This is a genomic window from Brevibacterium sp. SMBL_HHYL_HB1, assembly GCF_018208375.1.
Classification (GTDB): domain Bacteria; phylum Actinomycetota; class Actinomycetes; order Actinomycetales; family Brevibacteriaceae; genus Brevibacterium; species Brevibacterium intestinavium.
Map to the genome: position 1 here is coordinate 229,741 of NZ_CP062936.1, position 55,507 is coordinate 285,247.

General features: G+C 66.1%; 58 protein-coding genes and 1 pseudogene (2 of these 59 running past the window's edge). 32 read left to right on the plus strand and 27 right to left on the minus strand.

Annotated elements, in window-relative coordinates; genetic code table 11:
* Positions 1–28, minus strand: the 5' end (the start) of a protein-coding gene (locus tag IG171_RS01060) for a LysR family transcriptional regulator (protein WP_212129198.1). 893 nt of this gene lie to the left of the window's left edge; 28 of the gene's 921 nt are visible here — the first part of the coding sequence; it begins with the start codon at positions 26–28; its stop codon lies beyond the left edge, outside the window.
* A 104-nt stretch (positions 29–132) separates the two neighbouring features.
* On the opposite strand from IG171_RS01060, the gene IG171_RS01065 reads away from it, so the two are divergent.
* Positions 133–1,674 carry an amino acid decarboxylase gene (locus tag IG171_RS01065; RefSeq protein ID WP_212129200.1) on the plus strand — a complete coding sequence of 514 codons (1,542 nt, stop codon included), beginning with the start codon at positions 133–135 and terminating at the stop codon, positions 1,672–1,674.
* Positions 1,675–1,740: 66 nt separating this feature from the next.
* Here IG171_RS01065 and IG171_RS01070 read toward each other — a convergent pair whose 3' ends face one another.
* Positions 1,741–2,895: a calcium:proton antiporter gene (locus IG171_RS01070; RefSeq protein WP_212129201.1), complete on the minus strand. Its 1,155-nt coding sequence runs from the start codon at positions 2,893–2,895 to the stop codon at positions 1,741–1,743.
* A gap of 676 nt (positions 2,896–3,571) precedes the next feature.
* Positions 3,572–4,051 (minus strand): hypothetical protein, encoded by a 480-nt coding sequence (locus IG171_RS01075; protein WP_212129202.1) that lies wholly within the window; start codon positions 4,049–4,051, stop codon positions 3,572–3,574.
* 79 nt (positions 4,052–4,130) lie between these two features.
* On the opposite strand from IG171_RS01075, the gene IG171_RS01080 reads away from it, so the two are divergent.
* Positions 4,131–4,766: a TetR family transcriptional regulator C-terminal domain-containing protein gene (locus IG171_RS01080; RefSeq protein WP_212129203.1), complete on the plus strand. Its 636-nt coding sequence runs from the start codon at positions 4,131–4,133 to the stop codon at positions 4,764–4,766.
* Positions 4,767–4,795: 29 nt separating this feature from the next.
* On the opposite strand, the gene IG171_RS01085 is transcribed toward IG171_RS01080, so the two are convergent.
* Complete coding sequence (locus IG171_RS01085) at positions 4,796–5,275, minus strand: DoxX family protein (protein ID WP_212129204.1); 480 nt, start codon at positions 5,273–5,275, stop codon at positions 4,796–4,798.
* Between the two features lie 186 nt (positions 5,276–5,461).
* On the opposite strand from IG171_RS01085, the gene IG171_RS01090 reads away from it, so the two are divergent.
* Complete coding sequence (locus tag IG171_RS01090; RefSeq protein WP_212129205.1) at positions 5,462–5,962, plus strand: hypothetical protein; 501 nt, start codon at positions 5,462–5,464, stop codon at positions 5,960–5,962.
* A 77-nt stretch (positions 5,963–6,039) separates the two neighbouring features.
* Here the strand turns inward: IG171_RS01090 and IG171_RS01095 are convergent, their stop codons facing one another.
* From IG171_RS01095 to ftsW, 4 genes are all read right to left on the minus strand, one after another.
* The gene (locus tag IG171_RS01095) at positions 6,040–6,606 is read right to left on the minus strand and encodes an NADPH-dependent FMN reductase (protein WP_212129206.1); all 567 of its coding nucleotides are present in this window, start codon (positions 6,604–6,606) and stop codon (positions 6,040–6,042) included.
* The gene (locus IG171_RS01100; RefSeq protein ID WP_212129208.1) at positions 6,606–7,700 is read right to left on the minus strand and encodes an LLM class flavin-dependent oxidoreductase; all 1,095 of its coding nucleotides are present in this window, start codon (positions 7,698–7,700) and stop codon (positions 6,606–6,608) included. The genes IG171_RS01095 and IG171_RS01100 overlap by 1 nt, the downstream gene beginning before the upstream one ends.
* Positions 7,701–7,783: 83 nt before the next feature.
* Entirely contained in the window at positions 7,784–8,272 is a 489-nt protein-coding gene (locus tag IG171_RS01105) for a MarR family transcriptional regulator (RefSeq protein ID WP_212129210.1), read from the minus strand.
* Positions 8,273–8,382: 110 nt separating this feature from the next.
* Positions 8,383–9,645 (minus strand): putative lipid II flippase FtsW, encoded by a 1,263-nt coding sequence (gene ftsW, locus IG171_RS01110; RefSeq protein ID WP_212129212.1) that lies wholly within the window; start codon positions 9,643–9,645, stop codon positions 8,383–8,385.
* Between the two features lie 148 nt (positions 9,646–9,793).
* Between ftsW and IG171_RS01115 the strand changes: the two genes are divergently transcribed.
* From IG171_RS01115 to fdhD, 3 genes are all read left to right on the plus strand, one after another.
* Positions 9,794–10,348 carry a MogA/MoaB family molybdenum cofactor biosynthesis protein gene (locus IG171_RS01115; RefSeq protein WP_212129214.1) on the plus strand — a complete coding sequence of 185 codons (555 nt, stop codon included), beginning with the start codon at positions 9,794–9,796 and terminating at the stop codon, positions 10,346–10,348.
* A gap of 62 nt (positions 10,349–10,410) precedes the next feature.
* On the plus strand, positions 10,411–11,562 hold the full coding sequence (locus IG171_RS01120) for a cytochrome P450 (RefSeq protein ID WP_212129216.1): 1,152 nt from the start codon (positions 10,411–10,413) through the stop codon (positions 11,560–11,562).
* A 128-nt stretch (positions 11,563–11,690) separates the two neighbouring features.
* Positions 11,691–12,578: a formate dehydrogenase accessory sulfurtransferase FdhD gene (gene fdhD, locus IG171_RS01125; protein WP_212129219.1), complete on the plus strand. Its 888-nt coding sequence runs from the start codon at positions 11,691–11,693 to the stop codon at positions 12,576–12,578.
* Between the two features lie 165 nt (positions 12,579–12,743).
* On the opposite strand, the gene IG171_RS01130 is transcribed toward fdhD, so the two are convergent.
* The 5 genes from IG171_RS01130 to IG171_RS01150 form a co-directional block, all read right to left on the minus strand.
* Positions 12,744–13,850, minus strand: a complete 1,107-nt coding sequence (locus tag IG171_RS01130) for a hypothetical protein (RefSeq protein WP_212129221.1) — start codon at positions 13,848–13,850, stop codon at positions 12,744–12,746.
* Between the two features lie 115 nt (positions 13,851–13,965).
* Positions 13,966–14,733: a sulfite exporter TauE/SafE family protein gene (locus IG171_RS01135; RefSeq protein WP_212129222.1), complete on the minus strand. Its 768-nt coding sequence runs from the start codon at positions 14,731–14,733 to the stop codon at positions 13,966–13,968.
* 99 nt (positions 14,734–14,832) lie between these two features.
* Positions 14,833–16,218, minus strand: a complete 1,386-nt coding sequence (locus tag IG171_RS01140; protein ID WP_212129225.1) for an MBL fold metallo-hydrolase — start codon at positions 16,216–16,218, stop codon at positions 14,833–14,835.
* 73 nt (positions 16,219–16,291) lie between these two features.
* Positions 16,292–17,488, minus strand: a complete 1,197-nt coding sequence (locus IG171_RS01145; protein ID WP_212129227.1) for an FAD/NAD(P)-binding oxidoreductase — start codon at positions 17,486–17,488, stop codon at positions 16,292–16,294.
* 153 nt (positions 17,489–17,641) lie between these two features.
* Positions 17,642–18,547 carry a GntR family transcriptional regulator gene (locus IG171_RS01150; RefSeq protein WP_249203909.1) on the minus strand — a complete coding sequence of 302 codons (906 nt, stop codon included), beginning with the start codon at positions 18,545–18,547 and terminating at the stop codon, positions 17,642–17,644.
* A gap of 289 nt (positions 18,548–18,836) precedes the next feature.
* On the opposite strand from IG171_RS01150, the gene IG171_RS18925 reads away from it, so the two are divergent.
* Both IG171_RS18925 and IG171_RS01160 read left to right on the plus strand, forming a co-directional pair.
* Positions 18,837–19,238, plus strand: a complete 402-nt coding sequence (locus IG171_RS18925) for a hotdog domain-containing protein (protein ID WP_249204370.1) — start codon at positions 18,837–18,839, stop codon at positions 19,236–19,238.
* Entirely contained in the window at positions 19,235–20,068 is an 834-nt protein-coding gene (locus IG171_RS01160; protein ID WP_212129230.1) for a PaaX family transcriptional regulator C-terminal domain-containing protein, read from the plus strand. The genes IG171_RS18925 and IG171_RS01160 overlap by 4 nt, the downstream gene beginning before the upstream one ends.
* A gap of 88 nt (positions 20,069–20,156) precedes the next feature.
* Here the strand turns inward: IG171_RS01160 and IG171_RS01165 are convergent, their stop codons facing one another.
* The gene (locus IG171_RS01165; protein WP_212129231.1) at positions 20,157–20,585 is read right to left on the minus strand and encodes a RidA family protein; all 429 of its coding nucleotides are present in this window, start codon (positions 20,583–20,585) and stop codon (positions 20,157–20,159) included.
* Positions 20,586–20,813: 228 nt separating this feature from the next.
* Here IG171_RS01165 and IG171_RS01170 point away from each other — a divergent pair, with 228 nt between their 5' ends.
* From IG171_RS01170 to IG171_RS01205, 8 genes are all read left to right on the plus strand, one after another.
* A complete protein-coding gene (locus tag IG171_RS01170; RefSeq protein WP_212129232.1) occupies positions 20,814–21,641 on the plus strand; it encodes a fumarylacetoacetate hydrolase family protein in 828 nt (275 codons plus the stop codon).
* A gap of 63 nt (positions 21,642–21,704) precedes the next feature.
* Positions 21,705–22,178, plus strand: coding sequence for a cupin domain-containing protein (locus tag IG171_RS01175; RefSeq protein WP_212129233.1), 474 nt, complete (start codon positions 21,705–21,707; stop codon positions 22,176–22,178).
* Between the two features lie 26 nt (positions 22,179–22,204).
* Positions 22,205–23,143 carry an acyl-CoA thioesterase domain-containing protein gene (locus tag IG171_RS01180; RefSeq protein ID WP_212129234.1) on the plus strand — a complete coding sequence of 313 codons (939 nt, stop codon included), beginning with the start codon at positions 22,205–22,207 and terminating at the stop codon, positions 23,141–23,143.
* 59 nt (positions 23,144–23,202) lie between these two features.
* Positions 23,203–24,855 (plus strand): AMP-binding protein, encoded by a 1,653-nt coding sequence (locus IG171_RS01185; protein ID WP_212129235.1) that lies wholly within the window; start codon positions 23,203–23,205, stop codon positions 24,853–24,855.
* A gap of 100 nt (positions 24,856–24,955) precedes the next feature.
* Complete coding sequence (locus IG171_RS01190) at positions 24,956–27,382, plus strand: bifunctional salicylyl-CoA 5-hydroxylase/oxidoreductase (RefSeq protein ID WP_212129236.1); 2,427 nt, start codon at positions 24,956–24,958, stop codon at positions 27,380–27,382.
* A 69-nt stretch (positions 27,383–27,451) separates the two neighbouring features.
* Positions 27,452–27,835 carry a transposase gene (locus IG171_RS01195; protein WP_212129238.1) on the plus strand — a complete coding sequence of 128 codons (384 nt, stop codon included), beginning with the start codon at positions 27,452–27,454 and terminating at the stop codon, positions 27,833–27,835.
* Positions 27,836–28,059: 224 nt separating this feature from the next.
* Positions 28,060–28,278: a hypothetical protein gene (locus IG171_RS18930; RefSeq protein ID WP_249203910.1), complete on the plus strand. Its 219-nt coding sequence runs from the start codon at positions 28,060–28,062 to the stop codon at positions 28,276–28,278.
* Positions 28,279–29,045: 767 nt separating this feature from the next.
* Complete coding sequence (locus tag IG171_RS01205) at positions 29,046–29,915, plus strand: IS3 family transposase (protein WP_249203913.1); 870 nt, start codon at positions 29,046–29,048, stop codon at positions 29,913–29,915.
* A 315-nt stretch (positions 29,916–30,230) separates the two neighbouring features.
* Here the strand turns inward: IG171_RS01205 and IG171_RS01210 are convergent, their stop codons facing one another.
* The 4 genes from IG171_RS01210 to IG171_RS01225 all read right to left on the minus strand — a co-directional run bounded on the left by IG171_RS01210 (position 30,231) and on the right by IG171_RS01225 (position 34,721).
* A complete protein-coding gene (locus IG171_RS01210) occupies positions 30,231–31,328 on the minus strand; it encodes a Zn-dependent alcohol dehydrogenase (RefSeq protein WP_212129242.1) in 1,098 nt (365 codons plus the stop codon).
* 71 nt (positions 31,329–31,399) lie between these two features.
* Complete coding sequence (locus tag IG171_RS01215) at positions 31,400–32,830, minus strand: aldehyde dehydrogenase family protein (protein ID WP_212129244.1); 1,431 nt, start codon at positions 32,828–32,830, stop codon at positions 31,400–31,402.
* 105 nt (positions 32,831–32,935) lie between these two features.
* Positions 32,936–33,925, minus strand: a complete 990-nt coding sequence (locus tag IG171_RS01220) for an aldo/keto reductase (RefSeq protein ID WP_212129246.1) — start codon at positions 33,923–33,925, stop codon at positions 32,936–32,938.
* Positions 33,926–33,956: 31 nt separating this feature from the next.
* Entirely contained in the window at positions 33,957–34,721 is a 765-nt protein-coding gene (locus IG171_RS01225; RefSeq protein ID WP_212129248.1) for an SDR family oxidoreductase, read from the minus strand.
* A 188-nt stretch (positions 34,722–34,909) separates the two neighbouring features.
* Between IG171_RS01225 and IG171_RS01230 the strand changes: the two genes are divergently transcribed.
* On the plus strand, positions 34,910–36,367 hold the full coding sequence (locus IG171_RS01230) for an MFS transporter (protein ID WP_249203914.1): 1,458 nt from the start codon (positions 34,910–34,912) through the stop codon (positions 36,365–36,367).
* A 100-nt stretch (positions 36,368–36,467) separates the two neighbouring features.
* Here the strand turns inward: IG171_RS01230 and IG171_RS01235 are convergent, their stop codons facing one another.
* Both IG171_RS01235 and IG171_RS01240 read right to left on the minus strand, forming a co-directional pair.
* Entirely contained in the window at positions 36,468–37,193 is a 726-nt protein-coding gene (locus tag IG171_RS01235; protein ID WP_212129249.1) for an SDR family oxidoreductase, read from the minus strand.
* Between the two features lie 23 nt (positions 37,194–37,216).
* Positions 37,217–38,056 (minus strand): oxidoreductase, encoded by an 840-nt coding sequence (locus tag IG171_RS01240; protein ID WP_212129250.1) that lies wholly within the window; start codon positions 38,054–38,056, stop codon positions 37,217–37,219.
* A gap of 184 nt (positions 38,057–38,240) precedes the next feature.
* Here IG171_RS01240 and IG171_RS01245 point away from each other — a divergent pair, with 184 nt between their 5' ends.
* Both IG171_RS01245 and IG171_RS01250 read left to right on the plus strand, forming a co-directional pair.
* Positions 38,241–39,119 (plus strand): helix-turn-helix transcriptional regulator, encoded by an 879-nt coding sequence (locus IG171_RS01245; RefSeq protein ID WP_212129251.1) that lies wholly within the window; start codon positions 38,241–38,243, stop codon positions 39,117–39,119.
* 104 nt (positions 39,120–39,223) lie between these two features.
* Positions 39,224–40,096: pseudogene (locus IG171_RS01250) on the plus strand (helix-turn-helix transcriptional regulator).
* 33 nt (positions 40,097–40,129) lie between these two features.
* On the opposite strand, the gene IG171_RS01255 reads toward IG171_RS01250, so the two are convergent.
* Complete coding sequence (locus tag IG171_RS01255) at positions 40,130–40,468, minus strand: carboxymuconolactone decarboxylase family protein (RefSeq protein ID WP_212129252.1); 339 nt, start codon at positions 40,466–40,468, stop codon at positions 40,130–40,132.
* A 146-nt stretch (positions 40,469–40,614) separates the two neighbouring features.
* On the opposite strand from IG171_RS01255, the gene IG171_RS01260 reads away from it, so the two are divergent.
* From IG171_RS01260 to IG171_RS01275, 4 genes are all read left to right on the plus strand, one after another.
* Complete coding sequence (locus IG171_RS01260) at positions 40,615–41,223, plus strand: hypothetical protein (protein ID WP_212129253.1); 609 nt, start codon at positions 40,615–40,617, stop codon at positions 41,221–41,223.
* Positions 41,224–41,415: 192 nt separating this feature from the next.
* Complete coding sequence (locus IG171_RS01265) at positions 41,416–41,850, plus strand: cupin domain-containing protein (RefSeq protein WP_212129255.1); 435 nt, start codon at positions 41,416–41,418, stop codon at positions 41,848–41,850.
* Positions 41,847–42,704 carry an aldo/keto reductase gene (locus tag IG171_RS01270; RefSeq protein ID WP_212129256.1) on the plus strand — a complete coding sequence of 286 codons (858 nt, stop codon included), beginning with the start codon at positions 41,847–41,849 and terminating at the stop codon, positions 42,702–42,704. Before IG171_RS01265 ends, IG171_RS01270 begins: the two co-directional genes overlap by 4 nt.
* 140 nt (positions 42,705–42,844) lie before the next feature.
* The gene (locus tag IG171_RS01275; protein ID WP_249203917.1) at positions 42,845–43,723 is read left to right on the plus strand and encodes an aldo/keto reductase; all 879 of its coding nucleotides are present in this window, start codon (positions 42,845–42,847) and stop codon (positions 43,721–43,723) included.
* A 37-nt stretch (positions 43,724–43,760) separates the two neighbouring features.
* Here IG171_RS01275 and IG171_RS01280 read toward each other — a convergent pair whose 3' ends face one another.
* On the minus strand, positions 43,761–44,636 hold the full coding sequence (locus IG171_RS01280; RefSeq protein WP_212129258.1) for a helix-turn-helix transcriptional regulator: 876 nt from the start codon (positions 44,634–44,636) through the stop codon (positions 43,761–43,763).
* A gap of 114 nt (positions 44,637–44,750) precedes the next feature.
* Between IG171_RS01280 and IG171_RS01285 the strand changes: the two genes are divergently transcribed.
* The 6 genes from IG171_RS01285 to IG171_RS01310 all read left to right on the plus strand — a co-directional run bounded on the left by IG171_RS01285 (position 44,751) and on the right by IG171_RS01310 (position 49,643).
* On the plus strand, positions 44,751–45,128 hold the full coding sequence (locus IG171_RS01285) for a DUF2255 family protein (protein WP_212129260.1): 378 nt from the start codon (positions 44,751–44,753) through the stop codon (positions 45,126–45,128).
* 152 nt (positions 45,129–45,280) lie between these two features.
* Positions 45,281–46,018, plus strand: coding sequence for a RibD family protein (locus tag IG171_RS01290; protein ID WP_212129262.1), 738 nt, complete (start codon positions 45,281–45,283; stop codon positions 46,016–46,018).
* Between the two features lie 64 nt (positions 46,019–46,082).
* Positions 46,083–46,961: an aldo/keto reductase gene (locus IG171_RS01295; protein ID WP_212129265.1), complete on the plus strand. Its 879-nt coding sequence runs from the start codon at positions 46,083–46,085 to the stop codon at positions 46,959–46,961.
* Between the two features lie 12 nt (positions 46,962–46,973).
* Positions 46,974–47,900 carry an FAD:protein FMN transferase gene (locus IG171_RS01300; RefSeq protein WP_212129268.1) on the plus strand — a complete coding sequence of 309 codons (927 nt, stop codon included), beginning with the start codon at positions 46,974–46,976 and terminating at the stop codon, positions 47,898–47,900.
* 57 nt (positions 47,901–47,957) lie between these two features.
* Complete coding sequence (locus IG171_RS01305) at positions 47,958–48,467, plus strand: hypothetical protein (RefSeq protein WP_212129269.1); 510 nt, start codon at positions 47,958–47,960, stop codon at positions 48,465–48,467.
* A gap of 87 nt (positions 48,468–48,554) precedes the next feature.
* On the plus strand, positions 48,555–49,643 hold the full coding sequence (locus IG171_RS01310; protein ID WP_212129270.1) for an aminotransferase class V-fold PLP-dependent enzyme: 1,089 nt from the start codon (positions 48,555–48,557) through the stop codon (positions 49,641–49,643).
* Positions 49,644–49,648: 5 nt separating this feature from the next.
* Here IG171_RS01310 and IG171_RS01315 read toward each other — a convergent pair whose 3' ends face one another.
* The 5 genes from IG171_RS01315 to IG171_RS01335 all read right to left on the minus strand — a co-directional run bounded on the left by IG171_RS01315 (position 49,649) and on the right by IG171_RS01335 (position 54,444).
* Positions 49,649–50,806 carry a hypothetical protein gene (locus tag IG171_RS01315; RefSeq protein WP_212129272.1) on the minus strand — a complete coding sequence of 386 codons (1,158 nt, stop codon included), beginning with the start codon at positions 50,804–50,806 and terminating at the stop codon, positions 49,649–49,651.
* A gap of 3 nt (positions 50,807–50,809) precedes the next feature.
* Entirely contained in the window at positions 50,810–51,697 is an 888-nt protein-coding gene (locus tag IG171_RS01320; RefSeq protein ID WP_212129274.1) for a cytochrome c biogenesis CcdA family protein, read from the minus strand.
* A complete protein-coding gene (locus IG171_RS01325) occupies positions 51,697–52,443 on the minus strand; it encodes a thioredoxin domain-containing protein (RefSeq protein ID WP_212129276.1) in 747 nt (248 codons plus the stop codon). The genes IG171_RS01320 and IG171_RS01325 overlap by 1 nt, the downstream gene beginning before the upstream one ends.
* 89 nt (positions 52,444–52,532) lie before the next feature.
* Positions 52,533–53,723, minus strand: a complete 1,191-nt coding sequence (locus IG171_RS01330; protein ID WP_212129278.1) for a hypothetical protein — start codon at positions 53,721–53,723, stop codon at positions 52,533–52,535.
* 1 nt (position 53,724) lies between these two features.
* The gene (locus tag IG171_RS01335) at positions 53,725–54,444 is read right to left on the minus strand and encodes a thioredoxin domain-containing protein (protein ID WP_212129280.1); all 720 of its coding nucleotides are present in this window, start codon (positions 54,442–54,444) and stop codon (positions 53,725–53,727) included.
* A gap of 135 nt (positions 54,445–54,579) precedes the next feature.
* On the opposite strand from IG171_RS01335, the gene IG171_RS01340 reads away from it, so the two are divergent.
* The 3 genes in view from IG171_RS01340 to IG171_RS01350 are tightly spaced (each overlapping or abutting the next) and all read left to right on the plus strand, a layout consistent with a single transcriptional unit that may run on beyond the window.
* Positions 54,580–55,074 (plus strand): hypothetical protein, encoded by a 495-nt coding sequence (locus IG171_RS01340; protein WP_212129282.1) that lies wholly within the window; start codon positions 54,580–54,582, stop codon positions 55,072–55,074.
* Positions 55,071–55,460 (plus strand): BlaI/MecI/CopY family transcriptional regulator, encoded by a 390-nt coding sequence (locus IG171_RS01345; protein ID WP_212129284.1) that lies wholly within the window; start codon positions 55,071–55,073, stop codon positions 55,458–55,460. Before IG171_RS01340 ends, IG171_RS01345 begins: the two co-directional genes overlap by 4 nt.
* Positions 55,457–55,507: the start of a M56 family metallopeptidase gene (locus tag IG171_RS01350; protein WP_212129286.1), read on the plus strand. 933 nt of this gene lie beyond the right edge of the window; the window shows 51 of its 984 coding nt (coding positions 1–51); the start codon lies at positions 55,457–55,459; the stop codon falls past the right edge of the window. The genes IG171_RS01345 and IG171_RS01350 overlap by 4 nt, the downstream gene beginning before the upstream one ends.

Consider the following 55,507-nt stretch of genomic DNA (forward strand, 5'->3'; position numbering starts at 1 on the left):
GAGCCTGCAGCTGACGAAGATCGAGCATGCCCCGATCCTACGCCGTCCGAACACTGCGCTCCATATAGTGTATGGAGCGAACCAGAGATCTGGGGGATTCCCTCGACCGCTTCCATCCGTGACGATGGCCCTATGCTCGAATCGCTTCTGGACACATCGCACCGCCTCGGACACCGTCGCTTCCAACTCGATCAGGATCAGGCTCCCTATGCCGCTGCCCTGAGTGCACTGGCGGCCCGCGATTCGACCAAACTCATGGTCCCCGGCCACGGCGGCACGGACGCCGGCATCAGCGAGCTGCTGACCGACTTCATCGGCGAGAAAGCGATCCATCTCGATGTGCCCATGCTGCTCGAGGGCATCGACCTCGAGGACGATTCCCCGTTCGCCGAGTCCCTGGCCCTGGCCGCCGATGCCTGGGGAGCCCGCCGCACCTGGTTCCTCACCAACGGCGCCTCCCAGGCCAACCGCACCGTCGCGCTCGCCGTCGCCGGCCTCGGCGAGAACGTCATCGCCCAGCGCAGCGCCCATTCGAGCTTCAGCGACGGAGTCGTACTCGCCGGCCTCAACCCCAGCTACGTCCTGCCCTCGGTCGACTCCGCCAACGGCATCGCCCACGGCATCTCCGTCGCCTCCCTCGACAAGGCCCTCAGCCGCGCCGAGGACGACGGTCGCCCCGCCTCGGCGGTCTACATCGTCTCCCCGAGCTACTTCGGATCCGTCGCCGACATCGGCGGCCTGGCCGAGGTCGCCCACACCCATGGGGCACCGCTCATCGTCGACGGCGCCTGGGGTCCGCACTTCGGGTTCCACCCGAGCCTGCCAGAGTCCCCGACCCGCCTCGGCGCCGACCTCGTCATCTCCAGCACCCACAAGCTCGCCGGATCGCTGACCCAATCGGCGATGCTCCACCTCGGTAAGGGCCCCTTCGCCGAGGTGCTCGAATCGCTCATCGCCCGCGCGATGACGATGACGGCCTCGACCTCGTCCTCGGCGCTGCTCATGGGCTCGCTCGACATCGCCCGTCGCGCCCTGGCCACCGGTGAGGATGCGATCGGCGCCTCGATCGACACGGCGATCCGCTTCCGCGAGCTGCTCGAGACCGATGAGCGCTTCGCCGATATCGGCGAGGGCTTCGCCGCCTTCCCCGACATCGCCGAGACCGATCTGCTGCGCGTGCCCATCGACGTCTCGGCCACCGGCATCAGCGCCCACTGGATCCGCGACCGGCTGATGACCGAACACGACCTCTACTTCGAGATGTCGACCGACACAACGCTGGTGGCCGTCATCGGTGCGGGCAAGACCCCCGATGTCGACTCCGTCTTCGCCACCCTCATCGGCGTCATCGAATCGGACGAGGGCCAGGCCCAGTCGAGCACCGGCCGCGCGCAGACGGACTTCCCGGAGCTGCCGGCTCCCGGGCCGGTGCGCGTGCGCCCCCGCGAGGGCTACTTCGCGGCCACCGAGATCGTGCCCGCCGCCGAGGCCGTGGGCCGGATCTCCGCGGACTCGCTGGCCGCCTACCCGCCGGGAGTGCCCAACGTCATGCCCGGAGAGGAGATCACCGCCGAAGCAGTCGACTTCCTCACCGCCGTCGCCGCCTCCCCGTCCGGCTCCGTCCGTGGAGCCGTGACCTCGAGCGTCGACAGCTACCGGGTGCTCAAGGGCTGAGATCCTGCTGGACCTGCGGGCCGGCTCCGGCATCGCGTGTCAGTGCGTTTCGAAATCCGCGGCCCCTCAGGCGAAGATCGCGAGCCCGAACACGAGGAAGACGATGAGATGGGTGACGCCGTGGACGGCGGTGACGCGCTTTCCGACGAACGCCGTGATCGAGACCAGCACGATGACGGCGAGCAGCAGCAGGTTGATCGGTGATTCGGCCAGCACGATCGGCTGATCGGTGATCATGCCGATGACCAGCACGGTCGGAATGGTCAGCCCCACCGTCGACACGTGCGCCCCGTGGCACAGATTGCTCACCCGCTGGATCTCGCCGTTCCACGCCGCCCGCACCGAGGTGAGCGTCTCCGGCAGGAAGACGATCATCGCGATGATCACCCCGGACAGGGCCACAGGAGCGCCGAGGCGACCGAACCCGTCATCGAGCAGAGAGGCCATATCGTGCGACAGCAGCACGATCGGCAGGACCGTGGTCACGAGCAGTGCCAGCCGGAGGATGATCTCGGTGCGGTGGACCGAGAGGATCTCGACGATGCCCTGAGCTCGTGGCTCCTCCTCGGCGGGGGAGATGTGCGGAGCGGGTGCGACGCGGGGATCGACCTCGGTGAATTCCTGGGCCTGCGGACCCATCTGCCGGTAGAGGAAGAAGGCGTAGATGCCGATCGTGGCGATGACGATCGGGATCTCCTGCCAGGTCTCATAGCTGCCGTTCGTGCCGATGAGCGCGGGCACGGCGAAGGCGAGAGCGGTGAGGGCGATGATCATCGTCAGGTAGTTCGTCGCGCCGGTGCGGTTGTGGGCCATGCTTCCGTGGCGCAGACCGCCGACGAGCAGGCACAGTCCGACGACCGCGCCGAGGATGATCATCGATACGGCCATGACCGAATCCCGGGCGATCGTGGCATGGTCGCCGGGACCCAGCAGAACCGCGGAGATGAGGATGACTTCGATGAGGCAGATCGAGATGGTGAGCACGAGGCTGCCGTAGGGATCGCCGAGGCGCCCGGCCAGATGCTCGGCCTCGGTGACGACGCCGAAGGCGCAGACGAGGATGACCGCGATGATGACGATGAGCGCGGTGACGAGCAGGGGCATGGGCACCGGCGGGTCGAGAAGCGGCCCGGTGAGCTGGATGGCGACGAAGGTGCCCCAGCCGAGGATGAGGCGGATGATCGCAGTCGGCGTGACGATGCTGCGGAGGGCGGCGGTCATGAGGGCTGATTCCTCTCTTTGAGGCCGTCCTCATCGTGACTCTCTCACGACCGGGTCGTCCCGGCCGGATCCTTCCGTCTCCAGGCTAGCCAGAGGCGCAGAACCCGGCAAATCCGGGAGCGGTCGGGCCGGTTCCGGCTGGAGTGCGCCCGCATACGGGAGGCAAGTGCCGATCGGGCCGGATACATCGAAATCCACGAGTCCGTTGCCCTCGACTGCGCCGAGGCGCTGGGGTGACAATTGGTCATGGTTGCGTTCATTGGAGGCGAGGATCTCTCGGGCACCGTTTTTGCCGACGCCGATCTGCGCGGCGCCACGTTCGATCGTCAGGCCCAGGTGCGCGCATTCCTCGCGGCCGCGACGACTCAGCTGCTCGACGAGGAATGTCCGAATCCGAATGACCCGTCAGGGGGGCGAGACCGTGCGCAGATGCGTGCAGGTGATACTCGAGGAGGAGTGGGAGCACCTGCGGTTCGCGACCCGCGACCTCGATGCACTTGACGACGGGCGTGCGTGAACCGTCCGATCGCCGACCCTTTCACTTCGGGAGATCCGCAGCGGCGCTCATCCGGTGCCTGGAATCGGAGCCGCCGGCCACGGATCAGCGGCGGCGCTCGCGGTCGAGCATCTGAGTCACCCGCGAGCCCGAGTCGTCGACGCGGCTGCCTGAGTCATCCTACGCTCCTGAGGACCGCCAGCTGAAGGGGATGCCCGTCTGCACGCCGCGCCAGCCGCAGGCGATCGCCTCACCCAGCAGGCTCAGACCGATGCTCAGGGTCATCGGGCGGACCGCTTCCTCGGCGCCGATGAACTGTGCACCGAAGTGCAGACCGGCACCGGCGGCCAGACTGATCACCCAGACGACGAGTGTCTTCGCGGTGTATCTCTGGTGGAGGGTTCCCTCTCGGGAGAACAGGACCGTCGATGCTCCGCGCAGCAAGCCGAAACCGAGCCCGACGACGATCGAGACGGTGAGGAAGACGACGTTCGCCGCGGTCCAGTGGTCGAAGTCCCACAGGTCCTTGACCGAGATCGCCAGCAGGATCACCGGCGACACAGCGAGATCCTTGGCATCGACCGGTTCTCCGCGGAAGCGTCGGATGACGACGATGACGATGACGGCGATGACGATGACGGCGATGAGTGCCGGATGCATGAGAAGCCCCCTTCGGCTATATAGCATGTATGTGCTAGAACGATAGCACGATGTGGCATGGATGTGTTATAAAAGAATCATGCCGAAGATAGTCGATCCAGTTCAGCGCCGCGAAGCCATCGCCGACGCCCTCTTCGCGATCGTTGCCGATCGGGGTTTCGCCAAGATCTCACTGCGCGCGATCGCCGAGGAGTCCGGCCTGGCGATCGGCTCGATCAGACACTATTTCACGACCGCCGAAGGGATCGTGCGCTTCGCCCTCGAGACTCTGGTGGAGCGGGTCAGTGCCCGTCTCGAGGACCGTCTGGCATCGTTGTTGCCCCGGCTCGAGTCCGGAGCCCTCGGTCGCGATGAGGCGAAGGAGGAGACGGTCGATCTCCTGGCCGAACTGCTTCCGCTCGATGAGATCCGGCGCCGGGAGTCCGTGGTGTGGCTGGCCTTCGAAGAGGCGGCGCGCACGGATCCCGCACTGTCCGATGTGTTCGAGACCTCCGCCAGAGGTTCTCGGCAGCTGATGGCGCGAACGGTGGAGAGCATGTCCAGACGCGGCGTGCTCCGCGCGGATCTCGATCTCGAACTCGAGGTCGATCTGCTGGCGGCGCTGGTCGATGGGCTCACCCTTCGTTCGACGCTGCACCCCGAAGTGCTGGCTCCCGAGCGTGCCCGGGAGGTGCTCGCAGCTCATCTCGAGGGTCTGCGGCGCGGGTCGGACTGAGGGAGGAGCGCCTGCCGAAACGGTTGGCCTCAGGCTCCGGCTGTGACGGACTCCGCTGCTGAGCTCCGCTTGCCGCGGGCGTTCTTTCCGCCGGTGAAGAGGAGACGGTCGATGCTGAGGCGGCCCGGACCCGCGGCCGCGATGAGCAGCGCTCCGGCCGCCAGGGCCGCGACGAGCTCCCAGCCGCCCTGATCGACGAACGGCACGGGCGTGAGGTGGACGATGACGAGCGCGCCGATGACATTCGCGGCCAAGAGGGCGCCGACCAGCGGGGTCAGTGCGCCGAGGATGAGCAGCGCACCGCCGATGAGTTCGACGAAGGTGGAGAACGGCGCTGCGAGATCGGGCAGGGGGACACCCATCTGCGAGAACGATTCAGCGGTTCCGGCGACGGTCCACTCATTGAACTTCTGCCAGCCGTGGGCGATGAAGATGGCGCCGAGGCCGATCCGGGCGATGACGGTGACGATGTCGCGGGCAATGGTCGGGAATCCGGTTGCAGCGTACACAGCGTTCTCCGTGATTGATTGAAATTGCAATTACACGGTTTTGGCCGAAGATGACAGGACGCTGAACGCGGCTCGAGGATCAGGCCGGCCCGCCGCCGCGATCGACGGCCTGGAGATTTCGCGTGCACGGGTGTGAGGGGAGTGGGGGCCTCGACCCCAGACAGCGGCGCAGCCACACTGGCAGGCATGTCCGAAGAAGAACAGTCACCGCCTGATCCGCGGCACTCGCGACCTGCGGAATCCCCGTCGCTTCAGGGCACGGGACTCGAACCGGAGTCGGCGGACAAGAGCAAGAGGGTCCTCGCCTGGATCGGGGCGAGCGTCGTCTTCCTCCTGCTCGTTCTGCCGACGCTGGGCAGCCACGGGACCCACCAGAGGTTCTACGACGGAGAGCCATTCATCTGCTCGCCCGCCCTCGGTCCGGCGACGTCCTATCCTGCGAGCATGTTCGAAGAGCGTGAGTACGAGCCGAGCACACCGGACGACGTCGGCATCGGTGCCACGCGTATGGCCAAGACGGCCAGGTATGAGACCGAGAGGACGTTTCAGATCGCTGTCTGCGGCGAGCAGCGCTCCCGCCGCGTCGCCTGGGCGCTCATCCTCACTGTCGGCAGCCTGCTGCTCGGACTGTCGGCGAAGAGCGACCTCGCCCGCCCCCGCTCGGACGGCTCCCGACCGGGCCCGTGACGAGCGGGCGAGTCATCGTCGAGCGATGACCGGCGTGCACCTCGGAAAACGCGAACCCTGAGTGCGGGAGCCGGATGTCAGAAGCCGTAGGCGGCGTCCGCGGCCTCTCTGATCTCCGAGTAGGTGCGCGTGAGCACGATCGTGTCCTCGGCCAAGCGGTCGAGGCGCTGGATCACATCGTCGTTGACGATCTGATTCCGATGCAGGTCCTTCTCCTCGACGAAGGCGTAGGTCTGGACGACCTGAGCCTTCATATAGGACAGGATCGGCTGCAGCTGCTGCTGGGGGATGAGGTAGTGCTTGGCCGAACCGGCCGTAGCGACCATGCTCACCACTTTGTCCCGAAAAGCATTGACCGGCAGCAGATCGAAGACGTTCTTCAGCGTCGCCGGGATGGAGGCTTGGAAGATCGGGGTGCCGATGATGATCGCATCGGCGTCCATGAGGGCGCGAGTGAGGCGACCGGTGTCGCCGGTGTACTCGGTGAAGTTGCGGCCGTCGCTGAAGACCATGTCGACTTCGGCGAGATCGATGAGTTCGATCTCGACCTCCGGCTCCTGCTTCATCACCGACTGCGTCACGTACTCCATCACGGTCCGCGTCTTGGTTCCGACGTTCGATCCGGAGAGGGCGATGACCTTCATCAGACGAGCTCCTCTGTCTTCGCGGCTGTGTACTTCTTCACGGCCGGGATGATCTCCGAGCCGATGGTCTCGATCTGGCCCATCACCTTCTCATAGGGCATTCCGCCGAAGTCGATCTGCGCCAGGTAGCGCTGGTGGCCGAAGACCTCGTGCTGGTGGAGGATCTTCTCGATGACCTGCTGCGGGCTGCCGATGTTGACGATGCTCGCCGGATCGACGCTCTGGGCGAACAGCTGCTTGGGCATGCCCTGGCCGTTGACCCGCTTCATCCCGTCGTTGATGTGCGGGTAGAGCTCCTTGAGTGCATCCTGCGAGGTCGGTGCGGTGTGGAGGAAGCCGGCAGTGGCCACAGGCAGGGTGGCCGGATCGTGTCCCTGATGACGGGCCGCCTGGCGGTAGGAGTCGACGGTCGTCTTGAACACCGAGGTGGTCCCGCCCAGGTGCGCCATGACCATCGGCACACCGGCCAGGCCGGCCTTGATGGCGCTCGCCGGTGCTCCACCCACCGCACGCCAGATGGGCAGGCTCTCCTGCGCCGGGCGGGGGAGGACCTCAGCATTGTTCAGAGGCGCTCGGAACTGTCCGCTCCAGGTGATCTCCCGCTCCTGGTTGATCTTTTGGAGCAGATCGAACTTCTCCTCGAACAGCTCCTCGTAGTCGCGCAGATCGTAGCCGAGCAGTTCGAACAGGCCCACGCGGGAGGCGCGGCCGGCCACGAGCTCGGCGCGTCCGCCGGAGATGAGGTCGATGGTGGCGAAGTTCTCGAACACCCGCACCGGATCGGAGGTGCTCAGGATCGTCGAGGTGCTGCCGATGCGGATCGACTTCGTCGCCTGGGCGATGGCGCCGAGGATGACGGCGTGGGCCTGGGAGGCGAAGTACTCCTGGTGGCTCTCGCCGAGGCTGAAGAAGTCGAAGCCGGCGTCTTCCGCGGCCTCGGCGTAGCCGATGAATTCGCGGATGCGCTCCTCGGCGCTGACCCGGGTGCCGGCGACGGGGTCCGGCAGGTGGTCGCCGAGGGAATAGACCCCGAACTGCAGCCCCTGGCTCGGGTCGATGCTGAGCCTGTCCATCATATTCACGGCATCGGACATGGTGTCTCCTCTGTGCTGATCGAATGTCACTTGCCATGTCAACTGACAGGGGTCGAGGATTATTCCCGTCCTTTCGATCGGTGTCAGAAGCCCCGCTGCTGGCCCTCACCTGGCTGCGGACCTCTGCCCTGCGGCGGGCCCTCGTCGCGGAGTCTGCGGCTGTTGTCGTAGAGCTTCTTCATCAGTGCGTGCAGCTGCCGCTTCTCGTCCTCGTCAAGGACATCGAACATCGTCGACTGCTGTGCCACCTGCGCGGGATAGGCCCGGTCGATGAGTGCTCTGCCCTCCGCGGTCAGAGAGATGTGCTTCGTCTTCCACTCCTGCTCCCGGCGGATCAGCCCTTCGCGTTCGAGGCGGGCGAGCATCCGTGAGATGCCGCCGCCGCTGACCGTCAGGCCCGCGGCGAGGTCGGATTGGGTGATCGGTTGAAAGTTGCGGATATGAGCCAGGGCCTCGAACTGGGCGACGGTGATGCCGAACTGCCGCAGGTACTCGTTCGAGACCTGATTGCTGTTCTGGACGAAGCGGGCCATCCGCAGCCAGATGAGCGTGCTCAGTGACAGGTCCTCCACTGTGCCTCCTCGTGCTGCGCGATCGATGGGTCATGGCCATCGAATATCTCATCGATCATACGGGTCGGTCCGAGCCGGACGGCCTCGCCGGTGCGATCCGGCGCCGACGCTCACGTCGATGTGCTCGATACTCGGCTGAGGCCTCGGCGCTGGTCGGTCTCGTCTGCTGCGGGCTCTCGGCCCTGGTCAGGTCGCTCCGAGTCCGGTCGGGCGGCACGGGCGAAGGCGAGGACGATGCCGATCCCGGTCAGCGTGGCCAGCAGCGATGAGCCGCCGTAGGACACGAGGGGCAGCGGCACTCCGATGACCGGCAGCAGGGTCGTGACCACTCCCATGTTGATCAGCGCTTGGCCGACGATCCAGGCGAGGACGGTTGCGCCGAGGATCCTCGTGGCTCGGTTCCGGCTGATCAGGGAGGCGCGGATGAGCCCCAGGGCGATGAGGGCGAACAGGGCGACGACCGCCAGCGTTCCGATCAGGCCGATCTCCTCGCCGATGATCGCGAAGATGTAGTCGTTGTGGGCCTCGGCCAGCCAGAACCACTTCTCGCGGCTGGCCCCGAGGCCGACTCCCGTCCATCCGCCCGACGCCAGGGCGTAGAGCCCGTGATTGGACTGCCAGTGCTGGCCGAGGGCTTCGGCCTCGCTCTGGGCATCGCCGGCGAACATCGCCCGCACTCGTGCCATCCGGTACGGGCTCGACACGACCAGCAGAGTGACACCTGCGCAGATGGCTCCGAAGGCGATGGCGAAGTACCGCTTCGGCGCCCCGGACACGAACAGGGCCGCCAGTCCCATGAGCATGAGGACCAAGGTCGTGCCGAGGTCGCCTCCGACGACGATGAGCCCGGCCGCGACGACCACGGGGCTGAGAGTGAGCAGGAGTTCCCGAGGCCGGTAGCGCCGGGAGGTCAGGCGTGCCAGGACCACGGCGAACCAGACCGCCAGGATGGGTTTGAACAGTTCCGAGGGCTGTGCCTGCAGTCCGCCGATCCGCAGCCAGTTCGTGCTGCCGTTGACCGTGGTGCCCAAACCCGGCACCAGCGGCAGGGCCAGCAGCAGAAGACCGGCCCCCATGAGCGGCCAGGCGAGGCGTTCCCAGACCCTGACCGGAGTGAGCGCGGCCAGGACCATCATGACCATCCCGGCCGCAGCGAAGATCCCCTGCCGTGAGAACACGGAGAAGGACGAAGCCCCGGTGCCGTCATACGAGGTGATCGACGTCGCCGAGAGCACCATGAGCAGACCGAGACCGACCAGGCACAGACAGGAGATGACGAGCATCGTCGTTCCCGGGAGCAGCCTCGACGGACGTTCGAACAGACCGCGCAGGGAACCCGCCGACGACGCTGCTTCAGCGGGTGCCGAGCCCATGCCATGCTCCCGACCGTCCATGAACCCTCACTGACCTCGATCCGATATGACCGACCACCATCTCAGGAGTCCGCTCGGGCTTCAAGTCGGCTTGCGGGCGGACTTCGAAACGAGGCGGCAGGTCCGTGCGGGGACGTACGATGGAGCCGTGAGCACTGCAACGAACTCCGACGACTCCCAGGGGGATGGCCTCCTCGGCGCCGGTCGGTCCGCGGCCGTCATCATCGCCTCCACCTCGGCGGCCAGGGGAGAGGCCGCCGACACCACGGGGCCGATCCTCGTCGACTGGCTGCGCGGACGCGGCTACGAGACTCCCGCGGCCATCGTCGTCCGCGACGGCGAACCCGTCGGTCAGGCCCTGCGCGAGCTGCTGGTCGACACTCCCGAAGATGAACGTCCCCGCATCATCGTCACCAGCGGCGGCACCGGTCTGGCACCGGATGACCGCACCCCGGAATTCACGGCCGAACTGCTCGAGCGCCAATCGCCGGGCCTGATCTATGCGATGTGGCGCAAGGGCCTGGAAGCGACCGCCTCGGCGGTGATGAGCCGCGGGGTCGCCGGAGTGCGCGGACGGACCTTCGTCATCAACTTCCCCGGCTCGAAGGGAGGGGTCACCGACGGCATCACCGTCATCGACGAACTCCTCGAGCACATCCAGACCTCCGTCGAGGACACGACCGACCACGGACCCCGCGTCTGACCGGTCGATTGCGCCGACGGGCGGGGCCGGGTCCGGCCTGAGGCATGTGCTAGGAATGAAGCATGACTGCCCTGCCGGATTGGAACCCGCGGGGACCGCGGGTTCGACGCGATCCCATTGCCGCCTACGACGAGATGCGCTCGCAGTGCCCGGTCGCACGCGGCCCGAGCGGGGCGTGGACACTGTTCACCCACGCCGATGTCACGGCCGCGGCAGTCGACCACCAGACGTTCTCGAACGCGGTGTCCGCTCATCTGCAGGTGCCCAACGGCCTCGACGAGGCGGTCCACACCGCGTTCCGCGCCGTCGTCGACCGCTACTTCACCCGTGAGCGGATGAGGGCGCTCGAACCGGCGATGGAGCGTGTCGCCGACGACCTCGTCTCCCGGCTCGAGGTGCCGGGATCGATCGACGCCGTCGAGATCGGCTCCCGCTTCGCCGTGCGAGCGCAGAGCATGTGGCTGGGATGGCCGGCAGCGCTCGAAGAGGAGCTGCTCGAGTGGATCGGCGACAACCATGCCGCCACCCGATCACGGGACCGGACGCGCACGGCCGCCGTCGCCCAGCGCTTCGACGAGATCATCCGCAGCCTGACCGACTCCCGCCGCGAAGCCGGCGATGCCGCACCCGATGACGTGACCACCGAGCTCGTTCGGGACCGAGTCGACGGCAGACCGCTGACCGATGACGAGATCGTGTCGATCCTGCGCAACTGGACCGGGGGAGACCTCGGCTCGATCGCCCTGTGCACCGGCGTCATCCTCAACTACCTCGCGAAGCACTCGCACGTGCAGGACCGGCTGCGCTCCGGCGTCTCGACCCGCGAATTCGATGCGATCCTCGACGAGATCCTGCGCATCGACGATCCCTTCGTGTCCAACCGCCGCATCGTCACCGACACCGTGACCGTCGGCGATCGGACGCTGCGGGCCGGAGACCGGGTCGTCCTCAACTGGACGGCGGCCAACCGGGACCCGCGCATCTTCGGCGACTCCGAACAGTTCGATCCCGAGGCCAACGCCCCGTACAACCTCGTCTACGGCATCGGCAAGCACGTGTGTCCGGGCAGGCCGCTGGCCACGCTCGAGCTGCGCGCGCTGACCCGTGCCGTCCTTGAGAGCACCTCGCGGATCGAACCCGATCCGGAACAACCGGCGAAGAGAGCCCTGCCGCCCGTCGGCGGGTTCGCCACCGCTGGGATCCGCCTCGTCTGACAACCGCCGGCAGGAGCGTGGGACAATGTGAGTGACAGGCTCTTGGCCAGAAGAAGGAACGCGCTGTGAGTACCCCGGAAGTCGCTGGTCCCGACGACGGAGACGACCACGGACGAAGGATGTGAGCAATGCAGATGCGCAAGGCGGTTCGCGCCAGAGTCCACAAGTTCGACGCCACCGGTGAGACCTCCGCCGGCCCCGACTCCCTGGCCGGGGAGGAGCCGCTGGAGATGCAGCTGGATGGCGAACAGTACGCCGTGACCATGCGCACCCCCGGCAATGACGTCGAACTCATCTCCGGCTATCTGCTCTCCGAGGCGGTTGTGACCGCCATGGACGACATCGAGGAGATCAACTTCTCCGCCGGCATCGCCCCGGACGGGACCCGCAACTACAACGTCGCTCGCGTGAGGCTGCGACCGGGCGTGTGGAATCCCGAGTCGGCACCGGCCCGGAACGTCTACACCTCCTCCTCATGCGGGATCTGCGGCACCGCTGCCGCCGATGCGGTGACGAAGACCTCGGCCTTCCCGCTCATCCCCGCCTCCTGCCATCTCGAAGACGATGAGGAGTACGAGTTCCCCCAGCTGATCTCCGCCGCTCGCATCGGGCAGCTGCCGGACAGGCTGAGGCAGACGCAGACGATCTTCGACAAGACCGGGGGAGCCCATGCCGCTGCGCTCTTCGCCGTCGGCGACGACCCGGACGCCGAACCCGAGCTCCTCATCGGACGCGAGGACGTGGGCCGGCACAACGCCGTGGACAAGGTCATCGGCTGGGCCATGGCCAACCATGAAAAAGGCCTGCCGCTGCGGTCGACGGTGCTGCAGGTCTCGGCCCGGGCATCGTTCGAACTCGTGCAGAAGTGTGCGATGGCCGGCATCCCGATGATGTCGGCGGTCAGCGCACCCTCGGCGATGGCCGTCGACTACGGCCGGGACGTGGGTGTGACCGTCATCGGCTTCAACCGCGGGGGACGGTTCAACGCCTACTCCTATCCCGAGCGCGTCGCCTGACCCTTCCTGCCGATGCGCGGGGCCTGACCCTTCCCGCCGATGCGCGGCGCCGGAGCGCGGGCAACCGCGCCGCCTGTGCGGATGACCGTCCGGATGCGCGCTCGCGTACATGTGCACACAGGACCGGCCGTGCACGCATGCGCACGGCCGGTCCCGTGCCAGCGGTCAGTAGCGGAAAGTGGCGATGACCTCGTCGGGGCGATCCTCATCGCCCAGGGTCCGCAGGGACCCGGAGGTTCGAACGGTCGACAGGACCGCGTCATTGGCCAGCACGTAGGTGTCGCTCGACTGCCGTCGGATCCCCGTCCGGGGAAGGTAGAGCGTGTCGATGCGGCCCTCCTGGCCGGCATGGGCGATCTCCGCCGGGTCGAGCGATCCCTTGCCGTTGTGGACCAGCGACATCGCTCGGTCGCGTTCGACCGACTCGCGGGCGAGCTCACTGTCGTTGATCAGCCTCCACGCCGCCGAACGCAGATCCTCTGGCTGGGAGTGCTCGGGACTGCCGGGGATGACCTGGTCGTGGATGACCGGATAGGGGCTCGCTTTGCGGAAGATCGGCAGGTATTCCGCCACCGAGGCGAGCACCAGAGGCTGCGACCGAGCGGTGCCGAGCTCGGCGCCGACGGCCTTGCCCACGGCCCGGATGAACTTCTCGGTGAGCATCGAGTCGGTGTCCGCGGTTCCGCCCTGACCGTAGAAGGCGGCGTCGCCTCCGCCGACGGCACGGAACTGCAGCGACTGTTCGGGAAGGTCACCGACCACCTCGTCGAAGGACTCGGGGATGGAGCCGAGCGGCAGCTGCTCGATGGAATTGCGGGTGGCATCGAAGAGGCGCACCGAGTTCTTCGCCAGCGCGAGGATGTAGCACTTGCCGCTGGACTCGAGGACCGGGACCAGGGGCAGCACATCGAACCGGTTGTCGACGACGACGGACTGCTCGACCTCGATCGGGATCCTCACCGCCGAGTGGAAACCCGCCTCGGCGAAGATCGCCAAGCCCCGGCTCTGCTGCCTCCAGTACGAGGAGTCCGAGACGAGTTCGCGGATCGGGGACAGGATGGACTCCGTCTCACCGTTGCCCGTTCCGAGCTCGTGGAAGCGCTCGGCCGCGTGGTTGATCTGGTTCTTCAGCACCGTCGCCGAACGATCGGCTTTCGTGCCGGTGACATCGGTGGGAACGTAGAAGCTGGCTTTGGGGCCGGTCCCCACCTCACGGGAGAACAGGTCGGTGAAATCGAGCGAATCGACGATTCCCTGGGCAGTGGTGGTCATGAACAGAGGCCTCCTTGACTGCGGATCACGAATGTCCCTATCCCTTCCTGAGCCTACCTGACCCGGACCGCAAATGGGCGTCTTCGACGGGATTGAGGGTTCTGTACGTCTGCATTCACCCGATCAGCTGCAGGGTCTCTTCGACGATGACGACCGCGGCGATGAACAGGACGAAGACGCCGAAGCCCTTGCGCAGTCCACGATCGGGGACCCGACTGCTGAGCCAGAACCCGAGGAACGAACCGATGACGGCGGCTGCCGCGATGCTCAGCGCCAGCACCCAGTCAAGAGGCGTCGAGACCGCATAGCCGATCAGCCCGGCCCCCGACTGCATGGTGACGATCATCAGGGACGTCGCCACTGCCAGTCTCATGGGCAGGCGTGCCAGCAGGGCGAGTGCGGGGACGATGAGGAAGCCGCCCCCGGCGCCGACGAACCCGGACACCAGCCCGACGACCGCACCGGTGATGACGATCTTGACGACCGGCAGCTTCGCTGACTCCTCCTCATCGCCGTTGCCCTTCCGGCCGCGGATCATCGCCACGGCCGCAGCGATCATGACGGCGGCGAAGGAGAACATGAGGATCGCCGAGGGGACCGAGCTGCCGAGCCTGCCCCCGGCGAACGCGCCCGCCATGGAGGCGAAGCCGAAGATGATCCCCGTCCGCCACTGCACCTTCTTCTTCAGCGCATGCAGGGTCAGGCTGACCGCCGAGGTGACTCCGACGATGAGCAGCGACGACGGGATCGCCTGCACCGGTTCCAGACCCGTGATGTAGGTGAGTACGGGGACGGCGAGGATAGCCCCGCCGCCTCCGAGCAGTCCGATGGACACGCCGATGACCAGTGCGAGGGCGAAGGTGATGATGAGTGAGACGTCCATGAGCTCCCGATTCCGGGCACAGCTGCGCATCCGGCGATGCGATCATCCGCCGGATGCGCAGCTGTGCCGATTTGCCTCTGGCCGGCCCGCCAGCGGTGTTTACTTCGGAGCGGCCTGCCAGCCGAGGTAGCTGCCCTCGAGCTCGACGACGTGATGTCCGGCGCGGCGCAGCGCGCTGGCGGCCACGGAATTGCGGACACCGCTGCGGCAGAACGTCACGACCGTGCCGTCGTCGGGCAGCTGGTCCTGATTCCACAGCACCCTGCCGGCGCTGAGCTGCTGTGCCCCCGGGATCGTTCCCTCGGCGTATTCCGAGGCGTTGCGGACGTCGAGGAGCAGATCGAAGTTCGTCGAGGTCAGGTCCTCGGGCGAGACCAGTTCGGGCACAACGGTGGGCAGGCCGTCGAGGCCGGTGACGAAACCGGAGACATCGTCGATGCCGACCCGGATGAGATGGTCCCACAGCATCTGTGCGAGTTCACGGTTGTCGGCGAGAACGACGAGCGGCAGATCATCGGACTCGGGGTCATAGGCCCAGCCGGCGTGAGTGGCCGGTTTGTTGAAGAGGGGGACATTGATCGATCCGGGCACGGTTCCACGATGGACCTCGTGCTGGTCGCGGGTGTCGACGAAGACGATGGAGCCGTCCTCGATGTCCTTCTTCACGGCCCCGGCATCGAGCTCGGGCAGGCGGTCGCGGTGTCCGAGGATCGCCGGTCCGTCACGGTTCTGCCGCTTCATCCGCCCGAAGTAGGCGGGAGCGTCGGGCTGTCCGGCCAGGAGCTCGTCGATGAAGCCCTGTTCGTCGTCGTTCGCGACGTAGTGGCTCCACCAGGAGAAGTTCCGTTCGTAGCCGACCGTGGTCGTGGGCACGGCCCCGAGTGCCTTGCCGCAGGCGCTGCCGGACCCGTGGGCCGGGTAGATCTGGACGTAGTCGGGCAGGGCCAGGAGCTTGTCGCGCAGGCTGGCGAACATCTGCTTGGCGCCTTCGTAGCGGGTGTCGACTCCGCCGGCCGCCTCGTCGAGCAGGTCCGGCCGGCCGAGATCGCCGACGAAGACGAAGTCGCCGGTGAACAGGTAGCCGGGCTCATCGGCGGCGGCCCCGTCGGTGAGCTTGAGGCTCAGATGCTCGGGAGTGTGCCCCGGAGTGTGGTCGACGGCGATCGTGAGGTTGCCGATCTCGATGGTGTCACCGTCGTGGAGGCGGCGGCCGTCGAAGCCGTACTGCCAGTCCGCTCCGCCTTCGCCGGAGAGGTGGACGGTGGCTCCGGTCGCCTGTGCCAGCTCCCGGGTGCCGGAGAGGTAGTCGGCGTGGATGTGGGTCTCGGTCACATGCGCGATGCGCATGCCGTTGGCCTCGGCCATGTCGAGGTAGACCTGGACGTCGCGGCGGGGGTCGATGACGATGGCGTCGTTCGTCTGCTGACAGCCGATGAAGTAGCTGGCCTGAGAGAGGTCTTCGTCGTAGATGCGTTCGAGAAGCATGGTGTGTCCTTCTTAAGTGGTCTGACTGCTGTGGAGGGCCGTCGGCAGGGGAAGTCGCCGGCGGTGCGTGGGATCAGGCACGGCCCTTGAGGATGAGGTTCCAGTACATGGCGGGCAGGCCGTAGCGTTTGAGGTACCACATGTCCCGCCGCTCATGGGTGGTGTCGATGAGCGGGATGCTCGGCGCCGGCTGCATGCTGTAGTCGAACTCGGCCAGGAGCATGGTCTTCCGCGAGGTCGTGATCGGGCATGAGGCATAGCCTTCGTAGCGTGCCGTCAGGCGGCGGTGCTCCATGGCGGACAGGAGGTTGTCGACCAGGACCGGAGCCTGCTTCCTGATGGCGGCGCCGGTCTTCGAATTCGGGGTCGAGCCCGCATCGCCGAGGGAGAAGATCTCCGGCCACTGAGTGTGCTGCAGCGTGTTGGGGTCGACGTCGACGTACCCGTTGGGGTCATCGGCCTTCCTCACCGGACTGTCCTTGATCCAATCGGGTGCCGACTGCGGCGGCACGACATGGAGCATGTCGTAGCCGACCTCGTCGCTGGTCCCGGCGGAGTTGTCGGTGATGGTCACCGTCTGAGCGCTCGGGTCGATCTCGGTGACCTCGCTGCTCAGCCTGACGTCGATGCCGTAGCGCTTGACGGCCTTGTCGAGTTCGTTCGAGAACACCTCGACGCCGAACATCGCCGGAGTCGGTAGGACGAGGACGATCCGGATCGCGTCGAGCACACCCTGCTGGCGCCAGTAGTCGGCAGCGAGGTAGGCGATCTTCTGCGGCGCTCCGGCGCATTTGATCGGGCCCGAGGGCATCGTGAAGACAGCGGTTCCCCTGCGCAGGCCCTTGATGAGCTTCCAAGTCTTCGGGGCCAGGTCGAACCGGTAGTTGCTCGACACGTTCGGAGTGTCGATGGCCTCGGCCATGCCGGGGATGCGGTCCCAATCGAGCTGGAGGCCCGGGCTGACGACGAGGTAGTCGTAGCGGATCTCGGCCTCGGAGGCGAGGGTGAGCCTGCGCTCGTCCGGGTGGATCTGTGTGACAGCGTCCTTGATCCAGGCCGCGCCCTGGGGCAGCACCTCGGCCTGCGGTCGCACGCTCTCGCCGCGATCGGCCGCACCGCCGCCGACGAGCGTCCACAGCGGCTGGTAGAAGTGTTCGGTCTGCGGTTCGATGACGGCGACATCGTCCTGACCGGCGTTGCGCAGTCGTGCCGCCACGCTGAGTCCGGCGTTGCCTCCGCCGATGATGACGATCCTATGGTGCATTCCCATGGTCGCTTCCCCCTGAACTGTTGACGACGGTGCCACCGACGAGGTGGTCGGTGCGGGATCCGTAATGTACGTACATTTTTAATGTACGTACATTTGGTGCGTTTGTGAATCCCTGTCGTGAATCGGTTCTGGAACTCGCCCGGGGGAGGGGGGTCAGGGGTAGGAGGTCGAGACGGTGAAGCGGTCGCCGCGGATGATCGTCTGCCGCCATTCGATCGCCCGGTCGTCGATGCGGCCGATGCGTTCGATGAAGAAGGCGGCCGAGCCGGGGTCGCAGGACAGCGCCCGAGCCTGCTCCTGGTCGAGGTTGATCGAGTGCAGGGTCTCATCGCCCGAGGTCAGGGTGAGTCCGCAGCAGCGCTGGAGGGCTTCGTACAGAGCCGTGTTCCTCAGGTCCATGTCGAGGATCCCGTGGGCCTCGGGGCGCAGCCACACCTCGTCCTCGGCCAAGGGCTCCTCGTCGGCATAGCGGGTTCTGGCGATGTGGACGAGTTCGGTGTCTGCGTCGAGGTCGAGCTTCCGTGCCGCCTGCGGCGAAGTCGCCATCTCGGCTGTGTGGATGGTGCTTCGCTGGCTCATCTCTGCCCCTCTGACGGCGGCGAAGAGGCTGTAGATGGGGCCGAAGGCATGCTCGCCCGAGACGTTGACGACCTGGGAGGGCCGCCCCGGTTGGGCGGTGATCGTGCCCTTGCGTCGCAGCGGGGTCAGCGCTGCCCGGATCGTCGAGCGGCTGACGCCGTACTGCTTCGACAGCTCGAGCTCGCCGGGGAAGGCGTCGCTGAAGTCGCCGGAGCGGATTCTGGATTCGAGGTCGTCGCGAACGGCCGCCCACAGCGGCTGGCGGCTGCGCGGCTTTCGGTCGTCGGCCGAGGAGGAGCGTCCAGATGAAATGACCATGTCTCCAGTGTGCCCGACGATGATCGGAGGTTTCTGCTCCGCCTCGGCCGTGGGGCGGCGGGTGGCCCGCTCGAAGTCGATCGCACCCTGCGCTGCCGTCTGCGTCGACGTCGATGGTCTGCGAGAGATTCGATGGTCTGCGTCGGTGCCGATCGAACCCATGTCGATGTGATGACGGTCGTAAAGACTTGCTATGCTTGAGTTCCTGTCCGCCTGCGTGGACGCACTGACAAGGCGATGCGCCGGCGATCCCACTTGCACTGCTTGCAGGCAGGCTGTCGATCTGGAGGAGCCGTACGTGTCGACCACCCCGCAGCGAACGCATGATGAGAGCGCGCAGGGGTGTCGGCCTCAGGGCCTCAGCTCTGCGCAACCTCGTGAGATCGTACTCGAATCACGCGTCGAATGGGTCGATACGGACGCTTCTGGCCACCACCACAACTCAGCCGTGATGAGGTGGGTGGAAGCGGCCGAGGCCGAACTCATCAGGCAGGTCGAGCTCGACGACTACTTCCCGGCCGCCCCGCGCGTGCATCAGAGCATCGACTTCAGGTCCAAAGTGACCTTCGGTCAGCAGGTGAGGACGCGACTGTGGATCGAACGCATCGGGAACACCTCCCTGACCTTCGGCTTCGAGGTGCTGACGGAGCCGAAGTCGGGCCACGGGCAAGCGATCGACGCAGCCTCCGGCGATGCGTTCTGCGCGGCCCGCGGGCAGCTGGTCACCGCGCACGTCGCCCGCGGGGACACGGCAGCGAGCCCCTGGCCGCAGGCCTGGCGCGACGCCCTCATGCCCTATAGTCGACAGAAGGACCAGAACACCAGAGCGCGACCCGAAAGCAGCGAGAGTTGACGATTCCCCGGCCTGAACTGCGGCACCAGGATCTCATCATCACGATCTTCGGAATGTATGCGCGTCCGCCGCGGGAGAGCCTCAAGATCTCCCATCTCGTCCAATTGATGAAGGACCTGGGCTACGACGCCCCAGGAGTGCGATCGGCGATCTCGCGACTCAAGACCAAGGGTATCCTCGACCCCACCCGCGTGGACAGGCAGGCGGCCTATGCGCTCGCGCCGACGATGACGGATACGATCTCCGACGGCGATGTGCGCATCTTCGCCCAGACCCGACCCGACAGCAAGGGCGAATGGGTGCTCGTGACGTTCACGGTGCCCGAATCCCGTCGCTCACTGCGTCACCAGATCCGCTCGTCCCTGACGCGGCTGGGCTTCGGCAATGCCGGCCAGGGCCTGTGGATCGCCCCCGCCGCGAATCTCCACGACGCCGAGGTCGTGCTGCGCCGGAAGGGGCTGATCGAGTACGTCGACTTCTTCGTCGGCGCCTATGTCGACGAAGGCCAGCTGGCCGAGAAGATCGGCCAGTGGTGGGACATCGCCGAACTCAACTCGCGGTTCGACGATTTCATCACCACCTACGCGCCGAACGCCGAGGAGTGGGAGGAGAACCTCCGCACCGCCTCGGCGTCCGAACGCGATGCCTTCCGGCTCTACGTGCCGATGCTCACGATGTGGCGCGAGCTTCCCTACGCCATCCCGCCCCTGCCGCCGGAGTACGTCGGCGAGGACTGGAACGGTCCGCGCAGCCGCGAGATGTTCTACACCGCCCACCAGCGCGTAGCCGCACAGGCGGGGCGGTACGTCGGGCAGGTGCTCGGCGACTGACGCGCCCGGCGGTGAGTGACCACCGCAGAAGGCGGCGAACCGCTGGGGAGGCGGGGCCGCGCCTGCTGCTCAGGCGCGCGATCCATGCTCAGGCGCGTGATTCCGGGATCTCCGCGACGCCCTGGATCTCGATGAGCGCCTCCTTCTGCCACAGGCGCGAAACGCCGATGCCCGCCAGCGCCGGGTAGTCCGAGCCGGCCATCGATCGCCACAGCTTCCCGATCTCGCGACCGTTGGCGAGGTAGTCGTCGACGTCGGTGAGGTAGATCGTCACGCTCACGAGGTCCTGCGGCTGACCGCCCGCCTCGGCGAGCGTGGTGAGTACGTTCGAAAACGCGCGCTCGAACTGTGCGACGATCCCGCCCTCGACGATCTTCATGTCCTTGTCCAGGGCCGTCTGCCCGCCGAGGTAGACGCGCCGACCAGCGCGAACGCCGTGTGCGAAGCCGGAGGGCTTGGCCAGGGTCTCAGGGTTGACGATCGTGTGTTCGGTCGTCTTGGTCAACGTTTCGGTCATGGTGTCCTCCAGTGTCGTTCTGATGTCGTGAGATTCACGATATGTGACGGTCGTAAATATGTCTACATAAAAATTCGCCCAAAACCCTGTTGCCTCCCCGTTGCGCTGTGTTACATTTCATGTTGTTGACGTTCGTCACGGTTCGGGTATACATGAAGTCCCGGGCGTGCCGCCGACAAGTCGCCACCGGCGACATGAGAGACAAGACGACGATGGAATGGTGAGGCGATGAAGCTTGCAACCCTGGTCACGGATGAGACCACCCGAGCCGCGGTGGGCACGGACTCAGGATGGAAGCTCCTGCCGCACACCGACGTCGCCGAACTGCTCGCCGCACCCGATCGGCAGGCCGCAGCCGAATCGGCCCTCGACTCCGCCGAGGAAGTCGTGGCCGCCGACGAGGCCCGGTTCGCCTCGGTCGTGACCGCCCCGCGCAAGATCATCTGCTGCGGACTCAACTACTCCGACCACATCCTCGAGATGGGCCGGGAGCTGCCGAGTCATCCGACGCTGTTCGCGAAATACTCCGACGCCCTCACCGGCTCCAACGAGACGATCTCGGCCGCCGGCAGCCGGGCCGTCGACTGGGAGGCTGAGCTGGCTGTCGTCGTCGGTGCCGAACTCAGCCGCGCCGATGCAGGGGAGGCCGCCTCGGCGATCGCCGGCTACTGCGTGGCCAACGACGTGTCCATGCGCGACTGGCAGAAGCGGACACTGCAGTGGTTCCAGGGAAAGAACTTCACCGCCAGCACTCCGCTGGGCCCCTGGCTGACCACCGCCGACGAATTCGGCGCCGAACCGAGCTTCACCGTCGAGGGGTGGATCAACGACGAGCGCGTCCAACACGGCGACACCGCCACCTTGGTCTTCCCACCGGCCGCACTGCTTTCCTACATCAGCTCCTTCACGACGCTGCGCCCGGGCGACGTCGTGCTCACGGGCACCCCGGGAGGGGTCGGCCAGGGAATGCGGCCGCCGCGCTTCGCCGTCGACGGCGATGTGCTGCGAACCCGCATCGAGGGCCTGGGCACATTGACGAACACGATCACCGACTGATCGACGACCGATCAACGGAACCGACTGAACACCGAAACCGCAACCAGAAGAGAGGACAGCACCATGACACAGCAGACAGTTACCGAGGCCGACAACTCGATCTACGCCGATGACACCGGCCAGGTCGTGCCCGTGGTGACGAAGAAGGGCGAGGAGGACCGCAACACCACCCAGTCGGGTGACTGCGTGCGCATCTCCGGCGTCTCGATCCAGCACACACCGGCGACGAAGATCTGGTACGGCGAGGTCTCGAACGAACCCGGCTACCGTTCCCTGCCGCATCACCATGGCGAGGCCGAAACCGGTGGGCGCATCCTCAAGGGACGCGGCCGCATCTACTTCGGCGAGGACTACAGCGAGTACGTCGATATGGTCGAAGGCGACTGGGTCTTCGTCCCGCCGTACATGCCCCACGTGGAGGCGAACATGTCCACGACCGAGGAACTCGTGTGGATCACGACCCGGACCCCGGAGAACATCGTCGTCAACCTCGACGACGTTCCCGACGAACAGCTCGCAGGCTACCGCCGCGCCTGACCGGCAACGACAGTGAAAGGGTGGGCATGACAGCCGACATCATCACAGATCCGAAGACCTCCTCGACCTTCGCCGAGGCGGTGCAGCTGACCCCGATCGAACCCGTCGACGGACTCGGAGCCGAGGTCGACAGCTTCACCGCAGTTCCCCAGTACGCCCCATGGCCGAAGGCCTACGGCGGGGACATGGTCGCCCAGGCCACGGCCGCGATGATCGCGACCGCAGGTGAGGACCGAGTGATCCATTCGACTCACTCGACGTTCATGCGACCGGTGAATATGCTCGAGCCGGTCCGCTACGACGTCGAGCGCATCCGCGACGGACGCAATTACTCGACCCGGCATGTGCGGGCGGTGCAGAACGGCAAGACCGTGTTCCTGTCCACCGGATCCTTCCAGGTCCCGCAGGCCGGGCTTGACTACCAGCGGGAGGCGGCCGCTGAGCTGCGGGTCGACCCGGATTCCCTGGCCACCGCCGAGGCGGCCTTGGCGGGGGAGTCGAGCCCGGCGGCCGAATACTGGGCCACCGGACGCAGCTTCGACATGCGCCACATCCCCGGTCCGGTCTACCTCGGTCCGGCCGAGACCGGATCCGGGCCCGCTTCGGCGACCGTGACGCAGGCGGTCTGGCTCAAGGCGTTCACCCCGCTGCCGGAGCAGGCGAGCGAGCGTGAGACCGCTGATCTCCATCGTGTGGGACTGAGCTACGTCTGCGACTACACGATCCTCGAGCCGCTCCTGCGCGCCCAGGGACTGTCGTGGTCGAGCCAGGGGTTGGCCACGGCCAGCCTCGACCATGCGATGTGGTTCCACCGGGCCGTCGACGTCAATGACTGGATCCTCTACGCCCAGGAAGCCGAATCGCTGCAGTCCTCCCGCGGACTCGCCCTCGGACGCTTCTTCGACCGCTCCGGCCGCCTGCTGGCGACCGTCGCACAGGAGGGGATGATCGCCCATCGCCCATAAGCATGATCCCACCGGTGCGCCGCCGCACCGCTGATCACCACACGAGAGGACACACAGACATGGAACTGTCTCCCACCGGGCACCTCGACACCTTCGCCCGTGACAATCTTCCGCCCGACGACCAGTGGCCGGTCCTGGAATTCACCAACGACGATGTCGTCTACCCCGATCGCCTCAACGCGGCCACGGCGCTCATCGACGAGCCCACTGCCCGCCTGGGGCCCGACCGGCTCGCCCTGACGACCCCCGAAGGGCAGCGCTGGACCTACGGTCAGCTGCTCGAGCGTGCCAATCAGGTCGCTCGTGTGCTCGTCGACGACCACGGTCTGGTCCCGGGCAACCGGGTGTTGCTGCGGGCACCGAACAACCCCTGGCTCGTCGCGGCCTGGCTCGGGACGCTCAAGGCCGGAGGGGTGGTCGTGACGACGATGCCGTTGCTGCGAGAGGCAGAGGTCGACAAGCTCATCGAGCTGACGAAACCGACTGTCGCGATCACCGATCACCGGTTCATCGACGACATCGTCACACCCGCCCGGGCGCACGGGGTCTCCCTCATCGCCTATGGCGGTGAGAGGGACGAGGATCTGACGCGGACCACGGCGACGAAGCAGACGACCTTCGACGATGTCGCCACAGCCGCCGACGACGTCGCTCTGCTCTGCCCCACCTCCGGGACCACCGGCGCGCCCAAGGTGACGATGCACTTCCACCGCGACATCCTCATCATTGCCGACACCTTCGCGCGCCACATCCTCAAGATCCGCCCCGATGACGTGTGCACCTGCTCGGCCCCACTGGCATTCACCTTCGGCCTCGGCGCTCTCGTCGTCTTCCCTCTCTACTTCGGTGCCGCCTCGCTCATGGTCGAGAAGGCCGCACCCATCGCTCTGGCCGAATATGCCGCCGCCGCGGGTGTGACGGTCTTCTACACCGCTCCGACCGCCTACCGGGTGATCGTCAAGGAGGGACGGGCAGACCTGCTGGCCGATGTGCGACTGGCTGTCTCCGCCGGTGAGCACCTGCCGCAGCAGACCCGCGATGCGGTCTACGAGGCCACCGGTCTCAGACTCATCGACGGCATCGGCGGAACCGAGATGCTCCACGTGTTCATCTCCGCGGCCGGAGACGACATCAGACCCGGTGCGGTGGGTCGGCCGGTTCCCGGGTTCCGGGCCGTCATCCTCGATGAGGACGGCAATGAGCTCGGCGACAACGAACCGGGCCGCCTGGCCGTGCGCGGACCGCTGGGGTGCCGTTACCTCAACGACATCCGCCAGGGAGACTACGTCATCAACGGGTGGAACGTCACCGGCGACACCTTCTACCGCGACGAGGACGGCTACTTCGTCTACCAGTCCCGCAGCGACAACATGATCGTGTCCTCGGGTTACAACATCGGCGCCCCCGAGGTCGAGACCGCGATCAACGAACACCCAGATGTGCTCGAAAGCGCCGTCGTCGCCAAACCCGATGAAACCCGAGGCTCGCTGGTCACGGCCTTCATCGTCGTCCGCGAGGGCGTCGAAGCCGGGCCGGCGAAGGTCAAGGAGATCCAGGACTTCGTCAAGACGCAGATCGCACCGTACAAGTACCCGCGTGAGATCCGCTTCGTCGACGAGTTGCCGAAGAATCCCAGCGGCAAGCTCCAGCACTACAGACTCCGCGACCAGCTCAGACAGGAAACCCAGCAGCGCACCCCCGAGGCGGTCTGAGCCGGACAGCCCTGCGGGGACGATTCGCTGCGAACCATGCGAGTTCGGCACTGGTCGCTGACCGCCGGCTGCCGAGAACAACACAGTAAGGACACATGATATGAAGATCGCCGTCGTCGGAGGCGGGCCGGGAGGCCTCTATTTCTCCGCACTCGTCAAACAGCTGCGACCCGAAGTCGACATCACCGTCTGGGAGCAGAACGCGGCCTCCGACACCTTCGGGTTCGGTGTCGTGTTCTCCGATGAGACCCTCGGCGGGATCGGCAATGCCGACCCCGTGGTTGCCGACTACATGGAGCAGCACTTCGCCCGCTGGGCCGATATCGATATCCACTACCGCGGTGAGCAGATCACGGTCGGCGGTCAGGGATTCGCCGCGATGTACCGCAAGGAGCTGCTTGAGATGCTCCAGCGGCGCACCCGGGAAGTCGGCGTCGACGTCCGCTTCAGCACGCGCGCCCCGGATGTGAATGAGCTCTCCGCTGACTACGACCTCGTCGTGGCCGCCGACGGACTCAACTCCCGCATCCGCAGCACCTTCGCAGACAGCTTCGGTCCGTCTCTCGACCAGCGCCCCAACAAGTACATCTGGCTGGGCACGAGCGAGGTCTTCGAAGCCTTCAAGTTCTTCATCAAGGAGACCGAGCACGGAGTCATGCAGGTCCACGGCTACCCGTTCTCCGACTGGGGATCGACCTTCATCGTCGAGATGACCGAGGACGTCTGGCGTCGGGCCGGGTTCGATAGGACGGAGAACGAGGTCTTCCGCCCCGGCGTCAACGACGAGTACGCGGTCGACCGGATCCGTGAGATCTTCGCCGAGGAACTGGCCGGCTACGAGCTGATGACGAACAACTCGAAGTGGATCAACTTCACCACCGTACGCAACGACAGTTGGGTCCACGACAACATCGTCCTCCTCGGCGACGCCGCCCACTCGGCTCACTTCTCCATCGGCTCGGGCACCAAGCTGGCCATGGAGGACGCCCTGGCGCTGGCCGCCTGCCTGTTCGAGAACGAGGACCTGCCCACGGCACTGGAGGCCTACGAGACCGAGCGGCGCCCGGTCGTCGAATCCACCCAGCGAGCCGCACAGGCCTCCCTGGACTGGTTCGAGAACATCGGCATGTACGTCGGTCAGGACCCTGTGCCGTTCGCCTTCAACCTGCTCACCCGCTCCCGCCGCATCACTCAGGAGAACCTGCGCCTGCGCGACCCAGAGTTCGCCCGTCGGGTCGAGGAGCACTTCGCTTCGGCGCAGGGGCTCGCCGAAACTGCCCCGGCGATGTTCCAGCCCTACCGCCTCGGCGAGGTGGAGCTGGCCAATCGGATCATCGTGTCGCCGATGAACATGTATTCGGCCGGCGACGACGGTGTGCCCACGGACTTCCACCTCGCCCACCTGGGGTCGAAGGCGATGGGCGGGGCCGGGCTCGTCATGGCCGAGATGACCGCCGTGTCCCGGGCCGGGAGGATCACTCCGGCCTGCGTCGGGCTGTTCACGCCCGAGCAGGTGACCGGATGGAAGCGGATCACCGATTTCGTCCACGAGACGACGAAGGCGAAGATCGGCGTGCAGCTCGGTCATGCCGGTCGCAAGGGTTCGACGAAGAGGATGTGGGAGGGCATCGATCAGCCGCTGGAATCGGGCAACTGGGACATCGTGTCCGCCTCGGCGCTGCCCTATGCGCCGGCGAACGCGGTCCCGACCGAGCTCGACCGGGCCGGGATGGAGGCGATCATCGCCGACTACGTGCAGGCGACGGCCAACGCCGCCGAAGCCGGGTTCGACGTCCTCGAACTCCACGTCGCGCACGGCTATCTGCTCTCGACGTTCCTATCACCGGTGGCGAACCGACGCACGGACGAATACGGGGGAACGATCGAGAACCGGCTGCGGTTCCCGCTCGAAGTCTTCGACGCCGTGAAGCGGGCCTGGCCCGAGGACCGGGCTCTCACGGTGCGCATCTCGGCCACCGACTGGGTCGAGGGCGGGACCACCATCGACGACGCGGTCGTCATCTCCCAGGCCTTCGTCGACCACGGTGTCGACGGCATCGACGTCTCGACCGGTCAGGTCTCCTCGGAGGAGAAGCCGGCCTACGGACGCTCGTACCAGACCCCGTACGCCGATCGAATCAAGCAGGACGTGGCCGGGCCGGCCGGCGTCGCCGTCATCGCCGTGGGTGCGATCTCGTCGTTCGACGATGCGAACTCGATCCTGTTGGCCAATCGCGCCGATCTCATCGCGGTCGGCAGGACCCACCTGTACAACCCGAACTGGACGCTGCAGGCCGCTGCTGAACTCGAGTACCAGGGTGAGGGCGCCGAATGGCTCAACCAGTTCCGGGCCGGCCGCCGGAAGCCGCCGACCTCGCGCACCGACGCCGTGCGACCGCGCCTGTCGCTGCTGCGTGAGGACGAGTCCGTCGAAGATCCGCACCTGCGGTGGATACCTGCGACGCGAACTCAGCCGTCGGTGGAGTCGAGTGCTGCGACGGAGAAGAGGGTCGCGGTCAAAATGTGACCCGAGCCGGCAGCGGCGGCCTGCGGCCGTATGGTTTAGTGAGACAGGTTCTAAGGAGCACTCACAATCGTGACCACCAGTAGGAAGAAGTACACCCAGAAGTTCAAGGATGATGCCGTCGAGCTCTTCCTGACCTCGGATCGACCGATCGTCCAGGTCGCGGAGTCCGTTGGTGTCAAGGCCGGAACGTTGGGCAACTGGATCAAGAAGTACCGGGCTGAGCATCCGGAGAAATTCGCCACCGAGGAGCCGGATTCGGTGCCCTGGGCCGAGCATCAGGCAGTCGTGGCCGAGAACGCACGTTTGAAGCAGGAGAACGAGTTCCTGGGAAAAGTCAGCCTAGATTCAAATCGTCAAGGCAACACCGTGTCTTTCCTCGCTGAGTCGTCGTGTTGTGCTTCGAGTGGGGTGCGGAAGCCCAAGCATTTACGCGGGCGAGTGTTGAGCTCGTGAGCGATCGCGTCGAGGTCTGACTGTTCGTAGGTCCCGAGGTCAGTCTTCTTCGGTAAGTACTGTCGCGTCAGCCCGTTGCTATTCTCGTTCGTCCCTCGCTGCCAAGGGCTACGGGGATCGGCGGAGAACACGTCGACTCCCGTGTGCTCGGTAATAGATCCATGCTCGGCTAACTCCATCCCTCGATCCCATGTCAGCGTGTTCCACGGCACTCGGTGCCTGCGGTGGTTGTTGACTCGAGCGATGAGACGTTCTTTGACGCAGCCAGCCTCGCGACTATCGGTGGCAACGAGGTCGATGACTCGGGTGGCACGATCGACGAGAGTCGCGACCTGGGTGGTGTTCGCCCCGAGAATCAGGTCTCCTTCCCAATGGCCGTTTTCACACCGGTCGTCAGCTTCCTGGGGTCGGTCGACGATCGGACGGGCGTTCTTGATCGTTGACCTCCATTGCCCACGGGTGGTGTAGTGCTTGCCATGCCGGATGGGACGACGTCTGCGCAGGTGATGATGAATGTGATGAGGCAGGATCTTTTTCACGGAATTGAGGTAGATGCTGCGATAGATCGCCTCTGGGCTGATATGCATTCGCTGATTGTCCGGATAGTCTCGGCGCAAGCGCCCACTGATCTGTTCTGGTGACCAACAATGTCCAAGTCGGGCAGACACGTAGTTACACAGTGGCGGGTTCTTCTGTAGCCTCAACCGTTGCGGTCGGGCCCGGCGTCGTTGGGCACGATCATTGGCATCAACGGCTCGATAAGCGTGATGGCCCTTGTTGCGGCGGATCTCTCGGCTGATCGTCGATGATGCCCGCCGCAGACGCATAGCGATGGTCCGTAGAGAGTCACCGGCTGCGATTCCGCGGGAGATTTCTTCGCGTTCGGTGAGTTTCAACTCTGCCCGGCCAGGCCGTGGGGCTGGGTGGTAGATGCCGCCGCGGGGCTTGAGAATGGAAAAGACTGATCCCGGTGGTACTCCGACACAGCGTGCGATATGGCTGAAGGAGTTACCGTCCTTCCACAGATCCCAGACTCTGCGGCGTTCGTGTTCGGGCAGTCCTGGGCGTCCGATCTTGACCACGTGCGCCTCCATTCTTTCGGGGTGTTGCACTCACGGTTTGAGTCTAGGAGCGCCTTCTTTGCAGCGAAGCGACAGTAGAGGATCTCTACGAGTTCATCGACGCAGAGAGGGCTACCTATTCGATCGTGATGATGTGCAAGGCTCTCGGGGTTGTCCGCGCATCGTTCTACCGTTGGCTGAAGCGCAAGGAGGCGGGTCCCACACAACGCGATGCACGGCATCAAGAGCTGGTCGCGGTCATCAAGGCCAAAGTGAAGGCGACGAAGGGTATGGCCGGGCGGCAGGCACTGACGGTGCTGCTGAACGACGACGGTGTGAAGGTATCGGAGTCCACAGTCGGAGCGATCATGCGTGCTCATGGCCTGCAGGCCAAACGGTTACGGGCGTTCACAACCACGACGGTCCAGGACCCGCAGGCGAACACGGCCCATATCGTCAATCACATGCTCGACGCCGACGGGAACCGGGACTTCTCCTCGCAGGCTCCCGGGACGCGGTTGTGCGGGGATATCACCTACCTGCGTACGGGTGAGGGGTGGCTGTATCTGGCCACGGTCCTCGACTTGTGCACGGGCATGGTCATCGGGTGGTCGATGGCCGATCACATGCGCTCGTCCCTGGTGATCGATGCCATGGAAATGGCCCGTGATCACGGGTACATGTGCTCTGACCAGGTCGTATATCACACCGACAGGGGTGCACAGTACACGTCGGCGAGGTTTCAGGCGTGGTGTGTCGGCAACGGGGTCACACAGTCGATGGGCAAGGTCGGGGTGTGTTGGGATAACGCGGTCGCGGAGAATTTTTTCTCGCATCTGAAGACCGAGTTCTACCATCACGAGTCCTTCAGCACGCGGCTGGAGGCCAGGACTGCGGTGATGGAGTACATCGAGGTTTGGTACAACCGGAAGCGCCCCAATGCGCGGGCGGGGTTCTGTGCCCCAGCAGTGGCGTGGGCGCAGTATCAGGAAGGCGACCGGACCTACCTGGCAGCATAAAATTTAGTATTCAATTGTCTCAAAAACTTGACGAGCGCAGTACACCCGTCTTCGATGAGTCTAACCTCGTGTCGGCGGCCGGTCTGGCACCAGTGCTCGATCTTGCCGAGCAAGCCGGATTGAGCCAGTCGCTGTCCGCGATGACCGTGGCATCACAGAACCCTGTGGTGAAGTGGCGGACACTGATCGTGGGAATGCTGGCAGGAGCCGATTCCATCGATGATCTCGACCTGTTACGGGCTGGAACCACACCGAGTCTGCCCGTATGCGGGACGTCGAATTCCCATGCCGGAAGCTCGCTCCTCAGGCGGCGGATCAGTCGAACGAAGTGATGACTACTCGGTTGACCTGCGGGTCCTTGAGCTTTTCATATCCTTCGTTGACTTCACTCAGCGAGATCTCCGCCGAGACAAGATCGTCGAGATTGAGGCGACCCTGCAGGTACAAGTCTGACAGGACACGGATATCGCGTTTGGGCACACCCGAGCCCATGAAGACGCCCTGAATTCCCTTGCGATCGAAGGTGTTCGCGAGGTTGTGCGTTTCGATGACGGCATCCGGACCGGCCATGCTGATCTGGTAGAGCACATCACCGCGGTCCAGCATGTCGTAGCCCTGCCGTGCGGTGGCAGTGGCACCGACGAAGTCGAACACCGCACTGACGCCGAAGCCGTCGGTGAGGTTCTTGACCTCGGCGACGGGATCGGTCTGCGAGGAATTGATGACGTGGGTGGCTCCGAACGACTTGGCGGTCTCGAGCGTGGCGTCGTTGAGGTCGGACACGATGATCTGGGCGGCCCCGGCGATCACGGCACCGCTGATCGCGTTGAGGCCGACACCGCCTGCTCCGATGATTGCAATGGAGTCTCCGCGTTTGACCTCGGCGGCATTGAGGACGGCTCCCGTTCCGGTCACGACCCCGCATCCGAGGATCGCAGCCTGCGCGAACGGCATCTCCTCTGGAATCTTGACCAGCATGTTCTCGTGAACGAGAGCGTCCTGCGCGAATCCGCCGAGCGCCATGCCCTGAGTCAGCGCCTTGCCCTCGGCATCCTTGAGCCGAGGGCTCGCCTCCTCGCCGCGCACGGTCTCGGCCGGATTGCGGCACAGCCCGACATCGCCGGACAGGCACTTCTCGCACTTGCCGCAGAACTGGACCAGGCAGCCTGCGACGTGGTCGCCGACCTCGAACTGGGTGACATTCGGTCCCAGAGCCGTGACGACGCCCGAGATCTCGTGGCCGAGCACGGCCGGTGGCGGATAGTTCACCTCGGCCCGCATCTCCATCAGATCGCTTCCGCACAGACCCGAGGCTCTCAGCTCGACGCGGACCTCATTGCCCTCGGGATCTGCGATCTCGATGTCCTCGGGGACCCAGCCTCCGCCGAGTTCTCGGACGACCATTGCCTTCATTGACTTCTCCTTGCTCTTCGTGTGTGACGTGTGCTCGTGCTTCATTCGGCGGGTGTCGAAGAAGCCGTGTCTCAGCCGACGATGACGTGGGGCTGTGCGAGCTGTTTGAGCCCGTGGACTCCGAATTCGAGGCCGTAGCCCGACTGCTTGGCTCCGCCGAAGGGGATGCGAGGATCGACCCCGCCGTGGCTGTTGATCCAGGTGGTGCCGGCTTCGAGTCGAGCTGCGACGGCGGCAGCGGCGTTTCGGTCGGTGCCCCAGACGGACGAGCCCAGCCCGGTCTCCAGACTGTTGGCCATCCGGACGGCCTCGTCCACATCGGAGTACTTCACCAGCGGCAGGGCAGGTCCGAACTGCTCCTCGACGACGAGCGGATTCTGCGGATCGATATCGGCCACCAGGGTGGTGGGATAGAAGTACCCGGTGGCGTCCCGGTCGGGGTCACCGCCGAGGAGGATGCGGGCACCGGCGTTCTTGGCCGACTCGACGAGTCCGTCGACGATGTCGAACTGCGCCTCATTCTGCAGGGGACCGAGCTCATTGGTCTCGTCGAGCCCGATGCCCATCGGAACGGAGGCGGCGAACTCCGTGAGTGCCTCGCAGACCGCGTCGTAGATGTCGGCATGGACGTAGAGCCGTTTGAGGGCTGCACAGGTCTGACCCGTGTTGATGAATGCGCCCCAGAACAGTCCCTCGGCGATCGCCTTCGGATCGGCGTCGGGCAGCACGATCCCCGCATCGTTGCCGCCGAGCTCCATCGTGATGCGTTTGACCGTGTCGGCGGAGGACCTGATGATCGACTTGCCGGTCGGCGTCGAACCCGTGAACATGATCTTGGCGACGTCGGGATGCGTCGACAGCGCTTCGCCCAGACCGCCGCGTCCGGCCACGACCTGAAGGACACCGGTCGGCAGGACCGTGTTGAGCACCTCGGCGAGGGCGAGCACCGACAGCGGAGTGTACGAGGACGGCTTCATGACCACCGCATTGCCCATGCGCAGTGCCGGCGCCAGCTGCCAGACGCTGATCATCATCGGCCAGTTCCACGGTCCGATTGCACCGACGACGCCCAGCGGCCGATAGTGCAGCTGCGCAAACGTCTGTCCGTCATCGACGACGGTCTCGGGCTCGAGATCGAAGTCGGCGGTCGCGCGCAGCCAGCTGGCGCAGGCGCCGACCTCGAAGCGAGCGTTCGGGCCGTTCAGCGGTTTGCCCTGCTCGCGGGAGAGCAGCACGGCCAGAGCCTCGGCGTTGGCTTCGACAGCGTCCGCGGCTCGGTTGAGGAGACGGCGTCGTTCGGCATCGCCGAGGTCAGCCCAATCGCGCTGAGCGCTGACAGCCGTCGCGACTGCCGCATCGAGTTCGGGTCGCCCCGGCTGTCCGACTTGTCCGACCAACTCGCCGGTGGCCGGGTCCAGGATGTCCCGGCCACCGGATTCCGGTTGGATCGCAGTCAGCAGAGACTCGGTCGTGAATCGTGTGGTCGTGTCCGCTGTGGTCATTCATGCTCCTCAAGGTGCTTGACTCTCGTAGGCGTCGGCGGTGGGCGCCCCTGGTCCAATTCGACGGCTTCGGCACCGTCGGTCTGTTCTGATGTCGATCCTGTCTCAGCGATCGATCCATTTCTGCATCGTTTCGGGATAGCGCGGAACCGATGAGGTGTCGATGAGAGAAGAGGCTGTGTTCAGCCCGTCCAGTTCATCGGCGGTCAGTGCGAGGGATGCCGCGGCCGTGTTCTCCTCGAGGCGGGGGATCTTGGTGGTGCCGGGAATGGGCACGATCCGGGGCCCTCGAGCCAGCAGCCAGGCCAGAGCGACTTGGGCGGGTGTGGCGCCCTTGTGATGGGCAATGGAGGCGAGCAGGTCGACCACCTGCTGCCCTTCTCGCAGCGATTGCTCGCTGTAGCGCGGCAGACTGGCTCGGATGTCGCCTTCGGCGAACGCGGCCGAACCGTTGAGGGACCCGGTCAGGAGCCCCTTGCCGAGCGGGCTGAACGGAACGAGGCCGATGCCGAGTTCGTCGAGAGTCGGCAGGATCTCCTTCTCGGGCTCGCGCCACCAGAGCGAATACTCACTCTGCAGCGCGGTGATCGGCTGCACCGCATGCGCCCGGCGAATTGTGTCCACTCCGGCCTCCGAGAGACCGAAATGACTGACCTTCCCGGCTTCGATCAGTTCTCTGACGGTACCGGCGACATCCTCGATGGGCACCTCCGGATCGACCCGGTGCTGGTAGAGCAGATCGATGCTGTCGACGCCGAGGCGGTGCAGTGAGTCATCCACGGTCTGCCGGATGTAGGCGGGCGTGCTGTTGAGACCCGAGTCCCGGTTGCCGTCGAAGTCGAAGCCGAACTTCGTGGCGATGACAACGTCCTCGCGGACCGGGGCGAGTGCTCTGCCGAGGAGCTCCTCGTTGACGAAGGGCCCATAGATCTGTGCGGTGTCGAAGAACGTCACCCCGAGGTCGACGGCCCGCCGGATCACCTCGATGCCGTCGGCGTCGTCGACGCGCGTGCCGTAGCCATGGCTGAGCCCCATGCATCCGAACCCGATCGTCGAAACACTCAGACCGGTATCGGCGAGTCTGCGTTCGTCCATGTGCTGTCTCCTTCGGTTCTCGGTCGTCAGCTCAGTTCCCGGCGCGGCGGACCGCAGCGAGGTCGTCGCGGATGGCCTGCGGCTCATCCTTCTCCGGCAGATTCTGCGGATCGAGCGCACCATCGAGATCTCCGGGCCGATCGCTGCTCAGGGGAGAGAACAGCGTGTCCCAGTCGGTCTGCTGCTCACCCTCACGGGCGATCAGTTCGAAGGTCTTGCCGCGGGCACTGTCGGTGATGAGACTGCGGATCAGCACCTCGGCGATCTGGGACCGAGCGATCGGTCCGTCCAGGGTGCCACCCTGTTCGAGAACCAGCCGCCGTTCGTTGGGGGCGGCCCTGTCGAACCAGCCCGGACGCACGATCGTGTGGTCGAGGCCGCTGGCGCGAAGCAGTCGTTCGGCACGACGCTTCCAGGGGTTCGCGCCGGGAACATCGGTGCGTGTGGCGTAGACCGAGGACATGAGCGCCACGCGGGGTCTCGCGGTTCCCAGAGCCTGGAGGACATTGCGCATGCCGCCGTAGTCGATGCGCTCACCGGCATCGGCTTCGCCGGGCGCCCCGTGGGTCATCACGATCAGGCTCGCCCCCTCAAGAGCAGTCTTCAGGGACTTCGGGTCCTCGAGATCGGCCTGGACCAGGTCGACGCCGGGGAACAGCTCTTCGGCCTTGGCGACGTTCCGGACGAGGGCGCGGGGCCTCAGTCCCGCATCCCCGGCCGCAGTCACGCAGTGGCGGCCGATGGTTCCGGTTGCGCCGATGATGAGCACCTCGGGTGTTTCAGCGGTATCGGACAAGACTGTCTCCTTCTTTCGTTGCACGCTCCGGTGAACCGGATCCGGTTCACCGGAGCGTGTGGGATCGAGCCGTCGTGTGGACGGTCTGCAACCGAGACTAGACCCGTCTTCTCGCCGCTGGGGTGTACTGTCAGTACGCGCAATGGTGCCTCCTTCTTCGCCTCGCGGCGAAGGCGTGAACTGGTCAGATGCGACGATCGAAGAGCGAAACCACACACCCCTGCGCAGCGGAGCAGTCCGCCGCCGACCAGCAGCTGTCATCGACGGCGTCGCCGCCACGGCACCGAATGATCCTCGGGATCATTCTCATCAGCTACTTCATGATCGTGCTCAACAACTCGGTCATCTTCACCGGACTGCCGCAGATCCAGGCCGAGATGAACCTGTCAGCCAGCGGAATGGCCTGGGCGCAGAACGCCTTCACCCTGATCTTCGGCGGGCTTCTGCCGCTCGGGGCGCGAATGGGGGACCTGCTGGGGCGTCGTCGCGTATTCGTGACCGGACTCATCATCTTCGGCCTCGCGTCGTTCCTCGTCGGAGCGGCACAGACCGAGGCGTGGCTGATCGCAGCTCGCGCCCTTCAGGGAATCGGCGCCGCGATCGTGGCACCGTCGTCGCTGTCGCTGATCACCGCGGTCTTCCCCGCCGGCCCGGCGCGTACGCGAGCCGTTGCCGCCTACGGCACGACCGCGGGCGTCGGGGCCAGCTTGGGCATGGTCATCGGCGGAGCGCTGGCCTCGTGGGTCTCCTGGCGGGCCGGGTTCTACATCAGCGTGCCATTGGCGCTGCTCCTGGCCGCCGCCGCGATTCTGTGGCTGCCGAGATTCGCCTCCGCCAAGGGCCGCTTCGACATCATCGGGGCCGTCACCTCCACAGTGGGCATGGGCGCGCTGGTGTACGGGATCATCAACGTCGGGGAGGGCGGATGGACGGCCATCCGGGCCTGGGCGCCGATGCTGGCCGGGGTCGTTGTGCTCGCCCTGTTCGCTCTCACCGAATGGCGGGTGAAGGAGCCGATCATGCCTCTGCGCCTGTTCGCCAGTGCCCAGCGCTCCGGTGCGGCGGTCGCCCGGCTGCTGTTCGCGGGCACGATGATCGCGTTCTACTTCTTCGGCACCCAATACTTCCAAGGAGTCTACGGGTGGACACCGCTCGAGGCCGGTCTGGGCTTCCTTCCGATGAGCCTGGTCCAGTTCGCCTTCTCGCTGACCGTGGCACGCCTGACCGCCCGCTTCGGCAACGCCGCTCTGGTGTCTGCCGGTCTGATCATCACCACCGTCGGATTGGGCTGGATGACTCAGATCGATGCCGATGCGCCGTTCATCATCGGTGCCGCCGGCCCGCTGCTCCTCCTCGGCGTCGGACAGGGGATCGCCTTCGGGCCGCTGACTGCCGCTGGGATCGCGGGTGCCCGCACCGAGGACGCAGGGGCGGCCTCGGGACTGGTGAACACGGCTCATCAGCTCGGCAGCACACTGGGCGTGGCCATCCTGACATCGGCGGCCGCCGGTGCCCTCACCCTCGAAGACCAAGTCGTCGATGCCTTCGTCGGAGGCACCGTCATGCTTGCGATCTCCGTCGTCGCCGCTCTCGTCTTCATCCTTCCGGGTGAGATCCGGGCTCGTCGAAGGGAGCGGATCCTGTGAGCCGGCAGGTTCGCTGCGCGCCCCACCGGAGGATGAGCTCGGAACCCGCGAGCCCTTCAGGACTGTCATCGTGGCCGAGCCCGGACCGTGACGGGGCAGGTCAGCCGAGTTGGTCGGCCGGGCGCAGAAGGACCTCGTTGATGGCCAGGTGGCGGGGGCGGGCGAGGACGAAGGCGATCACCTCAGCGATCTCCTCGGGCTTGACCGTGGCCGCGTCGTAGCTCTTCTGCACCGCGTCCCGAGTGGCCTCATCAGTGATGTGGGTGGGCAGGGGCGTGTCGACGACTCCGGGCTCGATGAGGGTGACGCGGATATCGGGCAGGAGCTCCTGCCGCAGCGATTCCGACCATCCGTTGATGCCCCATTTCGTGGCGGCGTAGACACCGTTGGTGGCGCGGGCGGTGCGACCGGCGACGGACGAGATGTTGATCAGGTCTCCTCCACCGGCCTTGAGCTGGTCGAGGAAGACCTCGGTCGTGGTGATCGCGCCGAGGAGATTCGCCTCGACCATGGCGCGGTAGTCCTCCCTCCGCTCCGAGGAGAACGGACCGAGCAGCATGGTCCCGGCATTGTTGACCAGCACGTCTGCCCCTCCGAGTTCGTCCTGGACTCGGTCGGCGGCGGCGACGATCTGGTCGCGATCGGTGACATCGGCTGCGATGGCGATCGCACCGTTGCCCAATTCCTCAGCGAGGGCGCTGATCCGGTCATAGCGTCGGGCCAGCAGAGCGACGCGATAGCCGTCGGCGGCGAGTGCCTTGGCAGTGGCCGCGCCGATTCCCGACGACGCGCCGGTGATCACTGCCGTGCGGATGGTGTCAGTCATGATGGTGGTTCCCTTCGAACTGCTCAGTTGCTGTTGGCTGTGAAGTCGGTGGTCGACGAGACTGGAGCGAATGCCTCGAGTTCTGCGAGGCGTTCGTGGAGCTCATCGCGGGCGACCCGCACCGCGTCCGGGCCGAGGAGCAGCCGGAACGGCAGCTGATCGCGGTCGACGATGTCGATGATGACCTTCGCCGCCTTGGCCGGATCGCCCGGCTGTGTGCCGTGTGAGTGGTCGTTCTCCTTCCTGCGTCTGCCGGCAGTTTCGGAGTAGTCGGCGATCGCCGTCGCGGACTGGGTGAGTGAACGGCCGGCGAAATCGGTGCGAAAGGCGCCGGGCTCGACAGCCATGACGCGGATGCCCAAGGGAGAGACTTCGCGGTTCAATGCGTCGGAGACTCCCTCCAGTGCGGTCTTCGTCGCAGTGTAGTGTCCGGAGCCGGGATTGGAGACCACGGCTCCGATCGAGGACACGTTGATGATGGTTCCCGAGCGGCGGCTGCGCATGTGCGGCAGGATCTGCTGGATCACGTCGATGGGGCCGAAGAAGTTCGTGGCGAACAGCTCCTCGACGTCGCTGTCGATCGCCTCCTCCACGGCTGCGCGATACCCGTGCCCGGCGTTGTTGACCACGACGTCGACAGCCCCGAACCGGTCGAGAGCTGCAGTGATCACGTGCGTGATCTGATCATGGTCCGTGACGTCCAGAGCCATTGCCAGGGCAGTGTCCGGGTGCTCGTCGACCAGGGCCTGCACTTTGGTGACATCGCGGGCTGTGGCCACGACGTTGTCACCGCGTTCGGCGACGGCCCGAGCCAGCGCAGCTCCGAGTCCGCTCGAGGCTCCAGTGATCAGCCAGGTGGTCATCTCGTGTCTCCTTCACGAACGATTTCGATTCCACGGTCAACGTAGACTCGGGCGGCCGGAAAAGGGAGTCACCAGTCATCCGTGCAGTGCCAGTGCGCCCATGGCGAAGTCGATGCGTGGTAGTGGTCGAAGGGCGTACTGTCAGTTCCTCCCACTTCCTTGCATTCGGCGTATTCTGGCGACTATGGATCACAGACGAGAGGTGACTGATTTCCTCCGCACCCGCAGGGACCGGCTGACCCCGGCCCAGGCGGGAATCATCGGAGGCGGACGACGTCGGGTGCCCGGGCTGCGCCGTGAGGAATTGGCGATGCTGACCGGAGTGAGTGTCGAGTACTACGCCCGGATGGAGCGCGGAGACCTCCGCGGAGTCTCCCTCGAGGTCCTCGAGGCGCTGTCGCGGGCACTGCAGCTCGATGAGGCCGAGACCGACCACCTCGTCGATCTGGCCCGTGCCGCCGGACCCACCCCGCCGAGGCGGAGACGGAAGACCCAGGCGGAGCAGTCGGTCAAGCCCTCGCTGCAGAGATTCCTCGACGCTGTCACCGGCGCACCCATGTGGGTCAGGGACAGACGCCTCGACTTCGTCGCCGCGAACGCTTTGGGCCGGGCGCTCTACGCCCCGATGCTCGACGATCCTGCCAATCAGGGCAACACCGCACGATTCACCTTCCTCAGTCCGCACTCGCGGGCCTTCTTCCCCGACTGGGAGCGCAACGCCGACGACATCGTGGCGACTCTGCGCACCTACGCCGGGCAGAACCCGCTCGACAAGGAACTCACCGACCTGATCGGCGAACTCGTCACCCGCAGCGACGCCTTCCGACAGCGATGGTCCAAACACGATGTGCGCCACCACCGGTCCGGACTCAAACGCATCCACCACCCCACCGTCGGCGACCTCGAACTGAGCTATCAGGCGATGGAGTTCCCGGCCAACCCCGACTGGTTCATGTTCGCCTTCACCGCCGAGCCGGGCTCGGCGACCGAGGAGCGCATCGATCTGCTGTCCAGTATCGCCATCCCCGAGGACATGGTCAGTCAGTCGCACACGTCCCAGTGAGGTGATGTTGAGGTCGGTGTCCTCTGCAGTGACGCGAACGTGCGGCGGAACCACACACTGACGGTGCCTCCCTCAGCGGGTCGGATCCTCTTAGCCTTGTCGGTATGGATCGATCAGAGATCGGGGCTTTTCTGCGCGAGTGCCGCGCCCGTGTCAGGCCCGAAGACCTCGGCTTCGTCGGCGATGGCCGTCGTCGCGTATCGGGAGTGCGCCGGGAGGAGATCGCAATGCTCACGGGCATCAGCGTCGACTACTACGCGAAGATGGAGCGCGGCGACATCTCCGGCGTCTCACCGGAGATCCTCGATGCCCTCGCTTCCTCCCTGCGGTTGGACGCGGTCGAGACCGGGCGGCTGCATGAACTCGCGAGGGCTCAGAGCAGCGGAGCGCCTCGCCGACGTGCGCGCCGCAGTCAGCCGGGTGTGCGCTCGAGTCTGTTCCGGTTCCTCGAAGCGATCACGGGATCGCCGGCATGGATCTGTGACCGGCGGATGACGATCATCGCCGCCAACCCATTGGCACGAGCCCTCTACGCTCCCATCATCGACGGCCTCCGGTTCGGATCGAACACCGCCCGGTTCATCTTCTTCGCCTCCGACGCCGAGGTGTTCTTCCCCGAGTGGGAACGCATCGCCGATGAGATGGTCGGTGTTCTGCACCTGCAGGCGGAGCAGCACCCGTACGACCGCTAACTGACCGACCTGATCGGGGAGCTGGTCACCGGCAGCGAGGATTTCTCCGCACGCTGGGCCAGCCCCAGTCCGTGCATGCCGGGAATCGGGATCAAACGGATCCACCACCCCCTGGTCGGCGACCTCGAACTGCATCACGAATCGCTGGAGCTGCCCATGGAACCGGACCGGTTCCTCTACGCCTACACCGCCGAACCCGGCACCCCCACGGCCGAACGGCTCCAGCTGCTGGGCAACCTCGCTGCCGATGCGGACCCCGAACCCGATGCGGAGGCCGAAGGCTGAGTTCACCTCATCGATTGACTTGCCGGCGACGGTTTAGTCGTCGCCGTCGATGATGTTCTTCAGCACCGTGGTTGCAGCCATACCGCTCGGCCAGCCCGCATAGAACGCCAAATGCAGCAGTGCCTCCTTCAGTTCGTCGTCGGTGACACCGTTCTGCCGCGCGTAATCGAGGTGGAACCGGAGCTGATCCGTCTTCCCCATCGCCGTCAGCGCGGAGATGGTGACGAGGCTGCGGTCGCGCTTGGACAGTCCCTCGCGTTCCCAGACCTCGTCGAAGAGAACCCTGTCGGTGTAATGGACCATCCCGGGGGCGAAGTCGCCGAAGGCGTTCTTCCCGCCGGTCCAGCCGGTGCGTTCCTGATCGTTGCTCATGATCTCTCCTCTCGCGGGCGGGTCACGATCATCCGCCCTCTGTCCATGTGAACGCGGGTGCACTGCCGCGTGGGAGACCCCGTTGTGAGGGGGGGTACTGCCAGGGACTGGCACGTTGCCCGCGCCCCGGCCGTAGCGTGGCTTCCATGAGCGAGTACGGGAACTGGGCACACCGGCCACGGATGCGCGACGGCCTGCGGGCGGCGCTGCTGGCGATGACTGACGCCCCGGCGACCGTGGTGACCGATCAGCTCGACATCGTCGCAGCCAACCGGCTCGGAAAGGCTCTGCTGGGGTCCGCCCTCGTCGATGGACGGCCGAACCTGGCTCGATTCGTGTTTCTGAACGAGGGGGCTTCCAGGGACTTCTACCCCGAGTGGGACCGGGTCGCCGACGAATTCGCCCATCTGCTGCAGGCGGCAGCATCGTGCGACCCGCACGATCGGACGCTGCACCGTCTGATCGGAGAACTGGCGACATCCAGCGAGCCGTTCCGGAACCGCTGGTCCTCCCCGCACGGGAACGGCTGTCATCCGCCGCATGTGAGCATCCGTCATCCGGCGGTCGGAGAACTGGACCTCATCCGCGAGCACCTCGCCCCGCGCGCGGATCGCGGACTCACGCTCACGCTCTATGCTGCGCAGCCCTCCAGCGCCACGGACGAGCGCCTGCGCATCCTGGCCAGCTGGAGCCAGGAGACCGCCGATTTCGCAAGCCTCGACCGAATCGATGAACCAGCGGATCCATCAGGGTGACGAACGATGGGGCCCGGCAGCGGGAGGTCCGGTCCAGGGGTGGTACCAGCAGTGCCTCCCACGACGGGCAGGCCCGGTCTAGTCTGAAACCGCGAACCAGCTGTGGTCGCCTCGGCGCCGCAGTGCCACAGGGGCTGCGAGCCCGGCACGACGCCGGCGGGAGGGTGGCCGAAACGATCAGAAGGAGCAGAGATGAGTGAGAACGAATTCGATCAGATCTTCCCACAGGGGGAACCCAACAACGCCTTCGCGCAGTACTTCATCGGCCAGAGCTATCTGGCGCCTTTGACCGACGGCAGCGTCCCGGTGTCCAACGTGACCTTCGAGCCGGGCTGTCGCAACAACTGGCACATCCACCATGGCACTGCCGGAGGCGGAGATCAGATCCTGCTGTGCAGCGCCGGCAGAGGCTGGTACCAGGCCGAGGGGGAGGAGCCGGTGAGCATGGAGCCGGGGACGGTGATCCGTGTGCCGGCCGGGACGAAGCACTGGCACGGGGCGCAGGCGGACTCGTGGTTCTCCCACCTCGCCTTCATCACCCCGGGCGAAGGAGTCAGCAATGAGTGGCTCGAACCTGTCACCGACGAGGTGTACGGTCAGCTGCCGAAGAACGGAGGAAACGCATGAGCGTCCTGAAAGAGACCTATCGACTGTCGAACGACGTCGCCATTCCCCAGCTGGGGCTGGGCACGTGGTTCATCGACGACGATCGGGCCGCAGAGGCGGTCCGAACCGCAGTGGAGATCGGCTACCGCAATATCGACACGGCTCAGGCCTACGGCAACGAACGCGGCGTCGGCGAGGGCATCCGCACCAGCGGTGTTGACCGTGGTCAGCTGTTCGTATCCACGAAGCTGGCCGCGGAGATCAAGGACTATGACGGTGCCGTCGCTGCGATCAGCGGTTCCCTGGAGACGATGGGCCTGGACTACGTCGACCTGTTCCTCATCCACGCCCCGCAGCCGTGGGAGGACTTCCGCGGCGGCGACTACGCTGAGGGCAATCAGCAGGCATGGCGCGCGCTGGAAGAGGCCTACCGGGCGGGCAAGGCCCGCGCGATCGGTGTCTCGAATTTCCTGAAGGAAGACCTCGATCGGATCATCGACGGCGGCACGATCACCCCGCATGTGAATCAGCTGCTGGTCCACGCAGGCAACACTCCAGTGGATCTCATCGACTACTGCACGAGCCGGAGCATCCTCGTGCAGGGGTATTCGCCGATCGCGCACGGTGAGATCCTCGACAACGCCGATGTGACGGCGATGGCCGAGAAGTACGGAGTGAGCGTGCCGCAGCTGTGCATCCGATACGCATTGCAGCTGGGCACCCAGCCGCTGCCGAAGACCGCGAACCCCGAGCACATGCGCACCAATGCGCAGCTGGACTTCGTCATCTCCGAGGCAGACATGGCTGTGCTGAAAGATCTGCATGCCCAGGACTACGGCGACTCCAGCGTGTTTCCCGTCTACAGCGGCAAGTAGTCCGCCTCCGGCGATGGCTGGGGCTGAGGCTGCGAAGCCCATCTGATAAGCGGATGCCTGTACTCCACATGAGTGTTAGACTGTCATATGTGGATGATGGGCATCCGCTTAGTTTCTGAAGCTCTTGAGAGGAGCCAATCGTGACCAATGAACAGACCACCTTCACCCTCGGCAGCGGTGTCGAGCTGCCTCAGATCGGCTTCGGCGTCTATCAGACTCCGCCGGAGGAGACCGCTGACGCGGTTCAGGCAGCGCTCGAGACCGGTTACCGCCATATCGACACCGCTGCCGCCTACGGCAATGAGAAGGGTGTCGGCGAGGCGTTCGAACGCTCGGGACTCGATCGCGCCGACGTGTTCCTGGAATCGAAGGTCTGGGTCGTCGACTACGGTTACGAGGAGACCCTGCACGCGTTCGAGAAGAGTGCGGCGAAGCTGGGCGTCGACCAGATCGACCTGCTGATCCTGCATCAGGCCTACCCGAAGCGCTTCGATAGGACGATCCAGGCGTACAAAGCGCTGGAGACCCTTCTGGCTGACGGAAAGGTGCGAGCGATCGGTGTCAGCAACTTCCTTCCCGTGCGTCTGGAGCGGCTGCTGAACGAAACCGATGTCGTCCCGGCGGTCAATCAGATCGAGGTGCATCCCTACACCCAGCAACGTGAGCTTCAGGCGTTCAACCGCGAGCACCGCATTCTCACCCAGGCCTGGTCTCCCATCGGCGGAATGCGCACCTACGGCGACGGCGACACGCCCCTGAAGGACGAGACGATCACGGCGATCGCGCAGACACATGGCAAGACGCCCGCCCAGATCATGCTGCGGTGGCATATCCAAGAGGGCCGCCAGGTGATCCCGAAGTCGGTGCGGCCGGCGCGCATCGCGGAGAATTTCGACGTCTTCGACTTCGAGCTCTCGGCTGATGAGATCGCTCGCATCGATGCCCTCGAACAGGGCATGACCATGGTCCCGGACGAACTCGACTTCGACACCTTCAGCATCGAGATACCCGAGGCGTGAAAGCCTCCATGGCGATGGCGGAGGGCAGGGGCACGTGCTACCGGCTCGCGCCGACGACGTCGTCGTCCTCCTGCCGTTCGAATGCGAGTTCGGCCAGTCTGCGCATGCGAGCCTCGGACGGTGTGTTCGGTTCGGCGCTGTAGGCGGTCAGCGTCAGGCCGGCCTCGGCGGGCAGCTCCAGAGCATCCAGACTCAGGTGCAGGTCTCCGACCAGGGGGTGACGGAAATCCTTGTACCCGCTCTGGTGCAGCCGCACATCGTGCTTGGCCCAGAGCTTGCGGAACTCGGGCGACTTCGTGTTCAGTTCTCCCACCAGTTCCGTCAGACCCTCATCGGAGGGGTCGCGGCCGGCTTCGGTATGCAGCAGCGCGACCGCAGTGTCCGCGGCGACAGACCAATCCGGATAGAGTCGGTGCGCGCCGTCGTCGAGGAAGCAGAACCGTGCCAGATTGACCGGTCGTCCCGGATGGCAGAAGGCTTCCGAGTACAGCATCTGGCCGAGCGTATTGATCGCCAGGATGTCGAGCCTGCCGTTGCGGATGAACGCGGGGACCCCCGTCATGCCGTCGAGCAGCCGTTCCAGACTCGGAGAGATCTGCCCGCGCTTCCTCTTCGCCGTCTTCGGTGCAGGACCGGCGGCGCGGGCCAGATCGAACAGATGCTCACGCTCGGCCCCGTCGAGGCGCAGGGCGCGGACGAGGGCGTCGAGGACGCTGTCGGAGACGCCGGCGAGACCGCCGCGCTCCAGGCGGGTATAGTACTCCACACTCACCCCGGCCAACAGTGCGACCTCCTCCCGGCGCAGTCCGGGCACGCGCCGGATCCCGCCGAAATCCGGCAGACCAGTGTCCTCGGGGCGCAGCTTCGCCCGACGGGTGATGAGGAACTCTCGGATCGCGGCTCGATTGTCCATACGTCAACAATAAGTCAGACCTGTGCAGGCCAGACAGGCCCCAGCAGTACCTGGCACCGGCCCGGCTCGGTCCGGGAAGGTCAAGCACCGAACCATGTCGAAAGGAAGGAAGCCATGGCCTCCTGGAATACCGAGCAGATCGAGAGAATCGCCTCCACCGACGATTTCCACATCGCGGTCTACCACGAAGACGGGACGACTGGGACCTTGACCTGGATCTGGTCGGTCGTCGTCGATGGGCGCCTGTTCGTGCGCTCGTACACCGGCACCAACGGACGTTGGTACCGGTCCGCGCTGGTCCAACGCGCGGGAAGGATCACCGCGGCCGGTGACGAGCACGAGGTGGAGTTCACCCCGATCGATGATCCCGAATTGAGCGACCGCATCGACGCCGCATATGAGGAGAAGTACGCCGGCAGTCCTTATCTGCCGCCGATGGTCGCAGAAGGGCCGCGCGCGGCGACCGTCGAAGTCACACCGCGCAACGCCTGAGCGTCGCGAAGCAGCATCTCTGCGTCGTGTGCGCCCCTTTCGCCGCAGCAGGAGGCTTCGGCGAAAAGGGGCGCACACGACGCATTCGGCATCCAAGAGCCCGGAGTGCGAGACTTCTGCACACGAACATGACTGGAAAGGGAAGAATCTGTATGTCGACACGTCCGAGAATCATCTGCCACATGCACACGCTGCTCAATGGAAAGATCGACGGCATCGCGAACCCGACAGCGGTGGGCATGCGCTCACAGAAGCTGTACTTCGATCTGTTCCTCGGTGAGAATCGGGTCTTCACCGAGCACCGCGGATGGATCAGCGGCAGCGGGACGAGCCGGGCGATCCTCGGCGATGGGCCGAAGGTCGAACTTCCTGCACCGACCGAGGCGGTGCCGTCCGGTGACTTCATCGCCGACCCCGATGCGCAGATGCACTACTTCGCCGTCGACCGTTCGGGAACGCTTGCCTGGGATCGAAGTTCTTTCACCTATTTCGACGCCGACGTCCACGTCGTGGAACTCATCCCTGCCTCCGTCAGCGATGCCTTCAAGGCACATCTGCGGTCCGTCGGGGTCTCCTACCTCATCGCCGGCGAAGACGAGCTCGACCTGGCCGAAGCCGTGCGGAAGATCGGCGAGACCTTCGAGACCGAAGAGATCATCCTCGGCGGCGGAGGGACTCTGAACTGGTCGATGATCCGTGCCGGCCTCTGCGATGAGATCAGCCTCGTTCTCATGCCGACAGCCGACGGTGAGAGCCACACCAACTCCCTCTTCGAAGCCGATGAGAAGCACTCAGCACCCGCACCGTACGAATTCGCTCTGAAGAACATCGAGCCCTTGGAAGACGGCAGCGTGTGGCTGCGATACGACGTGAAGGGCCCTGTGGAATAGTCCTCAGAAGAGGTGCACTCACAGTTCCTCCCTCGAGTCCCGGTCCGGTTCTAGAGTCGGAGTCATGAACGAGAGAATCACGTTGAACAATGACATCACGATGCCGGCGCTGGGATTCGGCGTCTTCCAGACGCCACCGGCTGAGACCGCTGCCTCCGTGGCCGAGGCTCTGCGAGTCGGTTACCGCCTCATCGACACGGCCGCCGCCTACGGCAATGAGCGCGAGGTGGGGGAGGCCATCCGTGCTTCGGATCTCGACCGGTCCGAGGTCTTCATTGAGACGAAACTGTGGATCAGTGACTACGGGTACGAGGAGGCGCTGCACGGGTTCGACAAGTCCGCGGGCAAGCTGGGGGTCGACACGATCGATCTGCTCCTGCTGCACCAGCCTCTGACAAGTGACTTCGACAAGACGATCGGGGCGTACAAGGCGTTGGAGACTCTGCTGGCCGACGGTCGGGTTCGGTCGATCGGCGTCAGCAACTTCATGCCCGAGGTGCTGGAGCGTCTTCTGGCGGCTACGGATGTGGTGCCGGCGGTGAACCAGGTGGAGGTGCATCCGTTCTTCTCGCAGTCGGATGTGCAGAAGGCCGATGCCGGTCATGGCATCCTCACGCAGGCGTGGTCGCCGATGGGCGGGATCACCAGCTATGGCGGTTCCGATCGCTCGACGTTCGATGATCCGGTCATCGGTGAGATCGCTGCCCAGCATGGGAAGACTCCGGCACAGGTGATGCTGCGGTGGCATCTGCAGCAGGGGCGGTCGGCGATTCCGAAGTCGGTGCGGCCGGAGCGGATCACGGCGAACTTCGATGTCTTCGATTTCGAGCTGACGGATGAGGAGCTGGCCAGGATCGATGCTCTGGAGACGGGGGTGCGCAGCGGTCCGGACCCGGATTCGATCACGCTTGCCTCGTTTGCTCGGGACATTCCCGAGGCCTGAACGGTCAGCCCCATGCCGCAGGTGCAGCCCCCGCCGGTGCAGAGGTCCGAGAACGGACCGGCACCGGCCGGGTGCGTGCACCGGTTCGCCGCGATCGGCACCGAGTGGCAGATCCGCACGCAGCGCCCGCTGACCGAAGACACCCGCGCGAAGATCAGCATAGTGTGCGACGACATCGATCGGGTGTGGTCGCGGTTTCTCCCCGATTCCCTGGTCACCCAGATCGCCCGCGCCGAGGCTGGGGGACGGTTCGAATTCCCGGCTCGCGACCGCTGCCTGTTCGATCTCTACGATCAGCTGTTCGTCGCAACCGACGGTGCTGTGGACCCGCTGATCGGGCGGGACCTGGAACTGCACGGCTACGACGCGGACTACTCGCTGACCCCGGACCATGCCGGCCTCAAGGCACGGGCACCGGATTCCTGGAGACGCGATGTCCGCCGGGAGGACACCCTGCTGATCACGGAGAGGCCGGTGGTCATCGACGTCGGGGCGGCGGGGAAGGGCCACCTCGTCGACCTCATCTCCGGGATCCTCCGCGACGCGGACATCGAACAGTTCCTCGTCGACGGCGGCGGGGACCTGCGCCACGCCGGGCCCGGCACGGTGACCGTCGGTCTCGAACATCCCACTCGCCGAGGCCGGGTGATCGGCACCGTGCCGCTGCACGGCACAGCGCTGTGCGCCTCTGCGACCACCCGCCGAACCTGGGGTGAGGGACTGCACCACGTGCTCGACGGACGCACCGGCCGGCCCGTGTCCGATGTGGTCGCCACCTGGGCCGTCGCCGCTGACGCCGCGACGGCCGACGGGCTTGCCACCGCCCTGTTCGTCGCTGAGCCGGCGCAGCTGTCTGCGTTCACGTTCTCGTGGGTGCGGATGCTCGCTGACGGACGGGTGCAGTGGTCGAACGACTTCGCCGGACAGCTGTACCTCTGAGCCCACCTTCGATGAAACCATCACATCATCTCTGCCCCGCGAAGGAGTCGATCTCATATGAAACACCACCGTGTGGTCCGCACCGCCCTCGGCGCCGTCGCCTCCGCCGCGGTTCTGCTGCCCCTGGCCGCGTGCAGCGGCGATCGCGGCGAGAACGAGCCGTCCTCGACCGTTCCCGAGCAGAGTTCACCGGCGCCGGGTGCGGGCCCGTCTGAGCCGGCCGCCGGTCCGGAGGGGTCGGCCGCTGAATCGCCGGAGCCGGGTGGGCAGGAGTATCGGGACGGAACCTACACTGCTCGCGGTGTCTATGGCGGTGCCCCGTCGTACATGGATTTCACCATCGTCCTCGACGACGGGGCGATCACCGAGGTGGAATCCGAGCTGATGGCCGATAACAACGACACCTCGCGCGGATATCAGGAGCGGTTCGCCGCGGACCTGCCCGACGAGGTGGTCGGGCAGAGCATCGACGACCTCGAGGTCGACGCGATCGCAGGAGCCAGCGGCTGCGGTGACGGTTTCAACGACGCACTCGACAAGATCCGCGCTCAGGCCGCCATCGGCTGAGTGGACTCTCGAAGCCGGCGCTGAGTCGAACGCGTGGCCCGAAACCGACCAGAGTCCGTGTCATCGGGCGGTGCTATCGTCGGTCGCATGGGAACCGATGATCTCACCCCGGCCCGGAACACTCTGACGATCGAGGAGGCACAGAAGCTCTGGGACGTGGAGCCGGGCTTCTTCGACACCTGCTCCTACGGTCCTCCGCCTCGCAGCGGATGGGACGCCCTGCAGGTCTCATTGGACCAGTGGCGATTCGGCACCACACCCTGGCAGCCCTGGGCCGAATCCGTGCAGACCTCGCGTGAGCTCTTCGCCCGATTGATGGGGACCACGCCGAATCGCGTCGCGACCGGAGCGGCGGTCTCGCAGCTGCTGGCCCCCATCGCCTCGGCGCTGCCGGACGGGTCGACGGTTCTCGTGCCCGACATCGAGTTCACTTCGGGAGTCTTCCCCTTCGCCGTCCACACCGACCGCGACATCACTGTGCGGACCGCGCCGCTGTCGGACCTAGCCGAGGCGATCGGGGAGGATACGAGTCTCGTGAGCTTCTCGGCCGCCCAGTCGGCCACCGGTCAAGTCGCCGACATCCCCGCGATCGTGACCCGCGCCCGCGAAGTCGGGGCCATCACCGTTCTCGACGCGACGCAGGCCGCCGGTTGGCTGCCGCTGCGGGCCGACGACGTCGACTACCTCGTCGTCACCGCCTACAAATGGCTCTGCGCCCCGCGGGGAACCGCCTTCCTCACGATGAACCCCGAAGTGGGGAACAAGAACGCTGCCTTCGCGCGGCGGCTCAAGCCGACGGCGGCCGGGTGGTTCGCCGCCGACGACGCCACATACGGGATGCCGCTGCGGCAGGGCGACGGGGCACGGGCCTTCGACATCTCACCGGCCTGGCACAGCTGGGTCGGCACCGCACCGGCCCTCGAAGTGCTGCTGTCGGTCGGCATCGAAACCATCCATGACCACGATGTCGGCCTGGCCAACCGGTTCCGCTCCGGCGTCGGGCTGGGGGAGTCGGATTCGGCGATCGTCTCGCTCGAGGCGAGCGGGACCGAGATCGACCGACTGCGGAAAGCCGGGATCCGCTTCTCGGTCATGGACGGTCGGGCCCGCTTCGGCTTCCACATCTTCAGCACCGAGGCCGATGTCGATGCGGCCCTGGAGGCGTTCGACCGGTAGCGGACTCAGCTGTCCTCGGAGTCCTCGACGACCCGATCCGTGGCCAGCAGCGTCCGGTCACCGGCCCTGAGCGTGCCCAGGCCCTCGGTGGTGAACGTCACCGGCACCGCGACGGTGCCCGAACCATCGGCCGGATAGCCGCGGGCGAGGCTGCCGGTCGCCGCGTTGTGGACCCGCAGGGTGCCACCTTCACGCAGATAGATCAGGCCTCCGACCGCCGCTTCGAGTTCGACCGATTCCGGCACCGAGACCGGCAGTTCGTTCTTGCCTGTGTCGTCGATGACCGTCAGCCCCTGCGTGCTGAGCGTGACGACGGCCCCGGTGTTCGCATCCGGGGCGACCCCGCGGGCATCGTCATCGAGCAGCTCACCGGTCTCGCGGTCGAGCACCGGCCCGACTCCGTCTCCGGCGTCGAGGGCGATGACGTCCTCACCCGGATCGGCCCCGGGGACCGCGCGCAGCTCATCGGCGTCCCAGCCGTTGTCCGAAAGCGACAGCTCCCAGGACTGCTCACCGGTGGCGCGCAGCGTCTGGCCGTCGATGCTCAGGATCGTGCCCTTGTACTCGCCGAGGCGGCGCACGTCCGAGGGTCCGTCCTGCACTGCCTCGCCGGTGGCCGGGTCGAGGGCGAGAGCTTCGGTGGGATCGGCATCCTCGGCGGCGAAGACCGTGCCGGGTCCGCGCATCGGGCCGGGCACGTCGACCGGTCCCCACTTCTGCTTTCCGGTCTCGAGGTCATAGGCGCTGGCGGTGACGTCCTCGTCGCAGTCGGTCGACGAATCGGAATCGGTGAGCACGGCCAGCGCAGAGCCGTCGGCATCGGTGCTGACGGTGAATCCGGTGCATCCGCTCGGTCGCTTCGCCTGCCACAGCGTGGAGCCGTGGACGTCGACGGCGGAGAAGTCGAGGGTCTCATCATCGGTGCTCGCAGACAGGAAGACGTCACCGAGGTGCGCCGGCGGCAGGTCCCACCCGGGTTCGACGAGCTCGAGGGGTTCGACGACCAGCGGCAGCTGCAGATCGGAGCCGTCGACGGCATCGAGGTCGGTCGTGACCTGCTCGGGACTCCGGTCGAAGTCGTCGGGAGCCTGGGAGCAGCCGGCGAGGACGAAGGCGCCGATGAGCGGTCCGGCGAGGGCGGAGAGGAGTCTGCGGTTGCGCATGGTTCAGTGCTTAGCTCCCGGCGACTGCGTGGGCTTCGCCGGCTCCTCGGCCGCGGCGGCGCGACGGGCGCGGCGACGCTCATAGAGGAACCACAGGACGATGGCCAGCACCGCCAGCACGCAGACGACGATGATGTCGGTCGTGGTCGAGGACCAGGAGCTCACCCATTCCTGAGCATGGGCCAGGGTGGTCGTGGGCACCAGCGACGGTGCGGACACGAGGCCGTTGGTCGCCCAGAACACGATGCCGACGGCGATCATCAGGACACCGGTGACCATCGAAACGATCGGCAGCCGGCGACCGAGGAACGAGACCGAACCCCCGCGGAGGATCGACCGGGCCCGGGTGCCCACACGGGTCCACAGGGCCGCGATGATGAACAGCGGCACGACCATCCCGGCCCCGTAGACGGCGAGCATGATGCCGCCGAGGACGAAGCTGCCCTCGGTCGCGGCCAGGGTCAGCACCGCGCCGAGGATGGGCCCGGCGCAGACTCCGGCGATCCCGCTCGTGGCGCCGAGGAGGAAGGTCTTCGTCCATCCGGTCGCCTGCGCGGAGCGCTGCCGGGCGGCATCGGCTCCCGGCAGCATCCTGGCCGGGTCGAAGCCGAAGCCGAAGAACTGGACGATACCGAGGACGATGAGGATGACCGAGGCGACGAGGACGATCGCGCCGCGGTGGGAGGTGAACAGGGCCCCGAGCGTACCGGCGCCCATGCCCAGGGGGATGAGCACGAGCAGCATGCCCACATAGAAGAGGAGGCCGTGGAGGATCAGGCGCGAGCCCGCCCCGACGGTGGAGCCGAAGAACGCCGGCAGCAGGAGTGCGGCGCAGGGACTGAGCAGCGCGAGGATTCCGCCGATGAAGGCGCTGAGCAGGCTGATGTCCATCAGTTCTGTCCTTTCTTCGCCGTCTCGACGGCATCGACGAAGACGTCCGTGGGCTGGGCACCGACGTACGGCTGCCCATCGAGGATGAACGTCGGAGTGGAGAACGCGCCGAGATCGGTGCCCATGGCGGCGTTGTCCGCCACCGCCTCGGCGGTTTCCTGGGAGTTCATGTCCGAGGTGAATCGGTCGGTGTCGAGTCCGATCTGCTCGGCCACCGCGGTCAGGGCTTCGGGCGTGAGCTCATCGGGGGAGCGGGGCTTGCCGTCTGAGAACAGGGCGTTGTGGAATTCCCAGTGCTTGTCCTGCAGGGCCGCGGCATAGGCGGCCTTCGCGGCTTGCTCGGACGCGGAGCCGAACACATTGACCTCGCGCCATTCGATGCGCAGATCCCCGGAGTCGACGTAGTCGAGCATCTGCGGCAGCGTGTCCTGCGACCAGGCGGCGCAGTAGGGGCACTGGTAGTCGGAGAAGACGACGAGTCTGACGGGTGCATCGGCGGGACCGTCGGACATCGGATCCGATTCCTCGTCGGAGTCGACCTCGCCGAGGTCGGACTGCTCGGGATCGGCGACCTCGGTGACGACGACATCGGATTCAGGACCGGCGCCGCCGGCCGTCGGCGTCGACTCGTCCTCGCCTCCTCGGTCGATGACGAGGATCATGAGCACGAGCGCCACGGCGATGGCGCCCACCGTGGTGGGGATCCACCAGCGGTACTGCGGACGCGGTGCCGCATGTTTGGCCATGTTCTCACTCCTGAATTACTAAGATGCTTAGTAAACTATAGGTCATCGGTCTTCCGGGTCGAAAACTGCGGATCGACTGCCGCGGCCGGTCATCTCTTCGCCGCTGCGTCCTCGGCCGGGATGAGCAGGGGGCTTGCGGGATCGCCGACGAGTCGGGCGCCGGAGTCGTCGATGTGGTGGGGTGCGCCGAAGTCCCCGGTCTCGGGAGCCTGCTCGATCTCGAGCAGGCTCCCGTCGTCGGCTGACCGCGTCTGCGTGCCGTCGTCGTCGCCCGCGGCGTCGGATATGACGAAGCCGGCCCCGACGGCGGAGAGCTCGGCGTCTCCGTCCAATGGTGCGTCCCAGCGCTTCGTCCCGTCGAGGTCGAAGCCGTGCAGCTTCGAGTCGCTGGTCACCAGGGTGCGGCTGCGTGAGTCGAAGCCGGCGCTGTCGATGTCGGCGGCGACGGTGACTCCCGAGCGCAGATCGATCAGGGTGCGCGATCGGCCGCCGCTGCCGATGAGTGCGTGGGAGTCGCCGACGGCCTCCCACGGAGTCTCGCGAGCCTCGGCGGCCGTGAGCCCCAGGTCCGCTGCGGGGCGGGTCCACAGTCGTTGTCCGTCGAGGTCCTCGCCGATGAGCTCCTCACCGTTGGCGCGGACGAGGTGGTTGTCGAGGAGGGCGAGGACGCGCGGTGAGTCGTCGTCCTCGACGGCCAGCTCCGCTCCGCTGGCGGGGTCGAGGGCGGTGCGGGGCCCGCCGGCGCCGATGAAGTCCTCCGGTGGGCCCGCGAAGACCAGGCCGCTGCCGAGCAGCGGGCCGGGCACCTCGACCGGACCCCACAGCTTCTCGCCGGTGGCGAGGTCGAAGCCCGAAGCCGTCGTGTCCAAGGTGTCGCTGCCGGCGGACTGCTGGTCCATGAGCACAGCCACCGGCCCGTCCTCGGAATCGCTGACGAGGAAGCCGGAGCACACGCGCGGACGCTCGGCCGACCACAGGATCGTCCCGGCCGAATCGACGGCACGGAACTCGAGGTCGGAATCGGCCTCGTGCATCGAGAGGAACACGCCCTCGGCCTCCTGCGCGGCAACGTCCCACCCGGGGTCGACCACATCCGGGCCGCCGTCTGCGCTCGGCCCGTCGGCCGCGCGGTCGTCGGCATCGAGGGCCGCGGCCGGTGAGTGCACCGGTCGCGGATCGGTCGATTCGCCGGTCGAATCGAGGCCCGTGCAGGCGCTCAGCGAGACCAGAGTGAGCAGGCAGGCCGGCAAGGCGAAAGCGGTGAGCGCACGACGAGGCATCTCAGCTCTCGGCTCGGGCCAGGGCGTCATCGACGGCGTCGACGAATTCCTGCGTCGGCTGGGCGCCGAGCAGCGGCTGGCCTCCGATGATGAACGCCGGTGTGCTCGAGACGCCGATCGACTGCCCCTCGGAGGCGACTTCTTCGAACTCCTCGTGGGCCTCCGTCGAATTCATGTCCTGCTTGAACTGCTTCGGATCGAGTCCGAGCTCCTCGCCGAGGCTGATCAGCGAGTCGTCGTCGAGCTCGCTCTTCGGGCGGTGCTCGCCGCCGTCGAACAGAGCATTGTGGTAGTCCCAGTACTCATCCTGCTCGCCGGCGGCGAACACGGCACGGGCGGCCCGCTCGGACTCCTCGCCGAAGACGGCGAGGTCGCGCATCTCGATGCGCAGGTCACCGGAGTCGACGTAGTCCATCATCGCCGGCAGGGTGTCCTCGTTCCAGCTCGCGCAGTAGGGGCACTGGTAGTCCGAGTACATGACGAGGGCGACCGGCGCGTCGACATCGCCGATGGCGTTGTGCTCGTCGGCGTCGCGGTGCTCGACGAAGTCCAGGTCCGTGTCCTCCTCGGCGCCTTCGCCCTGGGAGCTCGAGCTCTGGCTCTGGGCATCGGCATCGGAACCGTCCTGGTTGACGATGACGATGCCGATGAGCACGGTGGCGAGGATGATGACGGCGATCGGGATGAGCCAGAACATGGGGCCGCGTTCGGTGCGGAGCACACAGACCTCCTGGAGGTGGAGTGATCGGGGAGACGGGCAGGTCGATGATGGTGATGTTCGTTGTTTACTATCGACCATAGTATACTAATCTTCATAGTAGGCTCGAATGCGCCATCATCTGCGTGAAGGGACTCCATGATCGTCGACGCTGTCAGAGACGCCTGCCGGGGGCTGCGGCTCTGGGACCGCAGGCGCATCGCCGTGGCGGTCGCTGCCGCCGCCGGATCGGCCGTGGTCATCGGTGTGGCAACGGTGCTCATTCCCAATTCCCTCTTCGCCCGGGACATTCCGCCGGTGTGGTGGGACTACCCGGTCTGGATCCTGACGGCGGTGCTCATCGGGATGCTCATCGCCAGCTATGTGCGCGGCCCCGACGTCGAGGCCGAGAGGCGATCGGGCGTCCTCGGCGGGGCGGGCGGAATCCTCGGGTGGTTCGCCGTCGGCTGCCCGGTGTGCAACAAGATCGCGTTGCTCGCCCTCGGATACACTGGGGCTCTGACCTATTTCGCCCCGCTGCAGCCCATTCTGGCCGCGCTGTCGATCGTTCTGCTGGTGGTGGCCGTGATCATCCGGCTCAAGGGCCAGTACGCGTGCCCGGTCCCCTCGTCCGAAAGGAGCGTCCGCTCATGACTCCCGCCCCAGGCCGGAGTGCGAACTCCTCGCCGGTCCGCCTCGGCGCTCTCGAGCAGCAGGTGATGGGCCTGCTGTGGGATCACGAGCCGCTCACGGTCCGGCAGATCATCGAGCTCTCGGAGACCGATCCGGCCTACACGACCATCGCCACCGTGCTGACCAACCTCGAGCGCAAGGGGCTCGTCCGGCGTGAGCGCCGCGGTCGGTCGGTCCTCCACGCCCCGGTCGTCAGCCGGGAGCAGCACACCGCGGCGACGATGCAGGCGGCTCTGGTCAACGGCGGTGACCGGGCGGCCTCGATCCTCCGCTTCGTCGAAGGCATCGACGCCGACGACCTCCGACTGCTGCGCGACTACCTCGACGAGAAGGACGTCTCCGGATGAGCCTGCTGATCGGCGGCGCGTGCATCGCCGCCCTTGCCGTCATCCTC

Bases quoted from the DNA above. Each gene is read 5' to 3' on its own strand.
- IG171_RS01175 (WP_212129233.1), top strand. From the start codon at position 21,705: ATGACACAGCAGACAGTTACCGAGGCCGACAACTCGATCTACGCCGAT.
- IG171_RS01080 (WP_212129203.1), top strand. From the start codon at position 4,131: ATGCCGAAGATAGTCGATCCAGTTCAGCGCCGCGAAGCCATCGCCGAC.
- IG171_RS18925 (WP_249204370.1), top strand. From the start codon at position 18,837: ATGAGGTGGGTGGAAGCGGCCGAGGCCGAACTCATCAGGCAGGTCGAG.
- IG171_RS01215 (WP_212129244.1), bottom strand. From the start codon at position 32,830: ATGACCACAGCGGACACGACCACACGATTCACGACCGAGTCTCTGCTG.
- IG171_RS01285 (WP_212129260.1), top strand. From the start codon at position 44,751: ATGGCCTCCTGGAATACCGAGCAGATCGAGAGAATCGCCTCCACCGAC.
- IG171_RS01145 (WP_212129227.1), bottom strand. From the start codon at position 17,488: ATGGGAATGCACCATAGGATCGTCATCATCGGCGGAGGCAACGCCGGA.
- IG171_RS01245 (WP_212129251.1), top strand. From the start codon at position 38,241: ATGGATCACAGACGAGAGGTGACTGATTTCCTCCGCACCCGCAGGGAC.
- IG171_RS01265 (WP_212129255.1), top strand. From the start codon at position 41,416: ATGAGTGAGAACGAATTCGATCAGATCTTCCCACAGGGGGAACCCAAC.
- IG171_RS01260 (WP_212129253.1), top strand. From the start codon at position 40,615: ATGAGCGAGTACGGGAACTGGGCACACCGGCCACGGATGCGCGACGGC.
- IG171_RS01210 (WP_212129242.1), bottom strand. From the start codon at position 31,328: ATGAAGGCAATGGTCGTCCGAGAACTCGGCGGAGGCTGGGTCCCCGAG.
- IG171_RS01345 (WP_212129284.1), top strand. From the start codon at position 55,071: ATGACTCCCGCCCCAGGCCGGAGTGCGAACTCCTCGCCGGTCCGCCTC.
- IG171_RS01170 (WP_212129232.1), top strand. From the start codon at position 20,814: ATGAAGCTTGCAACCCTGGTCACGGATGAGACCACCCGAGCCGCGGTG.
- IG171_RS01315 (WP_212129272.1), bottom strand. From the start codon at position 50,806: ATGCGCAACCGCAGACTCCTCTCCGCCCTCGCCGGACCGCTCATCGGC.
- ftsW (WP_212129212.1), bottom strand. From the start codon at position 9,645: ATGGGCTCGGCACCCGCTGAAGCAGCGTCGTCGGCGGGTTCCCTGCGC.
- IG171_RS01075 (WP_212129202.1), bottom strand. From the start codon at position 4,051: ATGCATCCGGCACTCATCGCCGTCATCGTCATCGCCGTCATCGTCATC.
- IG171_RS01070 (WP_212129201.1), bottom strand. From the start codon at position 2,895: ATGACCGCCGCCCTCCGCAGCATCGTCACGCCGACTGCGATCATCCGC.
- IG171_RS01255 (WP_212129252.1), bottom strand. From the start codon at position 40,468: ATGAGCAACGATCAGGAACGCACCGGCTGGACCGGCGGGAAGAACGCC.
- IG171_RS01180 (WP_212129234.1), top strand. From the start codon at position 22,205: ATGACAGCCGACATCATCACAGATCCGAAGACCTCCTCGACCTTCGCC.
- IG171_RS01270 (WP_212129256.1), top strand. From the start codon at position 41,847: ATGAGCGTCCTGAAAGAGACCTATCGACTGTCGAACGACGTCGCCATT.
- IG171_RS01165 (WP_212129231.1), bottom strand. From the start codon at position 20,585: ATGACCGAAACGTTGACCAAGACGACCGAACACACGATCGTCAACCCT.
- IG171_RS01340 (WP_212129282.1), top strand. From the start codon at position 54,580: ATGATCGTCGACGCTGTCAGAGACGCCTGCCGGGGGCTGCGGCTCTGG.
- IG171_RS01150 (WP_249203909.1), bottom strand. From the start codon at position 18,547: ATGGGTTCGATCGGCACCGACGCAGACCATCGAATCTCTCGCAGACCA.
- IG171_RS01090 (WP_212129205.1), top strand. From the start codon at position 5,462: ATGTCCGAAGAAGAACAGTCACCGCCTGATCCGCGGCACTCGCGACCT.
- IG171_RS01330 (WP_212129278.1), bottom strand. From the start codon at position 53,723: ATGCCTCGTCGTGCGCTCACCGCTTTCGCCTTGCCGGCCTGCCTGCTC.
- IG171_RS01140 (WP_212129225.1), bottom strand. From the start codon at position 16,218: ATGCTTCTCGAACGCATCTACGACGAAGACCTCTCTCAGGCCAGCTAC.
- IG171_RS01325 (WP_212129276.1), bottom strand. From the start codon at position 52,443: ATGGCCAAACATGCGGCACCGCGTCCGCAGTACCGCTGGTGGATCCCC.
- IG171_RS01300 (WP_212129268.1), top strand. From the start codon at position 46,974: ATGCCGCAGGTGCAGCCCCCGCCGGTGCAGAGGTCCGAGAACGGACCG.
- IG171_RS01185 (WP_212129235.1), top strand. From the start codon at position 23,203: ATGGAACTGTCTCCCACCGGGCACCTCGACACCTTCGCCCGTGACAAT.
- IG171_RS01100 (WP_212129208.1), bottom strand. From the start codon at position 7,700: ATGTCCGATGCCGTGAATATGATGGACAGGCTCAGCATCGACCCGAGC.
- IG171_RS01320 (WP_212129274.1), bottom strand. From the start codon at position 51,697: ATGGACATCAGCCTGCTCAGCGCCTTCATCGGCGGAATCCTCGCGCTG.
- IG171_RS01305 (WP_212129269.1), top strand. From the start codon at position 47,958: ATGAAACACCACCGTGTGGTCCGCACCGCCCTCGGCGCCGTCGCCTCC.
- IG171_RS01240 (WP_212129250.1), bottom strand. From the start codon at position 38,056: ATGACCACCTGGCTGATCACTGGAGCCTCGAGCGGACTCGGAGCTGCG.
- fdhD (WP_212129219.1), top strand. From the start codon at position 11,691: ATGCAGATGCGCAAGGCGGTTCGCGCCAGAGTCCACAAGTTCGACGCC.
- IG171_RS01220 (WP_212129246.1), bottom strand. From the start codon at position 33,925: ATGGACGAACGCAGACTCGCCGATACCGGTCTGAGTGTTTCGACGATC.
- IG171_RS01130 (WP_212129221.1), bottom strand. From the start codon at position 13,850: ATGACCACCACTGCCCAGGGAATCGTCGATTCGCTCGATTTCACCGAC.
- IG171_RS01095 (WP_212129206.1), bottom strand. From the start codon at position 6,606: ATGAAGGTCATCGCCCTCTCCGGATCGAACGTCGGAACCAAGACGCGG.
- IG171_RS01230 (WP_249203914.1), top strand. From the start codon at position 34,910: ATGCGACGATCGAAGAGCGAAACCACACACCCCTGCGCAGCGGAGCAG.
- IG171_RS01310 (WP_212129270.1), top strand. From the start codon at position 48,555: ATGGGAACCGATGATCTCACCCCGGCCCGGAACACTCTGACGATCGAG.
- IG171_RS01190 (WP_212129236.1), top strand. From the start codon at position 24,956: ATGAAGATCGCCGTCGTCGGAGGCGGGCCGGGAGGCCTCTATTTCTCC.
- IG171_RS01205 (WP_249203913.1), top strand. From the start codon at position 29,046: ATGATGTGCAAGGCTCTCGGGGTTGTCCGCGCATCGTTCTACCGTTGG.
- IG171_RS01280 (WP_212129258.1), bottom strand. From the start codon at position 44,636: ATGGACAATCGAGCCGCGATCCGAGAGTTCCTCATCACCCGTCGGGCG.
- IG171_RS01120 (WP_212129216.1), top strand. From the start codon at position 10,411: ATGACTGCCCTGCCGGATTGGAACCCGCGGGGACCGCGGGTTCGACGC.
- IG171_RS01065 (WP_212129200.1), top strand. From the start codon at position 133: ATGCTCGAATCGCTTCTGGACACATCGCACCGCCTCGGACACCGTCGC.
- IG171_RS01290 (WP_212129262.1), top strand. From the start codon at position 45,281: ATGTCGACACGTCCGAGAATCATCTGCCACATGCACACGCTGCTCAAT.
- IG171_RS01135 (WP_212129222.1), bottom strand. From the start codon at position 14,733: ATGGACGTCTCACTCATCATCACCTTCGCCCTCGCACTGGTCATCGGC.
- IG171_RS01295 (WP_212129265.1), top strand. From the start codon at position 46,083: ATGAACGAGAGAATCACGTTGAACAATGACATCACGATGCCGGCGCTG.
- IG171_RS01235 (WP_212129249.1), bottom strand. From the start codon at position 37,193: ATGACTGACACCATCCGCACGGCAGTGATCACCGGCGCGTCGTCGGGA.